Below are 56,102 nucleotides of genomic sequence, written 5' to 3'. Positions count from 1 at the left end.
GCTGGTGAACATCCGGATCCAGTCGGCGGCCGCCGCGGAGTTCTGCGATCCGGCGGTGACCGCGAGGTCGGAGCCGCCGATGAAGGAGGGCAGCGGCTTGCCGTTGGGGCCGGGCATGCCGGTGACCTTGAGGTCGGCGGCGATCTTGGGGTCGCCGGCCGGAGCGGTGGCCGCCGAGGCGGCCTCCCAGCCGTTGCCGTACAGCAGCGCGGTCTGCCGCTTGCCGAGGACGGCCGCCTGGTCGAGCTCGTTGACCGTCAGGTCGCCGTGGTTGTACGTCTTCACCAGGTCGGCGTAGTGCGCGAGGCCCTGCTGCGACTTGGGGTCGTTCAGCGCACCGTGCCAGTGGCCCGCGCTGTCGAAGCGGGCGATGGCGCCGCCGTACGCCGCGACGTACGACATCGCGGCGTACCAGTACGGGCCCGGGAGGTAGAGCGGGGAGAAGCCCCGGTCGCCCTTGTGCTTCGCCTGGATCTTGTCGAGCGCCGCCCGCAGGTCGTCCTCGGTCTGCGGGAAGTCGGCGCTGCCGGTGGCGTCCTGGAACATCGCCGCGTTGTAGATGCCGACCCGGGCACCCGCGTAGTACGGCACGCAGAACAGCTTGTCCTGGTAGCTGCAGGTGTTGACCAGGCCCTGGATCCAGGTGTCGGAGTTCTCGAAGGTGGACTTGTCGACCGGGGCGAGCGAGCCGTTGAGGATGTACTTCATCGTCTCGGTGTTGCCCAGCTCGACCACGTCGGGGGCCTGGCCGTCCCCCAGTGCGGTGTCCAGCTTGCCGATCTTGTCGGCCCAGGTCTGGTAGCTGAGCTTCAGCCGGACCTTGGGGTACTTGGCGGCGAACTCGTCGTTGACCTGCTGGACCAGCTCGGGCCAGTTGGTCTGCGCCTCGTTCATCAGCCAGACGGTGAGGCTGCCGGTGGCCGAGGCGGGGTCGGCGGTGGCCGGCGCGCTCCTGGCCGGTGAGCCGCCGCTCCCGCAGCCCGCGAGCGAGAGCAGCAGGGCGGCCGAGCCGACCGCGGCCATGAGCTGTCCCGGCCGACGCCGGCCGAGCTGGTGCTTCACGCGAACCTCCGGGAACACGGACGAGGTCTGCGCAGTGGTACAGACCAGATCGCTGGAGAGTGGCCCAGACCAATTTCACTGTCAACGGAAGCAGGGGCCGCAGGTGGCAGTCGTTGTAGACCTGTTGCGCCTCGTGCGCGAAGTGTCGTGGCACCGTCACCGCAGGTCGTCTTAAGACTCCCTTCAGGTCGGCTTGAGGATCCGTTAGGCCTCGGGGCGATGGAGTGGCGGTTTGCCGGTTTTCACCCGTTGACGGCCCATTTGGCGGCTGGGTTGGTCCAGTCCAACCCTCGATGGCGGCCAGAAATACACAACCGTGTCAAGCGTTGATAACGGGTTGTGCAGACGGCTGGCGAACCCTTGACGCCCTTCATTGGTCCATGCCAATCTCCACCCGTTGGTCTAAACCAATGGTCTAAGTCGCCAAAACCGGCGGCATCGCTGAACCCACAGTTCGCATTCGTGTTTTCCGGTGCCGGTTGTTCCCTGGTCACCGCACCCCCCACAGGCACAACGACGCTCAGGGCTCTGGCCCAACAGCCCGGTGCCGACCCTTGCTCATCCCTGGAGGATGGTTTGAACCGCAAGCTCGCAGCCGTGGCCGCCATTGCGACCGTGCTCGTCGCCTCGGCCTGCTCCTCGTCCAGCTCGTCCGGTGGCGACTCGAAGCCGGCCACGCTCAGCAAGGACGGCAAGGGCAAGACCGTCACGGTGTGGCTGATGGACGACGCGCAGAAGGGCTGGCCGACGGTCGTCGACGCGGCCAAGAAGCAGTTCGAGAGCGAGACCGGCGCCACGCTGAACATCCAGTGGCAGACCTGGACCAACTACACCACCAAGCTCGACACCGCGCTGCTCTCCGGCAACGCCCCCGACGCCATCGAGGTCGGCAACACCCAGACCGCCAAGTACATCGACGCCGGGTCCTTCGTCGACCTGACCGGTGTGAAGAGCCAGTTCGACAACTCGGACAAGTGGCTGGACTCGCTGGCGGCCTCCGGCCAGAACGCGGACGGCAGCAAGACCTACGCCGTCCCCTACTACGCCGGCGCCCGCGTCCTGATCTACCGCAAGGACCTGTTCGCCGCGGCCGGTGTCACCACCCCGCCGACCACCCTGGACGAGCTGAAGGCCGACCTGACGAAGGTCAAGGCCGCCAACGCCTCGACCCCGGGCTTCTCCGCCCTCTACCTCCCGGGCCAGAACTGGTACACCGCCGCCTCCTTCGGCGCCGGCAGCTTCGGTGTGAAGAACGTCGTCGCGCAGAAGAGCGGCGCGAAGTGGACCGGCACCCTGACGGACCCGAAGTTCATCGACGGCGTCAAGACCTGGGACGACCTGCAGAAGAACTTCTCGGTCGGCGGCACCACCACCGACGAGGCCACCCAGGACGCCCTGATGGCCAAGGGCAACATCGGCGCCATCGTCGGTGCCGGCTGGGAGCTCGGCTCCGTCATCGACCCGAAGACCGGTGACCCCAAGCTCGCCGACAAGCTGGCCACCATCGCGCTGCCGGGCACCGCCGCCGGCTCGCCGACCCCCGCCTTCCTCGGCGGCTCGGACCTGGCCGTCCCGTCCAAGGCCGCCAACCCGGGCCTGGGCGCGACCTTCCTGCAGATCTACACCAACACCCAGCAGCAGACCGAGCTGGCCAAGTTCGCGATCCCGAACAACAAGACGCTGACCGCCGCCTACAAGGCCGCCAAGCCGGAGAACAAGGCGGCCGGCGACGCGGCCGAGGGCTCCACCTGGTTCATCCCGAACTCGCCGATGTGGTCCGGTGCCGACGAGACCGCGCTGAAGACCGCCTTCGGCGCCATCGCGGCCGGCGGCGACCCGGCCACCGAGCTCAAGAAGGTCCAGGACACCGTCATCGGTGACCTGAACGGCTGAACCGGCTGACCGCAGGGAACTCCGCCGTCCGCCCGGGCGCCGGAGCCTGCCAACACTGAGCGCCAGGGGGTGGGCAGTTCGCGTCGTGTCGCGGACTGCCCACCCGTGCGCCAGGTACCGATCAGTTCCGCGGGCCCGGGAAGGACCCTGATGAGTGTGACCAGCAACGACACACCGGTGGCCGCCGAGACGGCGGCCGTCGCGGCCGTCGCCCGGCCGGGCCGCCGCCGCGGCTTCCTCGCCGGCGGCCGATACATTCCGTACGTCATGATCCTCCCGGCCGCGGCTGTCCTGATCGGGGTGATGGCGTACCCGCTCTTCAGCCTGTTCGACCTGTCGTTCCAGAACGTCAACAGGTACGCGCAGCTGGTCAACCCGGGCCTGGCGCAGTACATCGGGTTCGACGGCTACGCCAAGGTGCTCGGCGACAGCCAGTTCTGGGACGTCGTCCTGCGGAGCGTCTACTTCACCGTCGAGCTCGTGGTGCTCTCGATGGTGCTGGGCCTGCTCTTCGCCCTGCTGCTGAACCGGGTCTCCACCTGGGCCAAGGTCACCGTCATCACGGTGCTGATGTTCGTCTGGGCCATCCCCGCCATCGTCACCGGCACCGTCTTCCGCTGGATCTTCGCCAGCAAGGGCGGCATCGTCGACTACGTCATGTACCTGGTCGGCGGCAACGAGGCGGCCAAGAGCTACGACTGGTTCAAGGACCCGACGATCGGCCTGTACGTGGTCTCCGCCGTCGTCATCATCTGGGGCGCACTGCCCTTCCTGGTGATCGGCCTGAACGCGGCGCTCACCCAGGTGCCGCCGGAGCTGATGGAGGCGGCGAAGCTCGACGGGGCGTCCACCCTGCAGAGCTTCCGGCACGTGGTCATCCCGGTGATCAAGCCCTTCCTGGTGATCACCGCAGCGCTGAGCTTCATCTGGGACTTCCAGGTGTTCGCGCAGATCTTCGCCCTCCGCAACAGCGCTCCCGAGCCGGGCTACTGGAACATCGGGATCTACCTGTACGAGAAGGGCATCGTCTCCTCGCACTACAGCTCCAGCTCGGTGATCTCGATCGCGATGATCCTGCTCATGCTGGCGGTGCTCGTCTTCTACATCCGCCAGATGGTCAAGATCGGAGCCCAGGACTGATGGCTGCCACCAACGTGCAAGCAGAGCAGGCGCAGGCCGAGCCGGCCGCGGCCGTGGCGGTCCCCAAGGTCCGGCTGAAGGCCCGGGTCACCGGCGAGAGCCGCGTGATGACCTGGGTCTGGAACACCGTCGCGCTGGCGTTCGCCGCCGTGATGGGCTTCCCGATCTACTGGATGGTCATCACCACCTTCAAGACGAACAAGGACCTGATCGCCAAGGACCCGACGTTCTGGCCGAGCTCGTTCTCGTTCGACAGCTACAAGACGATCTTCGACGACCCCGGATTCCTGTCGGGCCTGCAGACCACCCTGGCGATCACCCTCGGCTCGGTGCTGCTCGGCGTGGCCGTCGGCTTCCTGGCCGCCGTCGCCGTCGCCCGGTTCAACTTCCGCGGCCGGAACTTCTTCATCGTCACCATGCTGGTGATCCAGATGGTGCCGCTGCTGGCGATCATCATCCCGCTCTTCCTGGTGATGAAGACCTCGAACCTGACCGGCACGGTCTTCGGCGTGGCGCTGGCCTACCTGGTCTTCACCATCCCGTACGTGATCTGGACGCTGCGCTCGTTCATCGTCAACATCCCGCCGGAGCTGGACGAGGCCGCGATGGTCGACGGCTGTACCAAGTGGGGCGCGTTCTTCCGGATCATCCTGCCGCTCACCATGCCCGGCCTGATCACCACCGGTGTCTACTCCTGGATCCAGGCCTGGAACGAGTTCATCGTCGCCAACACGCTGCTCAGCGGCGGCGGCAAGCAGACCTCGATGATCTGGCTGACGTTCTACTCCACCACCCCGACCCGGGGCGCCGACTACGGCGCCCAGATGGCTGGCGCGCTGATGGTCTCGCTCCCCGTGATCATCCTGTTCGTGTTCTTCCAGAAGAAGCTGTCGGCGGGTCTCACCGCTGGTGCGGTCAAGGGCTAGTCCCCACCCCCTCCGCGACTCCAGCACAACCCCCCTGGGAAGGAACCATGGCGATCCCCGGTACGGAAAGCGTCGAACTGCTGACGGATGCCGGAGCGGTCCTGCAGCCGGGCTTCGCCGGCCTGACCGCGCCGGACTGGCTGCGCCGCAGACTCGGCTCCGGTGAGCTCGGCGGTGTCGCCCTGTTCGGCCGCAACATCCGTACCCCGCAGCAGGTCGCGGCGCTGACCGCCGAGATGTACGCGCTCAACCCGGCGCTGCTGATCGCCACCGACGAGGAGGGCGGCGACGTCACCCGGCTGGAGGCCGGCAGCGGCTCCTCCTACCCGGGCAACTTCGCGCTCGGCGAGGTCGACGACACCGAGCTCACCGAGCGGGTCGCCCGCTCGATCGGCTTCGACCTGTCGACGGTCGGCATCAACCTCGACTACGCGCCCGACGCGGACGTCAACTCCAACCCGGACAACCCCGTCATCGGGGTCCGCTCGTTCGGCGGCGACGGCGAGCTGGCCGCCCGGCACACCGCCGCCTACGTCCGGGGCCTCCAGTCGGCCGGGGTCGCGGCCTGCGCCAAGCACTTCCCCGGCCACGGCGACACGGCGGGCGACTCGCACCTCGGGCTGCCCCGGATCGACCTGTCGACCGAGCAGTTCCAGGAGCACCTGAAGCCCTTCCGGGCCGCCATCGCGGCCGGAGTGAAGTCGATCATGACGGCGCACATCCTGTTCCCGGCGTACGACGCGCTGCTGCCCGCCACCATGTCCCCGGCGATCCTGACCGGTGTGCTGCGCGAGGAGCTCGGCTTCCAGGGCCTGATCGTCACCGACGGCATCGAGATGGGCGCGATCTCCGGCACCCACGGCGTCGCCGCCGGGGCCGTCAAGGCGGTCGCGGCCGGCGCGGACACCATCTGCGTGGGCGGCGGGCTCCAGGACGAGGCCGCCTTCCTGTACCTGCGGGACGCGCTGGTCTGGGCCGTCCGCGAGGGCCGGCTCCCGGCCGAGCGGCTGCACCGGGCCGCCGAGCGCAACCGCGAGGTGGCGCTCTGGTCGGCGGCGGTACGGAACTCCCAGGTGGGCGTGCACGGCGAGGTCGGGATCGGCCTCGCGGCGGCCCGGCGGGCGCTGCGGATCCACGGCGAGCTGCGCCCGCTCCAGGGCGTGCCGCACGTGGTCGAATTCTCCCCCGGCGCCAACATCGCGGTCGGCGAGGAGACCCCGTGGGGGGTCGGCGAACCGCTCGCCGAGCTCGTCCCGGGCACCACCCGCTCGCGGATCGGCGCCCCCAGCACCCGGATCGAGGGGTCCGGCCTGCTGCGGGCGGCCGTCGCCACCGACGAGGGCGAGGTCGAGACCGGCCCGGTGCTGGGCGCCGCCGTCGGCCGGCCACTGGTGATCGTGGTGCGGGACGTGCACCGGCACGCCTGGATGCGGCGCGCCGCACTGGGCCTGGTCCAGGCCCGGCCGGACGCCGTGGTGGTCGAGATCGGCACCGCCCACGGGCTGGCCGAGACCTTCCGCTCGCACGGCGTGACGGTCCTGGCCACCCACGGCGGCGCCCGGGTCTGCGGCGTCGCTGCCGCGGAGGCCCTGGCGGGGCTCTCCTTGGTGCGCCAGTAGGACCAGGCAACCAGGCAGCCACAACGGGGGCGCGGGGAACTGCGCGCGATCGGAAGGCGACCACCTGTGCCCTCCCGCCTTCGCGCAGTTCCCCGCGCCCCTGTCTGTCGCTGGGCTCACGCGTATGGGCCCGGCCATGCGACCATGTGGAACACACAAAGCGGAGGAGCCGGTGACGGCTGCAGGGCGAGGAGTGAGAGCGGCCATGAGCGGCGACAGAGGCACGGCGGCCCTCCCTGAGGAGAGCACGGCTCAGGCGGGTCAGGGCACGGCTGCCCGTGTGCCGAAGTACTACGGCCTGAAGCGCCATCTGCTGACGCTCACCGAGACCCAGCCGGCCGGCACCCCGGTGCCGCCGGAGCGGGCGCTGGCCGCCCAGTTCGACACCTCGCGGACCACCGTGCGGCAGGCCCTCCAGGAGCTGGTGGTCGAAGGCCGGCTGGAGCGGATCCAGGGCAAGGGCACCTTCGTGGCCAAGCCGAAGGTCGCCCAGGCGCTGCAACTGACCTCGTACACCGAGGACATGCGGGCCCAGGGCCTGGAGCCGACCTCCCAGCTGATCGACGTCGGCTACATCACCGCCGACGACCGGCTGGCCCCGCTGCTGGACATCAAGCCCGGCGGGCGGGTGCTGCGGATCGAGCGGCTGCGGCTCGCCAACGGCGACCCGATGGCGATCGAGGTGGCCCACCTCTCCGCCAAGCGCTTCCCGGCCCTGCGCCGGAACCTGGTCAAGCACAACTCCCTCTACACCGCGCTGCGCGAGGTGTACGGGGTCACCGTCGCGGAGGCGGAGGAGACCATCGAGACCACCCTCGCCAACCCGCGCGAGGCCGGTCTGCTCGGCTCCGATCTGGGGCTGCCGATGCTCCAGCTCGCCCGGCACTCCTTCGACGCCGAGGGCGCACCGGTCGAGTGGGTCCGCTCGATCTACCGCGGCGACCGGTACAAGTTCATCACCCGCCTCCAGCGCCCGGAGTAGCGGCGGCGGCCACCCGGCCGGTGGCCGAAGTTCCTCGATCGATCTGACATACGACGTCCGGAATCCGGGAAGTTCCTTCCGGACTAGTGACACCCGTCACTAGGTGCCCTAAATTTCGCAGCCGTAGTCACTCGTCGATCACCGCAGGTGCTGCACGGCGGGCACGGGGGCGTGCCCCTGTGCTGCGGCGCCGACGTGGTGAGCTCTCACCAGCCGGAGTCGCTCAACATGTCGTCACAAGTCCCACCACCCAGGACCGCTGAGCCGGCGCAGGCCGCACTACCGGTGGTCTCCGCCGAGCGGGTGCTCGCCGTACTGAGCCTGCTCGTCCCGATCGTCGCGCTGCTCTGGGTCTCCTCGTACTCCAAGGTGACGCCCGAGCTCGGCGGGGTGCCGTTCTTCTACTGGTACCAGATCCTCTGGATCCCGGTCTCGGCGCTGTTCACCGGCGCCGCGTACCTGCTGCTGAACCGGGACGCGAAGCAGCGCAAGGCCGCGCCCGGTGCCGTGGACACGGCGGCGGGCGCGAAGGCGGGTGGTCGGCCGTGAAGCACGGAGTGAACGTCACCGCCCTCGTGGTGTTCGTGCTGTTCTTCGTCGCCGTGACCGTGATGGGCTTCCTGGCCTCGCGCTGGCGCCGGGCGGACGACGCCCAGCACCTGGACGAGTGGGGCCTCGGCGGCCGGAGCTTCGGCACCTGGGTCACCTGGTTCCTGCTCGGCGGCGACCTCTACACCGCGTACACCTTCATCGCCGTCCCGGCGGCGGTCTACGGCGCGGGCGCGGCGGGCTTCTTCGCGGTGCCGTACACGATCATCGCGTACCCGCTGGTCTTCCTCTTCCTGCCGCGGCTCTGGTCGGTGGCGCGGGTGCACGGGTACGTCACCCCGGCCGACTTCGTGCGCGGGCGGTACGGGTCCCGGGGGCTGTCGCTGGCGGTGGCGGTGACCGGCATCCTGGCCACCATGCCGTACATCGCGCTCCAACTGGTCGGCATCCAGGCGGTGCTGGACACCCTCGGGGTGGGCGGCGGCGCGAACAGCAACTGGTTCGTCAAGGACCTGCCGCTCTTCCTGGCCTTCGCCGTGCTGGCCGCGTACACCTACTCGTCCGGACTGCGGGCGCCGGCGCTGATCGCCTTCGTCAAGGACACCCTGGTCTACATCGTGATCATCGTCGCGGTGATCTACATCCCGATGCGGCTCGGCGGCTACGGGCACATCTTCGACACGGCGGCGCAGAAGTTCAACACCGTCAACCCGAAGACCGGCAAGCCGGCCGGCTCGATGGTGACCGGCCCGAACGCGCAGTGGGCGTACGCGACGCTGGCGCTCGGCTCCTCGCTGGCGCTGTTCATGTACCCGCACACCGTCACCGGGGTGCTGGCCGCCAAGTCCCGCAACACCGTGCGGCGGAACATGGCGATCCTGCCCGCCTACTCACTGATGCTCGGGCTGCTGGCGCTGCTCGGCTTCATGGCGATCGCGGCGGGCATGGGCAAGGGCGTCAAGGGCTACAACGCCCAGCTCGCGGTGCCGCAGCTGTTCGCCGGCCTGTTCCCCGACTGGTTCACCGGCGTGGCCTTCGCCGCGATCGGGATCGGCGCGCTGGTGCCCGCCGCGATCATGTCGATCGCCGCCGCGAACCTGTTCACCCGCAACATCTACAAGGAGTTCCTGAAGCCGGACGCCACCCCCGCCCAGGAGACCAAGGTCGCCAAGCTCTCCTCGCTGCTGGTGAAGGTCGGCGCGCTGGCCTTCGTGCTGGGCATGGACAAGCAGTTCGCGATCAACCTGCAGCTGCTCGGCGGGCTCTGGATCATGCAGACCTTCGTGTCCATCGTCGGCGGGCTGTTCACCCGCTGGTTCCACCGCTGGGCCCTGCTCGCGGGCTGGGCGGTCGGCATGGTCTACGGCACCTGGAAGACGTACGGGATCGCCTCGCCCGCCACCAAGCACTTCGGCGGCAACACGGCGGTCATCCCCGGGATCGGCCAGATCGGCTTCATCGGTTTCACCGCCTTCGTGCTCAACCTGATCGTCGCCGTCGTCCTGACCGTGGTCCTGCGGGCCGCCAAGGCCCCGGAGGGCGCCGACGAGACCCGCAGGGAGGACTACTCCGCCGAGGCCGGCGAAGCCGCCGTGGACAACGCCCCGGTGCCCGCCGCCGCGCACTGAGCCGTCGCGCGCCGAACCGTCGTCCGTGGACGGGCGCACGGAATCTCGTCGGCGCACGGCGCCACCTCGCGCGCGCCCTGTGATCGCGCCGCCACCTCCGTCACCATGGGAGGCGGCGGCGCGATCACTCGTGTGAGGCCTGGACGGGCCGTCGGCAGCGACAGGGTCGACCACGGGGAGAATCGGTCATGGCAGAACTCAGCTCCACCCTCAACGGCCACCGCGCCGGCCGGACGGGCCTCGGCCTGCCGTCCGTGCTGATCGCCACCCGGCACGGCGAGAGCCTCGCCAACGTCGAGTTCCAGCTGGCGGCCGAGACAGGGGCGATGACCGTCCCGATCACCAGCCGGGACGCGGACATCCCGCTCTCCCTGCACGGCCAGGCCCAGGCCCAGGCGCTCGGCCGCTGGTGGGCCGGGCTGCCCGCCGCCGACCGCCCGCGCAGCGTCTGGTGCTCGCCGTACGTCCGGGCCGCCGAGACCGCCCGGATCGCGCTCGCCCAGAGCTCCGGGCTCGGCGCGGTGCCGGTCGGCCTCCCCGTCCGCTACGACGAACGGCTGCGGGACCGGGAGCTGGGCGTCCTGGAGATGCTCACCCGCGCGGCGATCGACAAGGAGCACCCGGCGGAGGCCGCCCGGCGGCGCAAGATGGGCGAGCTGTACTACCGGCCGCCCGGGGGAGAATCGTTTCTCGACGTCGCCCTGCGGGTGCGGAGCCTCCTGCGGGACCTCTCCGAGGAGGAGGCCGGCCGGCCGGTCCTGCTGGTCGCCCACGACTGCACCGTCCTGATGCTGCGCTACGTCCTCGACCACCTCACCGAACCCCAGCTCCTGGACCTCGGCCCGGTCCGCAACTGCTCCACCAGCCTCTGGCGCGACCGGGGCGACCGCCTCACCCCGGACCTCTGGAACGAAACCTCCCACCTCCCCTAACTGCACACCTCACCCGAACTTGCACTACAGCCGTGCAGCTCGCCCGAACTTGCACTATCCAGGGGCGCGAGGAACTGCGCGAAAGCGGAAGGCACCCCACCGTCACTCCCGTTTCGCGCAGTTCTCCCCCAGCCTTCGGCCGGGAGGTACCCCCACGCGCCCCCAAGGGGTCAGCCCTACCCGTCGGGACAACCCCCGCGGAGCGTGCCCCACCGTCACTCCCGTTTCGCGCAGTTCTCCCCCAGCCTTCGGCCGGGAGGTACCCCCACGCGCCCCCATGGGGTCAGCGCTACCCGTCAGCGCCGAGCGGAGCGCCGAACGTACGCCGGTAAGCCTGTGGGGTGGTGCCCACGCGGCGGCCGAAGTGGTGGCGCAGGGTGGCGCCGTTGCCGAAGCCGCAGCGCGCCGCCACCGCGTCCACGGGCTCGCTGGTGCCCTCCAGCAGCCGCTGGGCCAGCAGCACCCGCTGGGTGGTGAGCCAGCGGTGCGGGGTGGTGCCGGTCTCCTGCTGGAAGCGGCGGGCGAAGGTGCGCGGGGACATGTGGGCCCGGGCGGCGAGCTGGTCGACCGTCAGCTCCTGGTCGAGGTGGTGCCGCATCCACTCCAGCAGCCCGGCCAGCGACACCCCTTCGTCGACCGGCAGCGGCCGGGCGACGAACTGCGCCTGGCCGCCCTCGCGGTGCGGGGCGACCACCATCCGGCGGGCGATCCCCCGGGCCACCTCGGCGCCCTGGAGTTTGCGCACCAGGTGCAGGCAGGCGTCGATCCCGGCCGCCGTGCCGGCCGAGGTGATCACCGGGTCCTCGTCCACGTAGAGCACGTCCGGCTCGACCCGGGAGTGCGGGAAGCGCTCGGCGAGTTGGGCCGTGTGCCGCCAGTGGGTGGTGGCGCGGCGGCCGTCGAGCAGCCCGGCGGCGCCGAGCAGGAAGGCGCCGCTGCAGATCGACAGCACCCGCGCGCCGCGTGCGACGGCGGCCCGCAGGGCGTCGAGCAGTGCGGGCGGGTACTCCGCCCGGATGTCGGTGGCCAGTGCGATCACCAGGTCCGCCGCTGCCAGGCGTTCCACGCCGTGCGGTACCTCGATAGCGAACCCCGCGTGGGTGCGGACCATTCCCGGGTGCTCGCCGGCCAGCGCGAAGTCGTAGACCGGCAGGCCGGCCTCGCTCCGGTCGAGGCCGAAGACCTCGCAGGCGACGCCCAGCTCGAACGGGTGGGCCGTCTCCAGGACGACGGCGACGACGTTGTTCAGCATGCCGACCAGCATGCCGGTGGCAGCATTTCGACACAACCGGTCATTCCTGCCACTCGTGGCGGTCCGGCCCGCTCGGGAGAGTGGACGCATGACCTCCTCCACCCTCGCGAGCGCACTCGCCCTGCTCGGTGCGGTCGGCGGCTTCGGCCTGCTCGGACTGCTGGTCGGCCGTGACCTGGACCGTACCGGACGGGGCGGCCGGGACAACTGGCACCGGCCCGGCGGCTACCCCGCCGACCCCGCCCATGGCGACCGCCTGCACGACGTCCGGATTCCCGTTTCGAACACATCTTCGGGCAGAATGTCCCGATGGACATCGTCATCCGCCGGGCCCGCGCAGAGGATCTCGACGCCGCAGGTGAAGTCACCGTCGAGGCCTTCGTCGGGGACGGGCACACCAAGCCCGGGGCCGACTACGTCACCTTGCTCCGGGACGCCCGCCGGCGGGCCGAGGAGGCCGAGCTGCTCGTCGCCGTCGACGACGGCGGACGTGTGCTCGGCTGCGTGACCTTCGCGGTCGGCGGCACCGAGTGGGCCGACATCGCCACCCAGGACGAGGGTGAGATCCGGATGCTCGCGGTCGGCGCGGCGGCCCGTGGCCGGGGTGTCGGCGAGGCGCTGGTCCGGGCCACGATGGCCCGCAGCCGGGAGCTGGGGCTGGCCGGGATGGCCTTCTCGACGCGCCCGGCGATGACGGCGGCGCACCGGATCTACGAGCGGGCGGGCTTCCTCCGGACTCCCGCACGGGACTGGGCGCCCCGGCCCGGAATCGACCTGATGGTGTACTCGATCACGTTCTGAGCCCGCTCCGGCGGCCTCCCCCCATAGCAGGCCCGGATCGGTCGGTCACGACACGCGGCACTACATCTGGTGTCGCATCTTGGGTCCGCCACAACATGTATGCTCGCTCTCGCTGTCGAAGCAGGGGCTGCGGCATTACCAGCACCCGGTGAAATCCCGGGACCGCCCCCGCAGCGGTGAGCGGGCGGTTCCATGACGCCCGTGCATCCGAGGACCTGCTGACGGTGTGCCACACGGCTTCCCCGCAGTCGCCATGCAGCACAGATGTACGTCCGGACCTCGCGGGCGGGCCGGGGGGTCGATCGCGCGCACCCGAGAGGTGTGCCGCGCCGCGTTCCCCTGCCCCGAGCCGGTCCGGTGCCCCTCGTCGTTCCGCCGCCGCCAGGAGAGAGCGCCTTGACCACCGCTGCCTCAATCGCCCTGCCGTCCCAGGGTTCTGCCGACCACGCCCAGACCGAACCCGGTGCTGCGCTGCTCCGGCTGCTCACCGACCGCAGCGCCGACCTCCCCCAGGTGGACCCCGGCCACGTCGCCGCCGCCGCTCTGCGCGGCCGGAACGCGGGCTCCGACTTCGCGGAGCTGCGCGGGCTGGCCGTCGAGGCCGCCGCGTCGATGATCGCCGAGGACCCGCAGTACTCGAAGCTCGCGGCGCGGCTGCTCGCGCTGGAGATCTCGGACGAGGCGGTCGGCCAGGGCGCGGTTAACTTCTCCGCCTCGATCACGGTCGGCCACGCCGAGGGCCTGATCGGCTCCACCACCGCCGCCTTCGTCGCCAAGCACGCCGACACCCTGGACGCGCTGATCGACCAGCGCGGCGACGACCGGTTCGAGTACTTCGGCCTGCGCACCGTCCAGTCGCGGTACCTGCTGCGCCACCCGATCACCCGCAAGGTGATCGAGACCCCGCAGCACTTCCTGCTCCGCGTCGCCTGCGGCCTGGCGGTCGGCGACAGCGCCGAGTCGGTGCGCGAGGTGGCCGAGCTGTACGCGCTGATGAGCGCGCTCTCGTACCTGCCGTCCTCTCCGACGCTCTTCAACTCGGGCACCAAGCACCCGCAGATGTCCAGCTGCTACCTGCTGGACTCGCCGCTGGACAACCTGGACTCGATCTACTCGCGCTACGCGCAGATCGCCCGGCTCTCCAAGCACGCGGGCGGCATCGGCCTCTCGTACTCGCGGATCCGCTCGCGCGGCTCGCTGATCCGGGGTACCAACGGCCAGTCGAACGGCATCGTCCCGTTCCTGCGCACCCTCGACTCCTCGGTCGCCGCCGTCAACCAGGGCGGCCGGCGCAAGGGCGCGGCCTGCGTCTACCTGGAGACCTGGCACGCCGACATCGAGGAGTTCCTGGAGCTCCGCGACAGCACCGGTGAGGAGGCCCGCCGCACGCACAACCTGAACCTCGCCCACTGGATCCCGGACGAGTTCATGCGCCGGGTGAACGCCGACGCCGACTGGTCGCTGTTCTCCCCCGCCGACACGCCCGAGCTGGTCGACCTGTGGGGCGCCGACTTCGACGCCGCCTACCTGGCCGCCGAGGCGGCGGGCAAGGCCGTCCGCACCATCCCGGCGCAGGCGCTCTACTCCCGGATGATGCGCACCCTGGCGCAGACCGGCAACGGCTGGATGACCTTCAAGGACGCCTCCAACCGCGCCGCCAACCAGACCGCCGTACCCGGCCGCACCGTGCACTCCTCGAACCTCTGCACGGAGATCCTGGAGGTCACGGACGACTCCGAGACCGCCGTCTGCAACCTCGGGTCGGTCAACCTGGGCGCGCACGTCTCCTCGGAGGCCACGGCGGACGACCTGCTGAACGCGATGGACTGGGACCGGCTGGACTCGACCGTCCGCACCGCCGTGACCTTCCTCGACCGCGTGGTGGACATCAACTTCTACCCGACCCCCGAGGCCGGCGCGTCCAACTCGCGCTGGCGCCCGGTGGGCCTGGGCGTGATGGGCCTCCAGGACGTCTTCTTCAAGCTGCGCCTGGACTTCGACTCGGCGGAGGCCAAGCGGCTCTCCACCCTGATCGCCGAGCGCATCATGCTGGTCGCCTACGAGCGCTCCAGCGAGCTGGCCGAGCAGCTGGGCCGCCACGAGGCGTACGCCGAGACCCGCGCCGCCCGCGGCCAGCTGCACATCGACCACTTCGACACGGCCCCGCAGTGGACCGACCGTTGGGACGCGCTGCGCGTCCGGATCGCCGAGACCGGCCTGCGCAACTCGCTGCTGCTCGCCATCGCGCCGACGGCGACCATCGCCTCGATCGCCGGTGTGTACGAGTGCATCGAGCCGCAGGTGTCCAACCTGTTCAAGCGCGAGACCCTCTCGGGTGAGTTCCTCCAGGTCAACCCGTACCTGGTCGCCGAGCTCAAGGAGCTGGGCGTCTGGGACGCGCAGACCCGGGACGCGCTGCGCGAGGCCAACGGTTCGGTGCAGGACCTGAACTGGCTGCCCGCCGAGGTCCGTTCGCTCTACCGCACGGCGTGGGAGCTGCCGCAGCGCGCGCTGATCGACCTGGCCGCCGCCCGGCAGCCGTACATCGACCAGAGCCAGTCGCTGAACCTGTTCATGGCCGCGCCGACCATCGGCAAGCTCAGCTCGATGTACGCGTACGCCTGGAAGGTCGGTCTGAAGACCACCTACTACCTGCGTTCGCGCCCGGCCACCCGGATCGCCCAGGCCGCGTCCAGCAGCGCCCGCCCGGCCGTCTCCCTGCCGTCCCCCACCCTCTCCCCGGAGGAAGAGGCGGCGCTCGCCTGCTCCCTGGAGAACCCCGAGTCCTGCGAGGCCTGCCAGTGAGCACCACCCCCGACGTTCCCGGCCGCGAGAAGATGCTGCTCGACCCGGGCTTCGAGCTGACGCTCCGTCCGATGCGGTACCCGTCCTTCTACGACCGCTACCGCGACGCGATCAAGAACACCTGGACCGTCGAGGAGGTGGACCTGCACTCCGACGTCGCCGACCTCGCCAAGCTCTCCGAGGGCGAGCGGCACATGATCGGCCGGCTGGTCGCCTTCTTCGCGACCGGCGACTCGATCGTCTCGAACAACGTGGTGCTGAGCCTCTACAAGCACATCAACTCCCCCGAGGCCCGGCTCTACCTGTCCCGGCAGCTGTTCGAGGAGGCCGTGCACGTCCAGTTCTACCTGACGCTGCTCGACACCTACCTGCCCGATCCCGAGGACCGCAACGCGGCCTTCGCGGCGGTGGAGAACATCCCCTCCATCCACCAGAAGGCGCAGTTCTGCTTCAAGTACATGAACGCGGTCGACCACATCGACTCGCTGCAGTCGAAGGACGACCGGCGCGCGTTCCTGCTGAACCTGATCTGCTTCGCGGCCTGCGTCGAGGGCCTGTTCTTCTACGGCGCCTTCGCGTACGTGTACTGGTTCCGCAGCCGGGGCCTGCTGCACGGCCTGGCGACCGGCACCAACTGGGTCTTCCGTGACGAGTCCATGCACATGGACTTCGCCATGTCGGTGGTCGACACCGTCCGCGAGGAGGAGCCCGACCTCTTCGACGACACGATGGCCAAGCAGGTCACCGAGATGCTGGAGGAGGCCGTCGAGGCCGAGCTCCAGTTCGCCCAGGACCTGTGCGGCGAGGGCCTGCCCGGCATGAACACCGCGTCCATGCGGGAGTACCTCCAGGCCGTCGCCGACCAGCGGCTCGCCCGCCTCGGCATGCCGATCCGCTACGGCTCCACCAACCCGTTCGGGTTCATGGAGCTGCAGAACGTCCAGGAGCTGACCAACTTCTTCGAGCGCCGCGTCTCGGCCTACCAGGTCGCGGTCGAGGGCTCGGTCTCCTTCGACGACGACTTCTAGACGGACAGCCGAAAGGGGCCGGTGCACACGCACCGGCCCCTTTCGGTATGCCGCCGTCAGGCGTTCGGCACGGTCGCGTACTTGGCGGTGCCCTCGGCCATCTGCTTCAGGGCGTCCTTGCGGTCGCGCTTGGAGAGCCGGTCGATGTACAGGTAGCCGTACAGGTGGTCGGTCTCGTGCTGGAGGCAGCGGGCGAAGAAGCCGGTGCCCTCGACCCGGATCGGGTTGCCGTCCTTGTCCTGGCCGGTCACCGCGGCGTAGTCCGGGCGCGGCAGCTCGGCGTACGCGGTCGGGACGGAGAGGCAGCCCTCGTTGCCGTCGTCCAGCACCCGGCGGGCGGCCGGGAGCTCCTCCAGCACGGGGTTGATGACGTGGCCGATGTGGCGGGTGTTGTCGTCGTCCGGGCAGTCGTAGACGAACACCTTGGTGTCCACCCCGATCTGGTTGGCCGCCAGGCCGACGCCCTCCGCCGCGTACATCGACATGAACATGTCGTCGATGAGTTCGGAGAGCGCGGCGTCGAAGACCGTGACGTCCTTGCACTCGCGGTGCAGGACGGGGTTGCCGACCACGGTGATCGGACGGGCGGTGCCCTTCGAGCGGTCGTGCTCCTCGCCGACCACCTTCATGACGGGTGCCTCGCCGTCGTGCACGTGCTCGTGGTCGTGGTCGTGGTCGTGCTGGTCAGACATCGCTGCTTCCGCCTTCATGGGTCCACCGGGGTGTACCGATCAAGAGTACGGCCCCGGCCGCCTGCCCGGTCCTTACTTTCTCAGCAGACCTCTTCCAGGTCGCGGTAGGCCCGGGTGGCCGGCGAGGCCACCACCCAGCGGTCCAGCAGCGTCCGCACCAGCCCGGCCGGCGCCGCGATCCCGCACTCCCGCTCGACCAGCCAGGACATGCCGCCGCTGCCCTGGCTCAGATGGCTCAGGTGGCCGGGGTGGGCGGCGTCGCCGTCGTCGTGCGGATCGTGGTGCGCGGTGCGGCCGTCGTCGGCGGCCATCCGGCTCTCCGAGCAGGTCCGGCAGAGCAGCCGCACGGAGGACGTCCAGTCCTCGGCGGCGTAGCCCGCGTCGGCCACCAGCCGCTCCAGCGCGTCCCGGTCGCCCGCTGTGGCGGCCTGGAGCAGCACCACGTACGTGGGCACCGGTGAGGGCGCCCAGAGCTCGATCTCGTCGAACACGGGGTACGCCACGCCGTCCGCGACCCGCTCGCCGTGCGGGGCGCCGTCGTGCAGCACCACCTCGCCCCAGCGGCGGCCGGAGGACGGCAGCGGGATGGACAGCACCTCGATCCGGGCCGGGTCCAGCCGTCTGCCCCAGACCACCTCGGACTCGCCCTCCGGGGAGAGCCGTACCGGGGTGGTGCCGAGGTCCAGCTCCACCGGGCCGGCCGGCGCACCGCCCGAGGGCAGCCGCAGGCCGTACGCCTGCCAGGCGCGGCGGGCCAGCGACCAGTCCTGCAGGGCGGTGGCGGTGATGCCGAGGTTCCACCAGTCGGGCGCGCCGTGCTCACGGTCCAGCAGCGCGACGGCGCGCAGGCCGGCGGCGCGGGCCTGGTCCCAGTCCCGGCGGAACTTGTGCAGCAGCGCGAGGTTGAACCAGGAGTCGGAGAGCCAGGGCTCCAGGTCGGCAGCCATCACCAGCAGCGCGCCCGCGTCCTCGTAACGGCCGTCACCGATCAGGGTGAAGGCGCGGTCGGTCGTCTGCCGCCAGGTGGCCGACGGCCGGTGCCTTGTGCGGTGGAAGATCCTCACGTTCCGTCCCTGCCGTTGTCGTCCGCCGATGCCCATCCCGGTAGGCCCGGGAGTGGCCCCGGTTCCGGTGTTCCACGCTACGACCGCATCCAACCACGACGCCCCTCGGACGCGCTCCCCACAAGTCAGCTCGGCGGCTGTGCGGCCCTCCTCTCGTTGCACTGTCCAGGGGCGCGTGGGGGCACCTCCCGGCCGAAGGCTGGGGGAGAACTGCGCGAAAGCGGAAGGCACCGCACCGTTACTCCCGCTTCACGCAGTTCCCCGTGCCCCCTCGGGTCACCCCTGCCCGTCGGGCCACCCCCGCGGAGCGTGCCGCGGGCCGAGGCGGGCGAGGGCCTCGATGACGCGGGGGTCGTAGGTCCGGCCGCGTTCCAGGCGGAGCCGTTCCAGTGCGTCCAGGCGCCCGGCCGGGCCGGAGAGGCCCCGGCCGTGCGCGGCGGTGAGGAGGTCGTCGTGGGCGTTGGCGACCCGGATGATCCGGGCGGCGATCGGCAGCGAGCGGTCGTTCGAGCCGTCGGGGCGGCAGCAGGGGTCGGCCAGCCGGGCGACCTGCTGGGAGACCTGGCGCGGCACGCCGGTCCGGCGGATCACCTCGCTGCCCAGCCGGGCGATCCGCTGCTGCTCCGGCTGCGGGAGCAGCGCCGTGGCCCCGCCGGGGACGGGTTCGACCAGCGAGAGCTGGCCGATGTCGTGCATGAGTGCGGCGTACTCCAACAGGGCGAGCTCACGGGTGCCCAGGCCCAGCTCGCGGCCGAGCGCGCACGCCGTGTCCGCGACCCGGCGCGCGTGGCCCACGGGGGTGTACCCGGCGATCTCGGTGGCCCTGGCCAGCGTCTCGATGGTCTGCCCGGTGGTGGCCCGGACGGCGGCGGCCCGGCGGAAGGAGGCCTGTGCCAGCAGCAGCGGGGTGCAGAACAGCGGCAGCGCCCAGAGCCCGACCTCGCCCGCCAGCAGGCTGATCAGCATGCCGGTGGCGATGATCGCCGAGCCGATGCCGAGCAGCGCGTGCAGTTCGTCCTCCAGCGCGGTGGTGAACCGCTGCCCGGTCCTCCCCCGGTGCAGTACGGCGGCCAGGGTCGCGTCGCAGAGCGCCGTGAGCGCCGCGACACCGGTCAGGAAGCCCCCGTACGCCGGGCCGGAGAGCGGCACCCGGTCCAGGGCGCCGCTGTTGTAGAGCGGCTGGAAGAGGGTGGCGGCGAAGCCGACGGTGAGCAGCCGCCGGGCGGCGGCGTCGAGGGCGGCGGGCCCGGGGCGGCCGGGTGGCAGCCGGACCATCCCGGCGAGGGTGCCCGCCCCGGCGACCGCGACGGCCTGCAGGACGCCGTGCGCGCTCGGCAGCCCGCGCAGCGGTCCGAGCAGCGCGTACGCCAGGGCCACGGCGGCGCCGATCGGGGCCTGTTCGCGGTCGCCCGGCAGGGTCACCCGGACGCGCTCGCCGACCGCGATCACCGCGACGAAGACCAGCGCCACGCCCGGGTCGGAAAGGCCGGTCAGCGCCGATCGGGTGAACGCCGCCAGCAGCAGCGCGGCGGCGGCCAGCTGCACCGCCCGGAGCGGGATCACGACGGCCCGCTGGAGGGCACCGAGCGGCCCTGGGCGGGCAGCCGACGGGCCGGCTCGGGGACGCCGAGCGGGATGTCCGGCACCGCGCTGTCGCCGGACGGCGGCAGTGCGGGCTGCCAGCCGTGCTCGGCGACGGCGGCGACCAGGGCGCAGACCATCGCCGGGTCGAACTGGCTCCCGGCGCAGCGCTCCAGCTCGGCGACGGCCTCCGGTACGGGCCGGCCGCGCCGGTAGGAGCGGGTGGAGGTCATCGAGTCGAAGGCGTCCGCGACGGAGATGATCCGGGCGAACTCCGGGATGCCGTCCCCGGCCAGGCCGCCGGGGTAGCCGCGCCCGTCCAGCCGTTCGTGGTGGTGCAGGATCCCGGCGCGGGCCTCGCCGAGGAAGGCGATGTCGCGGACCAGCTCGTGCCCGAAGACCGGGTGCACCTCGACGGCCCGCCGTTCGGCCTCGGTGAGCGGGCCGTTGCGGCGCAGCAGTTCGGTGGCGACGCCGAGTTTGCCCACGTCGTGCAGGGTGCCGGCGAAGTGCAGGGTGCGCAGCCGCTCCTCGGCCATCCCGAGCTGGCGGGCGATCAGCACCGCCGCCCGGCCGACCCGCTCGCTGTGGCCCCTGGTGTACGCGTCCTTGATCTCGACCGCCTGCACCAGTGCCTGGACGGCGGCCTGATGGGCCGTCCGCTCGCGGCGGCCCTCGGCGAAGACCCAGGCGGAGATCGACAGCGGCAGCAGCGCCAGCACCGCCGCGAACGCGCCGTACGGGCCCTGCCAGAGCACCGCCAGCATCAGCCCGCCGGCACCGTGCACCAGCACCGGGAGCACCCGGCCGAGCCGGAAGACGTACCGGCCCTCGGCCCGGCCGCCGGGCTCGGCGAGGCGTCGCATCCCGGCCACCAGGGCGCCGTTGACCAGGCAGAACACCGCGACGGCCGCGAGCGCGGGCAGCACCGCGCCGGGGAACCGCGAACCGAGCAGCAGCTGTGGTCCGCTGAGCAGGCGGAAGGCGGCGCCCGCGCCGAAGGCGGCCAGGGCGAGCTGGGCGGCGTTCCAGGACCGCCGCAGCAGGCCGTGCGGCGGCCCGCCCCCGGAGAGCGCGGCGGGCAGCGCGACCAGGGCGGCCGCGGCGGGCGGGAGCATCAGGACCCCGGCGAACAGCACCGGGAAGAAGGCGGAGCCGGTGGCCGACGCGGGTTCACCGGCCGCGGCCTCGCGGCGCAGCAGCCGGCGGACGAGCCGGAAGCACGGGGTGGGCAGGCCCTGCGCGAGCGCGTCCCAGCAGGCGTGCAGGAAGGCGAGCAGGGCCACCCGCGGCCAGTCGACCGGCGGGCCGGCCCGACCGGAGAGCAGGGGCAGCGCGGGCGCCAGCAGACAGGCGGCGGCGGCCAGCAGCACGGCGGTGACATACCGCACCGCCGCGCCCGACAGCGCCGCGCCCTCGCTCTCGTCGGCGATCTCCGCCTCCCCGCCACGACCCCACTGCCCCGAGGGCACCCCGGCTTGAGGGCCCGTCAGGAGGATAGGGCTCCGCCCGGGGCGCTGGGCGCCTCATCGCGGATTGGCCTGGCCGACTCCGTGTCAGCTCACCCGAAAGAGTGAGGTTACGGCCCGTCGGAGCGCGCGCCGGTGTCGTGAGCGAGGACCGGCGGGCAGGGAGGGGAGGAGCACCGGCGCGGAAGGCGGCAGCGCCGGCGGACCGCTACTCGGCGGCCGTCACCTCGGTGACCACCAGCGGCTCGCCCGAGCGCTGCCGTGAGCGGATGCTGTCGATCCGCGCGAGGACCTTCCCGCGCAGGTCGGCCGGGGCGTCGTCACAGCAGGAGCGCTTGATGAGCGCCTTGATGGCCTGTTCGAGGCCGTACTTCTCCAGGCACGGGGAGCACTCCTCGAAGTGCACCCGCAGCTTGGCGCAGTCGCCCTCGGCCATCTCGTTGTCGAGGAATTCGTAGAGGTGGTCGAGTACCTCGCCACACTCGGTGTCGTGCGGATCGCCGCAGCTCATGACCCCGTGCCCTTCGATTCCTGCCCTGCCCCGCCGCCCACCGGGACGAGCCCGCGCTCGCGGGCGTAGTCCTCCAGCATGCCGCGCAGTTGGCGGCGGCCACGGTGCAGCCGGGACATCACCGTACCGATGGGTGTACCCATGATGTCCGCGATCTCCTTGTACGCAAAGCCCTCGACGTCCGCGAGATAGACCGCGATCCGGAATTCCTCCGGAATCGCCTGGAGGGCGTCCTTCACGTCACTGTCCGGCAGGTGGTCGAGCGCCTGGGTCTCGGCCGAGCGCAGACCGGTCGACATGTGCGACTCGGCCCGGGCCAGCTGCCAGTCCTCGATCTCCTCGGCGGCGGTGCGCTGGGGCTCCCGCTGCTTCTTGCGGTACGAGTTGATGAAGGTGTTGGTGAGGATGCGGTACAGCCACGCCTTGAGGTTGGTGCCCTCGCGGAACTGGTGGAAGGACGCGTACGCCTTGGCGAACGCCTCCTGGAGCAGGTCCTCCGCATCGGCCGGGTTGCGGGTCATCCGCAGTGCGGCGGAGTACATCGGGTCGAGGAACCCCAGGGCGTCGCGCTCGAAGCGCTCCCGCCGGGCCTCCTCCGTCTCCTGCTCCGACACGCGGAAGGTGTCCTCGCCGATCGCCTCGGCCAGCTCCTCGCCCGTGAGTACTTCACTCACCGGCTGGACCTCGCCCGGCTCGGCCTCGTCCTCGGTCCCGACGACCGGACCCACCTCCTCGGCATTGCGGGCAAAGCCCACGGCGGGCCCACCCGAGAGCGAGGATATCGGGCTCACGGGCTTCTCGCCCGCGACAAGCCAGTCCGACCAGACCGGCAGGGCGGCGGCGGCCGCCTCGCGCTCGTCCGGCCGCTCGCGGCACGCGATCGAACCCATCGGCCCTGCCTTTCCACCGTGACACCTGCTGACGGTGGTGTTAACCCGGGTGTCCCGCGAACCATTCCCGGCTCTTCGCACCGGGATCACCCGTGGCGCGCACGGGCGGTACGCCCGGCCCCGCACGGGCGGGATCAGCCCAGGCCGGCGATCCAGTCGCCCACCGCCCGGGTGATCAGCTCCATCGCCTCGTCCGCGCCGAACGGCGCCCGCTTGGGCACCGCGAAGCCGTGGCCGGCGTACGGGACGGCCACCAGCCGGTGGCCGTCCGGGAGTTCGGGGAACTCCCCGGGGGCGCCGAAGGTGTCCCGGTCGCCCTGGATCACCAGGGTGGGTCGTCCCGACTTCGTCAGCTCGTCGGCCCGGCTGCGCTCGGGCCGGCCCGGCGGGTGCAGCGGGAAGGCCAGTGCCACCACCCCGACGGCGCCGACCGCCTCCGCCGTCCGGCAGGCCACCCGGGCACCGGCGCTGCGGCCGCCGGCCACCAGCGGCAGCCCGTCCCCGGCCAGTTCGGCGAGGACCGGCAGCCATCCCTGGTCCAGGGTCTTCGGCGCCGGGGCGACCTTGCGGCCCGCGACCCGCCAGGGCTGCTCCACCAGCGCGACGGCGATCCCCCGCGCGGGCAGCGCGGCGGCCAGCGCCTGGAGGTCGGGCGCCTCCACGCCACCGCCCGCGCCGTGGCCGAGCGCGAGCAGCGCCCGCGCGGTGCCGGCCGCCGGGTAGCGGGTGATCCGGGCCTCGCCGACGGGGGTGGCCACCAGGGTCTGCACACGTGCTCCAGGGATCGGGAGGTCGGTTCGGCGGAGGGTCCGCGCCGGAAGGGGGGTCGGAAGGGGTCGGAAGAGCCGGACCGGAAAGGCCGGAAGGAAAGAACCGGAAGGAAAGAAAGAGGTCAGAACAGGGTCGCGCCGCTGCCACCGCCGCCGAAGGCGACCGCCGTCTCGTCGAGCGGGCGGAGCAGTTCGGGGCCGTTGTTGCGGATGCTGCCGACCCCCGCCCCCACCGGGACGGCCTGCAGCGCGCCGGGCGCGGGCGGCACCAGCAGCGAGCGCAGTTCGTCCGGTTCGGTGCGGGCCGGGTCGAGCCAGGCGTCGTACACCCCGGCGTCGAGGAAGAGCGGCATCCGCTCGTGGATGGGGGCCAGCGCCGGTTCGGCCTCGGTGGTCACGATGGTGCAGGTGACCAGCCAGGCCAGAGCGTCGTCGGCGGGGCGGGTCCGGTCGCGCCAGAACTCGTACAGCCCGGCCAGTACCAGCGGCCCGCCGTCGGTACGGCTGACGAAGTACGGCTGCTTGTGCGGCTTGGCCCGGCCGGGGACGGCCGTGGTCTTCCACTCGTAGTAGCCGTCGATCGGCAGCAGGCAGCGGCGGGACGCGAAGGCCTGCCGGTAGGACGGCTTCTCGTGCACGGTCTCGGCCCGGGCGTTGATCATCTTCACCGCGCTCTCCGGCGACTTCGACCAGGCCGGCACCAGGCCCCAGCGCAGCACCCGCAGCTGGCGGACCGGATCGGGCCGCCCCTTCGGGACCCGCTCCAGGACGGCGTACGCGGAGTTGGTGGGCGCGACGTTCCAGCTCGGGGCGATGGTCTCGGCCGGGTCCCACTGCTCGACGCCGAAGATCTCGACCAGGTCCTCGGGCTTGGTACTGGAGGCGAATCGACCGCACATACGGCCAGCTTGCCACGGACCGCCGCTCCCCCGCCGGGCGTCTCGGCCGGCGGGCCGGCGGGGCCGGGAGAACCGGGCGGTACCACCGGACCGTCCTGGCATGGGAGGCTGCCGACTCGGCACGACCACGGGAGGCAGGGCATGAACGTCGCGGACGTATGGCAACGGGTGATCGGCACCCAGCCCGACCCGCCGCGCTGGCTCGTGCTGGGCGCCGCCGGTCTGGCACTGCTGGCGATCCTGCCGCACCCGGTCTGGCGGCTCAGCCGGAACGTGGTGACCATCGCGCACGAGGGCGGCCACGGCCTGGTCGCGCTGCTGACGCGCCGCCGCCTCGACGGCATCCGGCTGCACTCGGACACCTCCGGGCTGACCATCTCCTCCGGCAAGCCGACCGGCCTGGGGATGGTGCTCACGGCCGCCGCCGGGTACACCGCCCCGCCGCTGCTCGGCCTCGGCGGGGCCGCACTGCTCTCCGCGCACCGGATCACCGCGCTGCTGTGGATCTCGATCGCCCTGCTGGCCGCAATGCTGATCATGATCCGGAACGCCTTCGGGGTGCTCTCGGTGGTGCTCACCGGTGCCGCCTTCCTGCTGATCTCCTGGTACGGCGGGAGCCAGCTGCAGGCCGCCTTCGCCTACCTGGGGGCGTGGTTCCTGCTGCTGGCCGGCGTCCGGCCGGTGGTCGAGCTCCAGGCCAAGCGCCGCCAGGGCGGCGCCCGCGACTCCGACGCCGACCAGCTGGCCCGGCTGACCGGTGTCGGCGCGGTGCTCTGGGTCACCCTCTTCCTGGTGATCGCGCTGGCCTGCCTGCTGGCGGGCGGCAGCTGGCTGCTCGCCTGATCCGCGCCGCCCGGGCGGACGGCCGCCCGCGCGGGCCCGCCCACCCTGCGGACCGCAGCCGGGCCCCGGTTTCCCGGGCCCCTAGACTGAAGCCATGACCGAAGCCCTGTGGCCCGCCCCCGTCGCGACCGCCGCTGTCGACGCGACCGTCACCATCCCCGGCTCCAAGTCGGCGACCAACCGCGCCCTGGTGCTGGCGGCGCTCGCCGACGGCCCCGGCTGGGTCCGCCACCCGCTGCGCAGCCGCGACTCCCAGCTGATGGCGGACGGCCTGCGCGCCCTCGGCGTCGGCATCGAGGAGACCGTCAACACCGCGACCGGCGGCACCGGCGGCGGCGAGGCCTGGCGGGTCATCCCGGCCGGCCGCCTGCACGGCCCGGCGCAGGTGGACGTGGGCAACGCCGGTACCGTCATGCGCTTCCTCCCGCCGCTCGCCGTGCTGGCCGACGGCCCGGTGCACTTCGACGGCGACCCCCGCTCGTACGAGCGTCCGCAGCACGGCGTGATCAACGCCCTGCGCGCGCTCGGCGCCCGGATCGACGACGGCGGCCGGGGCGGCTTCCCGCTCACCGTGCACGGCGCGGGCTCGCTGGACGGCGGCCCGGTCGAGCTGGACGCCTCGTCCTCCTCCCAGTTCATCAGCGCGCTGCTGCTCTCCGGTGCCCGCTACAACAACGGCGTCGAGATCCGGAACACCGGCGGCACCGTCCCCTCCCTTCCGCACATCCGGATGACCGTCGACATGGTCCGCAAGGCCGGTGCCCAGGTGGACGCGCCCGAGGACGGCGGCGAGAAGGACGTCTGGCGGGTCACCCCGGGCGCGCTGATCGGCCGGGACGTCGTGGTCGAGCCGGACCTCTCCAACGCCGCGCCGTTCTTCGCCGCCGCGCTGGTGACCGGCGGCAAGGTCACCGTCCGCGACTGGCCCAAGCACACGTACCAGCCGGGCGACCAGCTGCGCGAGATCTACACCGCGATGGGCGGCTCCTGCCGCTTCACCGACGAGGGCCTGGAGTTCACCGGCACGGGCAGGATCAAGGGCATCGAGGCCGACCTGCACGACGTGGGCGAGCTGACCCCGGTGATCGCCGCCGTCGCCGCGCTGGCCGACACCGAGTCGCACCTGTACGGCATCTCCCACCTGCGCCTGCACGAGACCGACCGCCTCGCCGCCCTCGCCAAGGAGATCAACGACCTCGGCGGCGACGTCACCGAGACCGAGGACGGCCTGCGGATCCGCCCGCGCCGGCTGCACGGCGGCGTCTTCCACACCTACGAGGACCACCGCCTGGCCACCGCCGCCGCCGTGATCGGCCTGGCGGTCGAGGGCGTCCAGGTGGAGAACGTGGCCACCACCGCCAAGACCCTGCCCGACTTCCCGCAGATGTGGGCCGATCTCCTGTCCCCGGCCAGTAGCTGACGGGGAGTTAGAAGCACATGCGCCGTTACGGCAAGGACGCCGACGAGGACGACATCCGCAACCGCCCGGGACGCAAGGGTTCCCGGCCCCGGACGCGGATCCGGCCCAAGCACGAGGACGCCGCCGACGCGATGATCCTCACCGTGGACCGGGGCCGGCTGACCTGCCTGGTCGACGCGGGGACGAAGAGCGAACGCGAAGTCATGGCGATGAAGTCCCGCGAGCTGGGCCGCAAGGGCGTGGTGGTCGGCGACATCGTCAACGTGGTCGGCGACCTCTCCGGCGAGCCGGACACCCTGGCCCGGATCGTCCGGGTCGAGGAGCGCACCTCCGTCCTGCGCCGCACGGCGGACGACGACGATCCGTTCGAGCGGATCGTCGTCGCCAACGCCCAGCAGCTGGCCATCGTCACGGCGCTGGCCGACCCGGAGCCCCGGCCCCGGCTGATCGACCGCTGCCTGGTCGCGGCGTACGACGCGGGCATGGAGCCGCTGCTGGTGCTCACCAAGTCCGACCTCGCCTCGGCGGAGCCGCTGCTGGAGGCGTACGCGCCGCTGGGCATCAAGTACGTGGTGACCCGGCGGGACGACCTGGAGACCGAGGGCGCGGAGGCTGTCCGGGAGCACCTGCGCGGGCAGGCCACCGTCTTCATCGGGCACTCCGGTGTCGGGAAGACCACCCTGGTCAACGCGCTGGTGCCGCTGCACCAGCGCTCGACCGGCATCGTCAACGCGGTGACCGGACGCGGGCGGCACACCACCGTCTCGGCGCTGGCCCTGCGGCTGCCGCCTCCTCCGGGCGTGAAGCCCGGCTCGAAGAAGGCGCTCGACCCGGGCTGGGTGATCGACACGCCGGGCTTCCGCTCCTTCGGCCTCTCGCACATCGAGCCGTCCCGGGTCATCCACGCCTTCCCCGACCTGGAGCCGGGCACGGTCGACTGCCCGCGCGCGTGCAGCCACGACGAGCAGGACTGCGCGCTCGACGCCTGGGTCGCCGACGGCCATGCCGAGCAGGCGCGGCTGTACTCACTGCGCCGGCTGCTCTCCTCGAAGGAAGCCCGCGAGGGGGACTGACCCAGCCTTTCGGCCCGCATTCGACCGGCTTTCGGCCTGTCAGACGTGTTGGATCGCCTCGATCTGGTGATCATAGGAAGGTCGGACCACTTGGTCCGGCCTTCCGAGCGGACAGGGAGTCAGCCCGATGGCATGGGCCATGGTGATCCTCGCCGGTCTGCTGGAGACGGGTTTCGCGATCAACCTCAAGCTGAGCCACGGCTTCACCAGGCTCTGGCCGACGGTCGGCTTCGCCTGCTTCGCCCTGGGCAGCTTCGGCCTGCTCACCCTCTCGCTGCGGACCCTCCCGGTCGGCAGCGCGTACGCGGTCTGGACGGGCATCGGTGCCGCCGGCACCGCGATCTACGGGATGGTCTGGATGAACGAGTCGACCTCCGTCCTCAAGCTGGTCTCGATCAGCCTGGTCATCGCCGGCGTGGTCGGCCTCCAGATCAGCGGCTCCGGCCACTGAGCCGTCCGCCCTGCGAGCCCCGCTGTCGGGAACGGGGGCGGCTCGCTAGGGTTTCGGACATGGCCGACTACCACGACGATCTCCGACTCGCCCATGTCCTCGCCGACTCGGCCGACTCGATCACCATGGAGCGCTTCAAGGCGCTGGACCTCAAGATCGAGACCAAGCCCGACCTGACCCCGGTGAGCGACGCCGACAAGGCCGCCGAGGAGTTGGTCCGCAGCGTGCTGCAGCGGGCCCGGCCGCGCGACGCCGTGATGGGCGAGGAGTTCGGGCTCCAGGGCACCGGGCCGCGCCGCTGGGTGATCGACCCGATCGACGGCACCAAGAACTACGTGCGCGGCGTGCCGGTCTGGGCCACCCTGATCGCCCTGCTGGAGGTCCGTCCGGACGGCACCGAGGAGCCGGTGGTCGGTATCGTCTCGGCCCCCGCGCTGCAACGCCGCTGGTGGGCGGCGAAGGACCTGGGCGCGTACGCGGGCCGCAGCCTGGCCAAGGCGAGCCGGATCTCGGTCTCCCAGGTCTCCGGGCTGGCGGACGCCTCGCTCTCGTACTCCTCGCTCACCGGCTGGGAGGACCGCGGGCGCCTCGACGCCTTCCTGGACCTCTCCCGCTCCTGCTGGCGGACCCGCGCGTTCGGGGACTTCTGGTCGTACATGATGGTCGCCGAGGGCGCGGTGGACATCGCCGCCGAGCCGGAGCTGAGCCTGTGGGACATGGCGGCGCCCTGCGTCATCGTCCAGGAGGCCGGCGGACGCTTCACCGGCCTCGACGGGATCGCCGGGCCGGGCGGCGCCGACGCGCTGGCCTCCAACGGCCTGCTGCACGACGAGGCCCTCCGCCGGCTCACCGTTTAGCACGTCAGCCAGCTGCACTGTCCAGGGGCGCGGGGAACTGCGCGAGATCGGGAGGCAACAACCTGTACCCTCCCGCTTTCGCACAGTTCCCCGCGCCCCTGTCCATGGCTGAGCATGGGCGCAAGAGCGCATGGGTGCGGGCCCCGGGGCCAGTCATCTGGTCTCGGGGCCCGCGGCTTGTGGGGGTGCGGCTACTGCTGCTTGCGCAGCTCCCGGACCGCCGCCTCCAGGCGCTGACCGTAGTCGGCGTCGGCCTGGCGGAAGTTGTCGATCGCGCGCTCGACGATGTCGTCGCGGTCGGCGGAGACCTTGGCGATGAAGCCGGCCAGGTTGGCGATCAGGCGGGCCTTCTCGTCCTCCGAGTAGAGCCGGTACAGGTTGCCGGCCTGCACGAAGTCGCTGTCCTCGCTGTGCGAGGGCGCCTCGTGGGTGCCGGTCGCGCCGGTCACCGGGACGGACGACCAGAGCGGGCGGCTGGTCTGCACCGGGCCGCCGAAGCTGTTCGGCTCGTAGTTCTTCGCCTTGCCGTGGCGGCCGTCGTAGAGGTAGCCGTCGCGGCTGTTGGTGCGCGCCTCGGTGGCGTGCGGGCGGTTCACCGGCAGGTGGTCGGCGTTGATGCCGACGCGGTAGCGGTGGGCGTCCGCGTAGGCGAAGAGCCGGCCCTGGAGCATCTTGTCGGGGGACGGGCCGATGCCGGGCACGAAGTGCGACGGCGAGAAGATCGACTGCTCGACCTCGGCGAAGACGTTCTCCGGGTTGCGGTTGAGCTCCAGCTTGCCGATCTCGATCGGCGGGTAGTCCGCGTGCGGCCAGACCTTGGTCAGGTCGAACGGGTTGAAGCGGTACGTCGCGGCGTCGGCGGCGGGCATGATCTGCACCTGCACCGTCCAGCTCGGGAAGTCGCCGCGCTCGATCGACTCGCGCAGGTCGCGCTGGTGCGAGTCGGGGTCGGTGCCGGCCAGCACGGCCGCCTCTTCCGAGGTCAGGTTCTTGATGCCCTGGTCGGTCTTGAAGTGGTACTTCACCCAGAAGTACTCGCCGGCCTCGTTCTGCCACTGGTACGTGTGCGAGCCGTAGCCGTTGGTGTGGCGCAGGGTGGCCGGGATGCCGCGGTCGCCGAACAGCCAGGTCACCTGGTGGGTCGACTCGGGCGAGAGGCCCCAGAAGTCCCAGACGTTGTCCGCCTCCTGCGAGCCGGTGTACGGGTCGCGCTTCTGGGTGTGGATGAAGTCCGGGAACTTGATGGCGTCCTTGATGAAGAACACCGGGGTGTTGTTCCCGACGAGGTCGTAGTTGCCGTCCTCGGTGTAGAACTTCAGCGCGAAGCCGCGCGGGTCGCGGACGGCGTCGGCCGAGCCGAGGTTGCCCGCCACGGTGGAGAAGCGGAGGAAGGTCTCGGTCTGCTTGCCGATCTCGCCGAGGAACGTGGCCCGGGTGTACGGGGTCACGTCGGCGGTCACCGTGAAGGTGCCGTACGCACCGGCGCCGCGGGCGTGCACGACACGCTCCGGGATGCGCTCGCGGTTGAAGTGGGCCAGCTTCTCGAAGAGCAGCTGGTCCTGGATCAGCGCCGGGCCTCCGATGCCCGCGGTCTCGGTGTTCTGGTTGTCGGCGACAGGGGCGCCGGCCTCCGTGGTGAGCGTGGGCCGCAGCTCGTCCTGGGCAGTCATCTGGGGAGCACCTTCCGCGATATCCGGTCGTTCCGTGCCATCTCGTTGGTCTCGATCCTAGCTTGGACTTTGTCTAAGTCAACACTGGCAACAAGTTAAGAACTTGCTACTCTGTTGCTATGAGTGACCTGCTGGATCGACTGCGCGGACGCGGCTGGCGACTGACCTCTCAGCGACGAGTCGTTGCCGAGGTCCTCGACGGCGAACATGTCCACCTCACGGCGGACGAGGTACATGCCCGGGCGGTGGACCGGCTGCCCGAGATCAGCCGCGCCACGGTGTACAACACCCTGGGCGAGATGGTCACGCTCGGTGAGGTGCTGGAAGTCAGCACCGACGGCCGCGCGAAGCGGTACGACCCCAACGCCCACCACGCGCACCAGCACCTGATCTGCTCGGGCTGCGGCGCGATCCGCGACGTCCACCCCCAGGGTGACCCGGTCGCCGCCCTCCCGGCCAACGAGCGATTCGGCTTTGTCATCTCCGGCGCCGAGATCACCTACCGAGGCCTCTGCCCCAACTGCCGCTGAGCGCCTACGGCGTTCTCTCAGGGGCGCGGGGAACTGCGCGACCAGGGCACGACGAAGGTGCCCGGTTGCGCGCGCAGTTCCCCACGCCCCTGCTGTGGTTCTTCAGCGTGCAAACGGTCAGGCGCTGAGCTCCGCGTGCAACGCACCGAGCAGGCGCGAAGCCCGCTCCGCGACCTCGGCCGGCCCGTAGTCGGCCGCCCGGCGGCACCAGTTCTCGGCCTGCACCGGTTCGCCCCGCCGCAGCGCCAGGAGCGCCAGCCGCAGGGCCGCCCGCCCGTGCCCCGCGTCGGCCGCCCTGGTGTACCAGAGCATCGCCTCCGCCTCGCTGTCCTGCCGCGCCAGCAGCAGCCCGAGGTTGAACGCCGCACTGCGGCTCCCGGCCTCCGCCGCCCGGCGGTACCAGCTCTCCGCGATCTCCAGTGCGCCGCGCTCGGCCGCCCGGACGCCCATCCGCACCTGCGCCCGGCGGTGCCCCGCGTCGGCGGCGACCGCGTACCAGTGCTCGGCCTCCGGGTCGGCGTCACCGCGCCGGTCCAGCAGTGAGGCCAGCCGGAACGAGCCCTCCGCCGACCCGCCCGCCGCCGCCTGGCGGTAGCGGTCGAGGGCGGCGTTCAGGTGCCCCCGCTGTTCCTGGGCGACCGCCAGCTGGAGCGCGGCCTCGCCGTGCCCCTCGGCGGCGGCGCGCGCGTACCACTCGTGCGCTTGCTGCTGCTCCCCGCGCCCGGCGTGCAGGACACCCAGGTTGAAGGCGCCGTCCACGCTGCCTGCCTCGGCGGCCTTGGAGAACCAGGGCTCGGCCCCGGACTCGTCGCCGCGCTGCAGCAGCACCACGGCCAGCGCGTTGCAGGCCTCCCGGTGCCCGGCGTACGCGGCGCGGCGGTACCACTGCTCGGCCTGTGCCTCGCGGCCCGCGCCCGCGCAGAGCAGCCCGAGGTTGAAGGCGCCGTTGTGGTCGCCCGCGTCCAGCGCGGCGCGGTACCAGTGCTCGGCCTCGGCGGCCTCGCCCCGGCCCGCGTGCAGCGCGCCGAGCGCGTTGGCGGCGTTGCCGTCGCCCGCCTCGGCGGCCTCCTGCCACCACTCGGCGGCGGCCACCGGGTCCCCGGCGTCGCGGAGCAGGAAGCCCAGCGCGCAGGCCGCCCGGGCCTCGCCGTTCTGGGCGGACTGCCGGTACCAGCGGGCCGCCTCGTCCAGGTCGCCGCGCTCCTCCAGCAGCACACCGAGCCGCAGCGCCGCGCGCGGGTGGCTGCGCGCGGCGGCGGTGCGGTACCAGGTCTCGGCGGTGTCCTTGTCCCCCGCCGCCTCCCGCATCCGGGCCAGCCGGTACCCGGCCTCGCGGTGGCCCGCGTCGGCGGCGACCTTGAACCAGCGCTCGGCGCGGACGTCGCGCCGGTGCTCCATCAGGTCGCCCAGCGCGTACGCCCCCAGCGGGTGCCCGTGGTCGGCCGCGAAGTGCAGCCAGTACTCGGCCGCCTCCTCCTCGCCCTGGTCCCGCAGTTGCAGCCCGAGGGCGTGCGCGGCGGGCGCGCTCCCCGCGACGGCCGCCTGCCGCCACCACTGCGCCGCCTCGGCCCGGTGGCCGCGCTGGTGCAGCAGGACGCCGAGGTTGTTGGCGGCGGCGCGCAGCCCGGCGGCCGCGGCCAGGCGCAGATACGGTTCGGCATCCTCCAGGTCGCCGCGGCGCAGTAGCAGCGCGCCCAACTGGCTCGCCGCCCCCGGGTCCCCGTCGTCCGCGGCGTCGCGGTGGCGGGACTCCAGGGCGGCCTGCTCGCGGGCGGCGAGCGCGGTCTCGAAGCTGTCGAGGCCGTCGTCGTCGGGGTGCTCGGGCTCGGCGGCCGGCGGGCGGGCGGAGGTGTACGGGCCGACGGCGGCGGCGAAGTGCTGCGCGGAGACCCGGACCAGGCTGTCCGGACCGTACCCGGGTGCCATGGTGCCCCGGGGGACGGTCAGGCCGCTGGTGCGCTGGGCCGGCAGGGCCCCCTGGGTGTCCTCGGGGCTCTGTGCCCACGTCTCGGTGTCGGCCTCGGTGAGCGGGCGCGACGGAGCCTGGGCCGGTGACTGCGGCTGAGCGGGCCCGCCCTCGGTCGGCGTGGGCCTGACTCCCGGTTCGTTCCTACCGATCAGCTTCATGCCGACTCCCGCTCCCCCCAGAGTGCCGCGGCATCCTCCCCCAGCCTTCGGCCGGAGGGACCCTCAGGGGCGCGTTGGAGTGGACGGCCCGTCAACGGCCGTACGTCGTCCCCCATGTGGTCCATCGTCGCATCACCCGCAACCCGCGTACACCTGCCCGACCGATTTCGGCGGGGCGGGCCGAAGCCCGGCGAGATTGCTTCAGCGCTTTGTCGACTTCCCGACACTCGGGCCTCACAAACCCCAACGCGCGGACCGCTTGCGAGGGTGATGGTGTCGACATCGTTGGCGACGGTCGATAGTACCGGAGCCGTCCCCTCCCGGTCCGGCCGCCACCGGCCCCCGACAACACCGAAGGCCCGGAGAGTGATCTCCAGGCCTTCGGTATCAGAGTAGCGGGGACAGGATTTGAACCTGCGACCTCTGGGTTATGAGCCCAGCGAGCTACCGAGCTGCTCCACCCCGCGTCGTTGTGACTGAACCATAGCACGGTCGCGGGGTGGAGCAGGAATCGTTACTGCAGCTCAGGGACGGGCCCGGAACCCTTTCAGGGACTGCTGGAGGGCGCGGGGGTCGCCAGGGCGCCGCTCGCACCGGTGGGCGACTGGGCGGCGGCGGCCGCGTTCAGTGCGTCCTGGAGCGCCTTCTGGGCGGTGCCGTACGCCGTCCAGTCGCCGTTCTTCAGAGCGGTCTGACCGTCGGTGAACGCCTTCTGCGCGTCCTGCAGCGCCTTCTGCACCGTGGGGCTGACCGGGCTGGGCGTGGTCGGCGTGGTGGGGGTGGTGGGAGTGGTGGGCGTGGTTGGTGCCGTCGGCGTGCTGGGTGCCGCACCGGTCGCGGCGCCGAACACCTTGGCCAGCGCGTCCTGCAAGGTGTTCTCGAAGGCCACGTTGTCCTTGCCGTACACCGCCAGCACCTTCTGCAGCACCGGGTACTTGGCGGTCCGTCCGCGCACGTACACCGGCTCGACGTTGAGCAGGCCGCCGCCGACCGGGAGGGTCAGCAGGTTGCCGTACTCGACGTCGGAGTCGCCGCCGTTCTTCAGGATGTTGAGCTGGCGGGCGACGTCCGGGTCCGAGTTGAACTTGGCCTGGGCCAGGTTCGGCCCCAGCGTGCCGGTGTCCCCCGGCACCTTGAGGATCCGGATCCTGCCGTAGTCGGGCCCCGGGTCGGCGCTGACGGCCATGAAGGCGGCCAGGTTGTCCCGCTTGCTGGGCACGAACGAGGTGGTCAGCGAGAAGCTCGCGGCGGCCGCGTCGGGCATCCGGACCGTCAGGTAGTACGGCGGCTGGACCTCGCCGCCACTGGTGGTCGGGTCGTTCGGGACCTGCCAGATGTCGGTGCCGTTGAAGAAGGAGTTGGCATCCGTCATGTGGTACTGGCCGAGCAGGTCGCGCTGCACCTTGAACAGGTCCTGCGGGTACCGCAGGTGCGGCATCAGCGTGGCCGGGATCGCGCTCTTCGGCTCGACGGTGCCGGGGAAGGCCTTCATCCAGGTCTTCAGCACCGGGTCCGCGTCGTCCCACTGGTAGAGCGTCACCTCGCCGGTGTAGGCGTCGACCGTCGCCTTCACCGAGTTCCGGATGTAGTTGACGGTGTTGGCGGCGGTGAGGGTCTGGCCGCGCTGGCCGGTCAGCGAATCCTTGGTGGCGTCACCCAGGGTGGTCTTGGAGGAGAAGGGGTAGCCGTCCGAGGTGGTGTAGCCGTCCAGCACCCAGACCAGCTTGCCGTCCTGCACCACCGGGTACGGGTCGGCGTCGATGGAGAGCCAGGGCGCGACCTTCTCGACCCGCTCCTTGGGCGTGCGGTCGTAGAGCACCTTGGCGCCCTTGGCGATCGCCCCCGAGTAGAGGATCTGCGGCTCGGCGAACTTCACCGCGTACGCGGCCCGGGTGAACGGGTTGTCCAGCGAGACGCCGCTGCCGCCGGTGTACTGGTACGTCTGGTCGCCACCGGCGTCGGTGGTGTAGTCGATCTCCTGGTTGGTGCCGCCGACGATCGAGTAGTCGGGGCTCTGCTCGCCGTAGTAGACGCGCTGCTGGTAGTCCCCGAGCGTGCCGGAGGCCGGCAGCCCGGACTCGGTGAAGACCGGCTGGCCCTGGCCGTTGACCTGGTTGCCCTTGGCCGCGACGACGCCGTAGCCGTGGGTGTACTTGAAGTGGTCGTTGATCCAGTTCCGCTGCTGGACGCCGTTCAGGTCCAGCTCACGGACGCCGATCACGGTGTCCTGGGCGGTGGCCGTGGGGCCGTACCGGTCGACGTTCAGCGTCTTGGGAAAGGCGTAGTACGAGCGCTGCTGCTCGATCTGCTGGAAGGCGGGCGAGACCACGTTGGGGTCCAGCAGCCGGATGTCCGCGATGGTCTGGGCGTCCGGCTTCAGCAGGTCCTGGGTGGTCGCGTCCTTCGGCGTGTACGGCAGGCTCTGGCTGTCGGCGATGCCGTAGGCCTGCCTGGTCGCGTCGATGTTCTTCTGGATGTACGGCGTCTCCTTGGCCTGCTCGTTCGGCTTGACCTGGAACTGCTGCACGATCGCCGGGTACACCCCGCCGATCAGCACCGCCGACAGCGCCATCAGGCCGAAGCCGATCAGCGCCGGCGCCCAGGTACGGCGGACGGGGGTCAGGAAGAAGAGCAGCGCGCAGATGATCGCGACGAAGAACAGGATGGTCTTGGCCGGCAGGAAGGCGTTCGCGTCCACGTACCGCAGGCCCGTCCAGCCGTCCACGCCCTTGTAGGAGCCGGACTTCACCGCCAGCCCGTACCGGTCCAGCCAGTACGCCACGGCCTTGAGCAGCACGAACACCCCGAGCAGGACGGCCAGGTGTCCCTGCGCCCCCGCGCTCGCCCGGCGGCCGGGCCCCTGGAGGCGCAGCCCGCCGTACAGGTAGTGCACCAGCACCGAGGCCAGCACCGAGACGATCACCGCGCTGAACGCGAAGCCCAGCAGGAACTCGTACCAGGGCAGCGAGAACGCGTAGAAGGAGACGTCCAGATGGAACTGACTGTCCTTCACGTCGAACGGGGTCTGGTTGGTCCAGAGCATCCACGTCCGCCACTGGCCGGTCGCCGCCGCACCGGCGATCAGGCCGACCACCAGCGAGACGCCGATCAGCAGCCACCGCTTGTAGGGGGCGACGCCCATCCGGTAGCGGTCCAGGCTCTGCTGCTCGACCGACATCGCGGAGAGCGGCGGGCGGAGCCGGTGCGCCAGCCAGATGTTGAAGCCGACGACGACCGCCATCAGCACACCGAACACCGCGAACAGGCTGAGCTTCGTCCACAGCTGGGAGGTGAAGACGGAGGAGTAGTGGACGGACTTGAACCAGAGCCAGTCCGTCCACAGCCCGGCGAACAGTACGAACAGCAGGAACAGTACGGCGAGCACACCCACCGTCAGCAGGAGCGCTCGCGTCCGTCGCGAGGGTGGGCCGACTCTGGCCCGGAACCCCGGTCCTGGTCGGTCCGGCATCTGGAATACCAAGGCGGCACCTCTGCTGTGTCGTTAGTGGTTGTCGGGACGGTCCCCAGTGCAACTTAATCGGTGTTTACCTGAGTTCCCACGGTTTGGAGCGACTTCCGCGCGGCCATGGGCCTGTCCATCGGGCCCGGACGCCTTGCGTTACCGGCGCCGGGCGGTACATGTGAGGATTGGGACATGTCCGATGCACCGAACACCGCCACCGACGACGGCCTCCCCCCGGCCGCGACCCCGCTCACCCGGGCCGCCCTGGAGATCGACGAATACGCCTCCACCCTCGGCTGGGACCTCCCGGCCCGCCTGTTCGCCCTGGTCGACAGCGCCCAGCTGCGCCGCAGCGACCCCAAGCTCGCCAAGCAGCTCGGCCTGGCCGACGCCGAGGCCGGCCTGACCCCGGTCGAGCAGGACGAGCTGCCCGCGGGCATGGAGCTGGACAAGTTCCTCGGCACCATCGCCTGGCCGGCCGGGGTGGCCGGCTGCGCCCTGGTGGTCGAGCGTCTGATGCTGCCGCCGGGCGCCGAGCAGACCCGCCCGAAGAACGCGACCGAGGCCCAGCTCGCCGACTGGGTGGCCAACCACCCGGCCCGCGAGGAGGTCCGGATCACCGCCGCCGTCCTGCGCGACGGCAAGAAGGAGACCGCCCTGCGGCTCCGCTCCAAGGACATCGCCCGCGAGGTGCTGACCGGCCCCGACCTGGTCCCCGGCCTGACCGAGGCACTGCTCGCGACCTTCGCGTAGTCGCAGCGAGCCAGTTGCTCCCCCAGGGGCGCGGGGAACTGCGCGACCGAGGCACAACGTCCGTGCACGGTTGATCGCGCAGTTCCCCGCGCCCCTGCTGTGGTTACCCGGTTGCCTGCGTGAACCCAGTGCCCTGCTACTTGCTGTTGCAGGACGGCAGCGCAGCCGTCTGCCCCGCGCGGACCTCGGCGAGAGCCTTGAGCGCGCCGTCCAGCGTGTCCACCTTGATCAGGTGCAGGCCGCCCGGGGTGTTCTTCGAGGCTTCGGCGCAGTTGTCGGACGGGGTGAAGAAGTACTCGGCGCCCTTGTCCCTGGCGGCGATCAGCTTCATCGCGATGCCGCCGATCGGGCCGACCTTGCCGTCGTCGTCGATCGTGCCGGTGCCGGCGACGAACTTCCCGCCGGTGAGGTCGGTGGGCGTGAGCTTGTCGACGATGCCGAGCGAGAACATCAGGCCCGCGCTCGGGCCGCCGACGTCCTGCAGCCCGATGTCGATCTTGAACGGGTAGGTGTGGGTCACCTCGGGACCGATCCCGACGATCGTCCGGCCGGTGCCGTCGGCCGCCTTGGCGGTGGTGACCGGCACCTTGACCTCGTCCGCCGCCGCCGGGGTCGGGCTGTCCTTGCCGTGCGGGACGACGGTGAAGACCACGGTCTCGCCGGGCTTGTGCTTGGTCACCTGCTGGGCGACCTGGGCCTGGTTGCCGATCGGGGTGCCGTCCACCGCCACGATCTGGTCGCCGGCGTGCAGCTTGCCCTCGGACGGTCCGCCCGCCACCACCGAGCCGACCACCACCTCGGTGCCGATCGGGATGCCCAGCTCGGTGAGCGCGGCGGTCTTGGCGCTGTCCTCGGAGGAGGCGAACTCCTCGGCGTTCTGCTGCTGGGCCTGCTGGTCGGTCTGCCCCGGCGGGTACACGTTGTCGTGCGGGACGACCAGGACGTCGTCGCGCAGGTAGCCGACCACCTCCGAGACCAGACTCGGCTCGTACTTCGCCCCCGTCACCCGCACCGTGGTCATGTTCAGGTTCCCGGTGGTCGGGTAGGTCTGGTGGCCGGAGATGCTGATGACCGGGGTACCGCTGCTGTCCTGCGCCCCGAGCGTGTTGTACGTCGGGCCGGGGCTCATCTCGGTGTAGGGCACCTTCATCAGCACCGACACACAGAGCAGTGCTATCAGCGTCAGGGTGGCGGCGAGCATCGTCGCAGAGCGGCGTGGCATGGCTCGACAGTACGGGACGACGGTGCGGACGCGCCGCCCGGGCTACTGGCCGCCCCGCTCGCCGGTCGCCCCGGACGGTGCGGCGGAGGCCGTGCTCCGCTCCATCGCGGCCAGGAAGCGCTGGTGCTCGGCCAGCGAGGCCGGGTCGCCGGTGGCCCGCGGCGTGCGGGCCGCCCAGCCCGCCCAGAGGGTGGCCACCAGGGCGGCGGCGACAGGAATGATCAACCAGGCGAGCGCAGCCATGTCGGTACTCCCAGCTCGTCGTGTCTATGAGCAGATTAACCGCCCGGACAGAGAACGGTGGCGGCGCCATACGGGTTACGGCACGAGGATCTCACTCACCACTTGGGAGTATTCGTCGGACCGGCGTACCACCGGACGGGTGGGCCGGGTCAGCAGGAGCCGGCGCCGACCCACTCCTCCTCGCCGTCGGTGAAGATCTGGTGCTTCCAGATCGGCACCTCGTGCTTGAGGTCGTCGATGAGCCGGCGGGCGGCGGCGAACGCCTCGCCCCGGTGGGCGCAGGAGACCGCGACGATCACGGCCTTGTCGGTGATCTCCAGCCGGCCGATCCGGTGGACGGCCGCGAGCGCGCGGACCGGGAAGTCGGCACAGACCTTCTCGGCGACCCGGCGCATCTCCCGCTCGACCGTCGGATGGGCGCTGTACTCCAGCGCGGCTACCGTCTTGCCGCCGTCGTGGTCGCGCACCGTCCCGACGAAGACGGTGGTACCGCCGGCCGCGTCGTCACCGACCGCCTCGTACACCTCGTCCAGGGAGAGCGGGGTCTCGCGGACGGCGAGCAGGCGGATGGGGTCGTGGTTCTCGGACATGCTCCCCATGATTCCTCATCCTGGGCGGTTCGCAGCAAGAGGGTTCCGCATCACGATTTCGAGATTTCGCGATGCGGGATTCCCTGCGAGCCGGCTTCCCGGGATCGGGCCCGTGCCCCTGCCGGTGCCGGGCCGGGCGCCCGGGGGCCGAGCCGCTCAGATCCGCCGTCGTCTGCGGGCCCGGCGGACCAGGGCCGCCGTACCGACCAGCGCGACCGTCGCACCCGCCGCGCCGAGGCTAGTCGCCGCCTCCTTGCCGCCGAGCCGGCGCCCCGCCACCGCGTGCTTGCCCGAGACCTGCTCCAGCAGCTCGCCCAGCACCTGCTCGTTGCTGTAGGCCGGCCGCCAGCCCGCCTCGTGCAGCCGGCTGCCGGAGACCACCCACGGGTACATCGTGTAGGCGAGGTCCCCGGCCGGCGCCGGGGTCAGCCCGAGCCGGTGCAGCCGGGCCGCCGTGCCCAGGGCCAGCGCGGCCGGGAGCTCCATCCGGCGGATGCCGGACAGCGCCTCGACGTCCTCCTGCTCCAGCCAGCCGTCACAGCCGACCGTCAGCTCGCCCTCGACCAGGCCGAGCGCCGCGTACTCCAGCGCGGCGGCCAGGTCGTCCACGTGGCAGAACTGCCAGCACGGCCGGGACCCGGCCACCACCAGCAGCCGGGGCGCCTCGAAGTGCCTGGTCAGCACGGTGTCGACACCGGGTCCGACGACCACGGCCGGGCGCAGCACGGTGACCTGCAGACCCGGGTGGGCGCGCGGGGCCCGGTGGGCCAGCCGCTCGATCTCCAGCAGGTCGCCGACCAGCGACGCCTCCTCGGTGGCCCGGAGCTCGGCGTCCTCGGCGAGCGGCACCTCGTTGTCGGGGAGCGCGCCGTAGACCATCGCCGAGGTGCAGAGCACCACCCGGCCCACCCCGGCCGCCGCCGCGGCGGTCAGCACGGTCTGCGCGCCCCTGACGTTGTAGGCGCTCCTGGCGCGCGGGTCGGTCTCCATGCCGAGGTCCATCGCGAGGTGCACCACGACGTCGACCCCGGCCAGCCGTTCGGCCACCGCCGGGTCGCGGACGTCCAGGACGCGCCACTGGGCGCCGGGCACGTCACCGCGCCGGTCGTCCAGCGCCAGCACCCTCCGTACGGAGGGCGAGGCCACCAGGCGCGCGGCGACCCGCTCGCCGAGCACCCCGGCGGCGCCGGTCACGGCCACGGTCAGCGGCTTGCCGCCGTAGGCTGGAGACGGCGAACCCGCGGTAGCAGGGACGTCCTCTTCTCCGGTCTGCCCAGAGCGAACGTCCGAAGGCGGGGAACTCACCGGCCATCCTCCACGGTTAGCTTAAGTGCGTACGTACGAGTGTCACGTAAGCACCATCCTGCCCGAGGCGCGGGCCCTGCGGTGCACCCGGCGCGGGTCGGGTCACCGGACGACCGTCCGCCCACCGCCCCGGGCACGCACACCTCCCGCCACTCCACCCGCGTGACGGCCGACCAGATCGAGGACCCCGTGAGCGACGACCTCCCCTTCGGATTCGGCGTTCCGCCAGAGGAGCCCGAGGACAGCAAGGCCAAGCGCGACAAGGAGGGCAAGGGCTCGGAGCCCGAGCCCGGCGCCCCTACGCCGTTCGGCTTCGGCGGTGCCAACCCGTTCGGCGCGCTGTTCGGGATGGGCGGTCCCGGCGCACCCGGCGCCGGCGGCGCGGACAACCCGTTCGGCGCGATGCTGGGCGGGCTGAACCCGAACGACCTCGGCGCGGCGTTCCAGCAGCTCGGGCAGATGCTCTCCTTCGACGGCGGCCCGGTGAACTGGGAGCTGGCCAAGGACATCGCCCGGCAGACCGTGGTCGCCGAGCCCGCCGAGGGCAAGAGCAAGGACCGCTCGGTGAGCGCCACCGAGCGCTCCGCCGTGGCCGAGGCGATCCGGCTGGCCGACCTCTGGCTCGACTCGGTCACCGAGTTCCCCTCGGGGGCCAACACGGCCGTGGCGTGGAGCCGGGCCGAGTGGATCGAGGCCACCCTGCCGGTCTGGAAGGACCTGGTGGACCCGGTCGCCGAGCGGGTCGGCAACGCCATGGGCGGCGTGCTGCCCGAGGAGATGCAGGCCATGGCGGGCCCGCTGATGGGCGTCATGCGCTCGATGGGCGGCATGATGTTCGGCAACCAGATCGGCCAGGCGCTGGGCGCGCTCGCCGCCGAGGTGGTCGGTTCGACCGATGTCGGCCTGCCGCTCGCCCCGGCCGGCAAGGCCGCGCTGCTGCCGCAGAACGTCGCCGAGTTCGGCGAGGGCCTGAGCGTGCCCACGGACGAGGTCCGGCTCTACCTGGCCCTGCGCGAGGCCGCGCACCAGCGCCTCTTCGCCCATGTGCCGTGGCTGCGGACGCACCTGTTCGGCGCGGTCGAGGCGTACGCGCGCGGCATCAAGGTGGACACCACGCGGATGGAGGAGCTGGCCGGCCAGCTCGACCCGACCAACCCCGAGGCGCTCCAGGAGGCGCTCGCGGGCGGCCTGCTCCAGCCCGAGGACACCCCCGAGCAGAAGGCCGCGCTGGCCCGCCTGGAGACGGCGCTCGCGCTGGTCGAGGGCTGGGTGGACGCGGTGGTGCACGCGGCCGCCGAGCCGCACCTGCCACAGGCCGGCGCGCTCCGCGAGACCGTCCGCCGCCGCCGGGCCGCGGGCGGCCCCGCCGAGCAGACCTTCGCCACCCTGGTGGGCCTGGAGCTGCGCCCGCGCAGGCTCCGGGACGCCTCGCGGCTGTGGGCCCTGCTGGCCGACGCGCGCGGCGTCGACGGCCGGGACGCGCTCTGGGAGCACCCCGACATGCTGCCGACGGCGGCCGACCTGGACGACCCGGACGGCTTCGTGCACCGCGGCTCCGGCGAGGGGCTGGAGGGCGGCTTCGACTTCGACGCCCTCGACAAGCTGCTCGGCGAGGCGGCGGCCGGCGGCGCGGCAGCGGGCGGCGGGACCGCCGAGAACGACCGGACCACCGAGGACGGCAAGGGCGACAAGGGCGAGGACGACACCAAGGAATGACGATCGACATCACCACGGCCGGCCTGCACGCCGACGCCGTCCGCTCGCTGCGTGACTGGTCGGTGGCCGACGCCGACCAGGAGCAGCTGCGGCTCGACTACCTCGCCCACCTGGACGCCCACCCGGACGGCCTCTGGCGTTCCTGCCTGCCCGCCCACATCACCGCCAGCGCGGTCGTGGTCGACCCCTCGGCCGGGCGGGTGCTGCTGACGCTGCACCCCAAGGTCGGGATCTGGCTGCAGATGGGCGGCCACTGCGAGCCCGGCGACGGCACCCTCGCGGCGGCCGCGCTCCGGGAGGCGACCGAGGAGTCCGGCATCGCCGGCCTCGAACTGCTCACCGCCGACGGCCTGCCCACCCCGGTCAAGCTCGACCGGCACCGGGTCCGCTGCACCGGCAAGGACCAGCCGGAGAACACCCACCTCGACGTCCAGTACGTCGCGCTGGCCCCGGCCGGCGCCGAGGCGCTGATCAGCGAGGAGTCCCTGGACCTGCGCTGGTTCGCCTACGACCGCCTGCCCGAGCTGACGGACTCCTCCGTCCGCGAGCTGGTCACCCTGGCCCGGGGCCTCACCGGCTGACTCCGCAGGAGCACGAGGGCCCCGGGCGGAGCGGTCGACCGTGCGGGGCCCGGTGGCCGCTCCCGGCGGCCACGCTCCGCTCCGGCCGCCCCGCGGCTCACCCGCAGGGCTCGGCCGCGTCCTCCGCCGGCACGCCCCGGGCCCCCGGGATGTGCGGCAGCCGCGCCGCCGAGGCCACGCCCTCCAGGTACCCGCGCGCCCGCTCGGTGCGCGGGTACGCGTCCAGCAGCGCCCAGAACCGCGGCCCGTGGTCCGGGACGAGCAGGTGCGCCAGCTCGTGCAGCAGGACGTAGTCGATCACGTACTGGGGCATGCCCTGCAACCGGTGCGAGAGCCTGATGGTGCGCTCGCCCGGGGTGCAGGAGCCCCAACGCGAGTTCTGGTTGGTCACCCAGCGGACCTGGCGGGGCCTGGCCCGGCCGGACAGGTGGGCCTCGGACAGCTCGCGGGCCCTGGCGGCGAGGGCGTCGTCCCCCAGCACGCGGCGGCTCTCCTGGGCTGCCAGCCGGTCGAGCATCTGCGCCACCCAGCGCTGCTCCTCGGCGTGCGACATCCGGGCCGGGATCAGCACGACGGTGCGGTCGCCCTCCCGGTAGGCGGAGACCGTACGGCTGCGCCGGGCACTTCGCCGCACCTCCACCGCGGAACGGTCCAAGGGGGCCGGCCCGGCCGGCTCAGGCCCGGCCGGCTCAGGGGCCTGGCGCTCGGCCGCCGCGAACCGGGGTGCTGCGAAGTCGGGTGCTGCCGAGTCGGCTGCTGTGAACTCGGCTGCTGTGGACTCGGCTGCCGGGCTCTCCGGCTCCGGGGGCTCAGGGCGCGCTCGCGTGCGCGGCGTCGCGGCTCCCGGCCCGGAGGCTGCACGGGCACGCCGACGCGACACCGAAGGATGGGAGTCCCGTTCGGCTGCCATGCCACAGGACGTTACCCGGTACCCCTGACAGAAGTCCGCTGCCGTGGCCGAATTCTTTCCGCAGTGATCGTGAACGAAAGCACTGTCCACAGACCACCCGGGCCGATCGTCCGATCATGCCCCCGGCCCTGTGGACAGCCGCGCCCGCCGACCTGCGGGAATCGGGCATCCTTCGTTCACCTCGCACCGCGACCCCCGCACCGCGACCGAAGGACCCCGTCCGGAGGACCGCCCATGCGCCCGATGCTCAAACCCGCCCTCTCCCGCCTCTGGCGGGACCGCGACACCCTCCAGTTCGGCACCGTCCGCCACCACGCCCGGGTGGTCGAGGACGTCGGCCAGCCCGTCGCCTCCTTCCTGGACCTGGTGGACGGCACCCGGGAGCGGTCCGCCCTGCTGGAGGCCGGGGAGCGGCTGGGTCTCGGCGGCGGCCTGGCCGAGCAGCTGCTCGGCTCGCTGGAGGAGGGCGGGCTGCTGGACGACGCCGAGGCCGCCGCCGAGGCGCTGGCCCGCTACCCCCGGCCGCAGCAGGGGCTGCTCGCCCCCGACGCGGCCTCCCTGTCGCTGGTCCACCCCGCGCCGGGCGAGGCGCCCGCGGTGCTCCGGGCCCGCTCGCTGGCCCGGGTGGAGATCCGCGGGGCCGGGCGGGTGGGCACCGCGATCGGCGCGGTGCTCGCGGCCGGCGGCGTCGGCTCGGTCGGCCTGGTCGACCGGGGTCGGGTGTCCGCCCGGGACTGCTCGCCGGCGGGCTACCCGCCGACCGACATCGGCCGCCTGCGGAGCACCGCCGCCCGTGAGGCGGTGCACCGGGCCGCCGGGGCGGCGGCCGGCGAACGGCACCGCCGTACCCCGGGCGGTGAGCCGCCGCCGGCCCTGGTGGTCCTCGCCCCACGGGACGGCAGCGGCGCCTTCACCGGCACGGCGGCCGAGTCCCAGCAGCTGATGCGGGCCGGCGTGCCGCACCTGTACGTCGGTGTCCTGGAGCACCTGGGGATCGTCGGACCGCTGGTCCTGCCCGGCGCCTCGGCCTGCGGCAGCTGCGCCACCCTGGCCCGGCGGGACGAGGACGAGGCCTGGCCGAGGCTGCTGGCCCAGCTCACCGGCGACGGGCCCGGCCGCCCGCGCTCCGCCGCCTGCGACAGCGCGCTGGCCACCGCGGTGGCCGGTCTGGCCGCACTGCACGTCCAGCTCCACCTGGACGGCGGGCGGCCGCCCAGCGTGGACGGCTGGTGCGAGCTGTCCGCCGCCGACGGCATGGCCCGGCGGCTCCGGCTGCGCAGCCACCCCGACTGCGGCTGTCTGTGGCAGTCGGTGCCGCCGCAGGGCGCGGCCCGGACGGAGTCGACGCACCCCCGCTGACCCGCGCCCCCGGCCGGGCCCGCACGCCCCCGCGCACGCGGCCCGTCGGACTACCCGACGTATTCGGCGGAAGCGGCCGGATCAACGGGCACAATGGCGTAGTGACCACCGTCCCACGGCCTCCCGCGGCCGTCCGGACATCTGACTGGAGGCCCGGGTGAGCGATCTTCCGCGCAAGGCAGTGACCCGTACCGCACGGCTCGCCGCCCTGCCGCTCGGGATAGCCGGACGTGCGACGCTCGGCCTCGGCCGGCGGATCGGCGGGCGTTCTGCGGAGGTGGTCACCGCCGAGCTCCAGCAGGCCACCGCCGACCAGCTCTTCAAGGTGCTCGGCGAGCTCAAGGGCGGGGCGATGAAGTTCGGGCAGGTGCTGTCCGTCTTCGAGGCCGCGCTGCCGGAGGAGGTCGCCGGGCCCTACCGGGCCGCTCTGACGAAGCTCCAGGACGCCGCGCCCCCGATGCCCGCCGCCAAGGTGCACGCCGCGCTGGCCGAGCGGCTGGGCGAGGACTGGCGCGGGAAGTTCCGCAGCTTCGACGACCGCCCGGCCGCGGCCGCCTCGATCGGACAGGTGCACCGCGCCGTCTGGCACGACGGTCGCGCCGTCGCGGTCAAGGTGCAGTACCCGGGCGCGGGCGAGGCGCTGCTCTCCGACCTCAACCAGCTCAGCCGGGTCGCCTGGCTGCTCGGGCCGCTGATCCCCGGGCTGGACATCAAGCCGCTCATCTCGGAACTGCGGGACCGGGTCGCCGAGGAGCTGGACTACGAGCTGGAGGCGCAGGCCCAGCAGCGCCACGCCGAGGAGTTCGCCGACGATCCGGACATCACGGTGCCCGGCGTCGTCGCGCAGGCGGACCAGGTGCTGGTCACCGAGTGGCTGGACGGGACCCCGCTCGCCGAGGTGATCTCGGGCGGCACCCAGGAGGAACGCGACCGGGCGGGGCACCTGCTGGCCCGCTTCCTGTTCGCCGGCCCGTCCCGGACGGGCCTGCTGCACGCGGACCCGCACCCCGGGAACTTCCGGCTGATCAAGGACGACGGCCCCTCCTCGGGCTGGCGGCTCGGCGTGCTCGACTTCGGCACCGTCGACCGGCTGCCGGACGGCCTGCCGGCCCCGATCGGGAACGCGCTGCGGATGGCGCTGGCCGGGGACGCGGCCGGTGTGCTGGACATGCTGCGGGAGGAGGGCTTCGTCAAGCCCTCGATCTCGCTGGACCCGGCCGGCGTGCTCGACTACCTGCTGCCGATCATCGAGCCGGCCACCGTGGAGACCTTCCACTTCACCCGGTCGTGGATGCGTTCGCAGGCCGCCCGGATCGCCGACCCGCGCTCCCCCGCCTACAACCTCGGCAAGCAGCTGAACCTGCCGCCCGCGTACCTGCTGATCCACCGGGTCACCCTCAGCACCATCGGCGTGCTCTGTCAGCTGGGCGCGAACGCGCCCTTCCGGGCCGAAATGCTGGAGTGGCTGCCGGGCTTCGCCGAGCAGCCCGAGGCCGCCGGGAGCTGACGGCCGGGCACCCCGAGGCTCCGCCAGGAGATCTGGCAGCCGGGTGACCAAGAGGGGCGCGGGGAACCGCGCGAGATCGGAGGCAACGGCCTGTTGCCTCCCGACTCGCGCGGTTCCCCGCGCCCCTGTCTGTGGCTGGTGTCCGACGTAAGGGCGGAGCCTCTTACATCATGGCGAGGACGAGCGCCTTGCGGGCCCGCATCGAGGCGCGCTCGGCGCGCCTGCGCAGCCGGTCGGCCCGGGCGAGCCGGACGCCCATGCGTTCGTGCTCGGCCTCCTGGAGGCGTTCTTGCATATGGGCACGGGCCAGGTTTTCTTGCATGAGATGCATCTCGAGGGTCCTGTTCTGGATCTGGAGTTCGGCGGTCTGCTCGGCGCGGACGGTGGCATCGAAGGCGGCGGGGTTCATGTGGTGGTCCTGCTCGTGGTGCGTGGTCGGGAAGGGGTGGGCGAGTGCTGCGTCCGCCTTGGCGGCGGCGATACGGACGGAGTGGCGCAGGGTGCTGTCCAGTCCGGGCTGCTCTCCCCGGCGGACGGACGTGGCGTGGATCGCGGGGTTCACGCCATGACCTCGGTCTTGCGCGGACGGCCCCGGGGCCGCTTGCGGGCAACGACGACACCCTGGACGAAGAGCTCGCCGCCCCAGACGCCCCACGGCTCGCGCCGCTCCAGCGCACCGGCGAGACAGGCCTCCTTGACCGGGCAGGTGCCGCAGAGCGACTTCGCGTACTCGACGTCGGCCGGCGTCTCGGCGAAGAAGACCTCCGGGTCGAAGGCGCGGCACGGGATGGGAAGACCGAGGGCCTCGGCGTCGTTCACGGTGAGCTGCATAAGGGATACCTCCGGAGGGTCGGCCTGGTCGGCCTGGGTCGGCATGTCTGTCGGTACGGACGGGAGTGGCGGTGTGATGACCGTTGACACTTGGCGTTCCTCGTCTTCATCTCTGTGGTTCCGGTCCAGCGGACTGGTGGGGCTGGACCGGAGGCCCCGAAGGGCCAGGGTGGTCTGACGTACCGGACAAACAGAAGGGCCGCGGATCCCGGTGTACGGGTTCCGCGGCCCTGGAGGGTGCCGACCTGAGGCTGACTCAGGTTCGTTCTCTCCAGGGTTGAGGCCCGCGGTAGGCCCGAATCCGGACGGCCATGGCTCCCATAAAGGCGGCCTCGGCCTTGGCGATCTGCTGCTCGTCCTGCTTCTTGGCTTCTCCGGCACCGATGGCCTGCGCATAGTCGCCATGCTCGGCGGCTGCTGCTACTGCCTTCGGTGCCTGGATCGGTCGCTCGTTGCGCAGCTCGCGCCCGCCGCCGAACGTCGGCCAGTTGCCGGACAGACCTGCCTCGACGGATCCGGCACCAGTGTTGCCAAGGCCACTGACACCGAGGACGGCGGCAATGACGGAGACACCGGTGGTGTCGAGATCCTGACCATCGAGACCCAGACCGTTGTCGGCGAGGACGGCCGCGCCACGCAGGAGCGAGGCGGCGGACGTGATGCCGGCGGTGCCGAACGACGCGGAGGCGCACGAGGGCAGGGCGATAACGGTCTGGCCAGTCAGTTTGGTGATCATCGTCGTGGTTTCCACTGTCTTCGCCTCCTCTCGGCGTCTCGCGGTGCCCAGTTGCCCAGGCTCCGGTGTTCGGATATTCGGATGGTCAAGCAGATCGAGCAGGTCGTGCGGGTGGTACGGATGGTGCGCATGGGGAAGCTGCTTCAGGAGTGACCCCGTGCAGCTCGCGGCCTCGTCTCCTTGACCGCTCCGGCAGGCTATTGCGCTCCATGCACGGCGCGCAAACTATTTTTCCGGCGAGTTTCGAGGAGATCCTCAGGAACCGCTCAAGCCGGCTCGTCGGTGTCCCACTGAGCCTCCCCCGGCCCGTCCCCCGGGAGGTCGGCCACGGACTCGTCCGCCGGAGTCCTCCCACCGCACAACGAGAGCACGTCGGCACCGTACTTGTCCAGCTTCATCGCACCGACGCCCGAGATCACGGCCAGTTCGCGCTCGTTCTTGGGCACGTCCTCGGCGATCGCCATCAGGGTCGCGTCGGTGAAGACCACGTAGGCCGGGAGGCCCTGCTTCTTCGCCTGCTCGGCCCGCCACTCGCGCAGCCGCTCGAACAGCGCCTCGTCCATCGAGGACGGGCAGCTCTCGCAGCGGCGCAGCTTGCGCTCGACCGCCTCGGTGAGCGTCTTGTCGCAGACCCGGCACTTGACCGGGCCGCGCACCTTGCGCGCCGCCGAGCGCTCCGCGCCGGACTCCACGCCCCCGCGGCCGCCCCGCGAGCGCGGGCCGGCGGAGCCGGAGCCGGGGCGCAGCCCGTCCAGGAAGCGGGTGGGCTTCCTGGTGCCCCGGCCGCCCGGGGAGCGGGAGAGCGACCAGGAGAGCGAGAGGTGCACCCGGGCCCGGGTGACGCCGACGTAGAGCAGCCGGCGCTCCTCCTCGACCTGCTCGTCGGTCTTGGCGTAGATGATCGGCAGCGTGCCCTCGGTCAGCCCGACCAGGAACACCGCGTCCCACTCCAGGCCCTTGGCCGCGTGCAGCGAGGCCAGCGTGACGCCCTCGACGGCGGGGGCGTGCTGGGCGGCGGCGCGCGCGTCCAGCTCGCCGACGTACGCCGGGAGGTCGGCGGGCTCGCCGGCCGCCGTCCGGGCCGCCTCGAACTGCTCGGAGAGCCGGACCAGCGCCTCCAGCGACTGCCAGCGCTCGCGGACCGTGCCGGAGCCGGCCGGCGGCTCCGGCGTGAAGCCCCGGCTGGCCAGCACCGCGCGGACCTGACCGGCCAGGTCGGGTGCGTCGGCGGCGAGCGGGTCGGAGCCGGCCCGGGCGGCGCCCCGGAGCAGCATCACCGCGTCCCGCACCTCGGAGCGCTCGAAGAACCGCTCGGCGCCCTTGAGCTGGTACGAGATGCCGAGGTCGGCGAGCGCCTGCTCGTAGACCTCGGACTGGCCGTTGGTGCGGAACAGCACCGCGATCTCGCTGGCCCGGACGCCCTGGGCGAGCAGGTCCCGGATCCGGTGCGCGGTGGTCTCGGCCTCGGTCGGCTCGTCGGCGTACTCGGCGTAGACCGGCTCGGGACCGGACTCGCGCTGCGAGACCAGCTCCAGCCGGTGCTGGGCGGCCTGGCCGTGCGCCTTGGCGAGCAGGCCGTTGGCCAGGTGCACCACCTGCGGGGTGGAGCGGTAGTCGCGGACCAGCTTCACCACCGTCGCCTCGGGGTGGCGGGTGCGGAAGTTCAGCAGGTAGTCGGGGGTGGCGCCGGTGAAGGAGTAGATGGTCTGGCTGGCGTCGCCGACCACGCAGAGGCTGGCGCCGCCGCCCGTCCACTGGTCCAGCAGGCGCTGCTGGAGCGGGGAGACGTCCTGGTACTCGTCCACGGTGAAGTGCCGGTACTGGGCGCGGACCCGGTCGGCGATCTCCGGGCGGTCCTCCAGGATGGCCGCGGTGAGCAGCAGCACGTCCTCGAAGTCGATCACCCCACGGTCGCGCTTGGTCTGCTCGTACGTCGCGTACACCCGGGCGATCTCGGCCGGGTCGCGCGGGGCGTCGCGGCCGGTCTTGACCACGGCGGCCGGGTAGTCGTCCGGCACGATCTGGGTGACCTTGGCCCACTCGATCTCGGCGGTGAGGTCGCGCAGCTCGGTGCGCTGGACGCGCAGCCCGCTGCGGCCGGCCGCCTCGGCGACCAGCTGCACCTTGCGCTCCAGCAGCCGGGGCACCTCGCCGCCGATGGCGCGCGGCCAGAAGTACTGGAGCTGGCGCAGCGCGGCCGCGTGGAAGGTCCGGGCCTGGACGCCCTCGGCGCCGAGCTCGCGCAGCCGGCCGCGCATCTCGCCGGCGGCGCGGGCCGTGAACGTCACGGCGAGCACCTGCTGCGGCTGGTAGACGCCACTGCGCACGCCGTACGCGATCCGGTGGGTGATGGCGCGGGTCTTGCCCGTCCCGGCGCCCGCGAGGACGCACACCGGCCCGTGCAGGGCGGTGGCGACGGCCCGCTGCTCGGGGTCGAGGCCGGCCAGCACGGCGTCGGCGCCGATCGGCGCGGGACCGGCGGAGATGTCGTACGGGCCGCGGTCGAAACCGGCCGGAAGCTCTTCCTGCATGCGGACCATCCTCTCAGTCCGCCGGGTCGGGTCACCCGGTACCGGGATCCTGCCAGGGGCGGCAGCGGTTCTGCCGGGAGTTCTCCACAGGTCCGGCATGATCAGCGGACAATCTCCACGCGGACCGGCGCGCGTCATCCGCCGCACGCCCGGCGCACGCGGAATGTCCGACGCACGCGGGACGTTCTCGACTCCGACCGTACGCCCCTCCCGAAGGAGACCACCGCGATGTCCGGCAGCGTGACGATGTACAGCACGACCTGGTGCGGGTACTGCAACCGGCTCAAGAGCCAGATGGACCGCGCAGAGATCGGCTACACGGTGATCAACATCGAGGAGGACCCGGCGTCGGCGTCCTTCGTCGAGTCGGTGAACAACGGCAACCAGGTGGTGCCGACCGTGATCGTCGAGCCCGTCGGCGGCGGCGAGCGGGTCGTGATGACCAACCCGAGCCTGAAGCAGGTGCAGACCGCGCTGGCGGGCTGACCCGGCCGCGCCCCCGCCCGGAGCGCGCACGGTGGCCCCGGACCTCACCGGTCCGGGGCCACCCGGCCGTCCGGCCCCGCGCCGTCCGGCCCCGGCCCGGCCGGCGCCTGCCCAGCCGGCTCCTGCCCGGCCGCCGCCGGATTGCGGGCGCCCAGCTCGCCGAGGCCGTACACCAGCCGGCAGCGGTCCGCCGAGTAGCGGGTCTCGATCACCCGCACCGGCCCGCGCCGGTCGTAGGTGACCCGGGTCTGGACCAGCAGCGGCACCCCCGGGCCGCCCTGGAACCAGGCCGACTCCTCCGGCCCCGGCATCCGGGAGACCAGGTGGTCGACCCCGCCGATCTCCGTCCGGCCGAGCGCCGACAGCACCGTCTCGTCGCCGCCGGGCACCTGGTCGGGCTCCATCAGCGGAGTGCCCGCCGCCAGGCCGGCCCGGTAGTGGCTCTCCTCGATCGAGTAGGGCTCGCGGTCGATCAGCCGCAGCTGGCGGCGGACCACCACCGCCTCGCCCGGACGCAGCCCGAGCCGTTCGGCGATGTCCGTCCGGGCCCGCACGATGAGCATCTCGAAGTCGACCGTCAACTCGCGGCCCGCCGCGCAGGCCTCTTTCGTGTACACCTCGGCCGGCTCGGCCAGGCAGTCCCGCTGGCCGGGGACGAAGGCGGGCCCGTAGGCGCGGTGATCCAGCACGGGGTGGTCCTTGAGGTAGGTGCCCTTGCCCTGGAGACGGACCAGCCGACCCTCGTTGACCAGCACGTCCACCGCCAGCCGGACGGTGTTCCGGGCCACGCCGTAGTGCTGTTCGAGCTCGGTCTCGACCGGCAGCGGGACGTCGCCGCGCCACTCGCCGGCTGCGATGCGGCGGCGCAGGTCGGCGGCCAGCCGCTGGTACTTGGGGGATTGGGCACTGCCCCGGGGGATTGTCACCCGAGTGAATGTAGCGACGGGGCTTGCGTGATTTCAGCGAAACCGGCCAATATCGGCCGGGACAGGGGATTTCACGATTGGTCCCACCCGGCTCGATCAAGCTCGCTACGATCACTCCCGGGCGCACTTCGAGCCGACCGCACGCCAGGTCGGCCGATGTCGGTCCGACGCAGGACAGCACGATTGCCCGACAGCTCGATTGCGGCCGTCCGGCGACACCGTCGCCGAATCGGGCGGCGCATTCCATCCAGCACTCCCGGGGGCGGATCCATGCCCGTAACCAGAGCGGCGCGCCAGTTCAACGCGCGGCAGACCGAGAAGCAGCGCACCGCCCCCGCCGGGGCCGAGCGCCGACCCGGCCGGACTCTCGAAGCGGCCGAACACGGCGCGTGGTCAGCCACCGCCACCTTCCCACCGCAACCGTGCAATGTCGCCCGGGCGCGTCGGCTGACCCGGACGGCACTGGCCGCCTGGGGTGCCGAGCGGCTCGCCGACAGCGCCGAACTCCTGGTGTCCGAGCTGGTCACCAACTCCCTCCGGTACGGGCACGGGGCGATCTCGATCACCCTGGCGCTCACCGACACCGCCCTGCAGATCTCGGTGGCGGACTTCGGCCGCGGCCTGCCGCAGGCCCGCGACGCCGCCGAGGACGACTCGCACGGGCGGGGCCTGGCGATCGTCACGGCCCTGTGCGAGGACTGGACGGTGACCACCCGGCTGACCGGGAAGACCGTCAGCTGCTGGCTCGAACTGAATCCGTGACGACGGCGGAGGACGGAGGCGGTCGGCGGAGAAGCGAAGAGCGGCGAATCGCGGAACGGATCCGGAGAAGATCCGGGGAAGGTCAGCACGAAGGCCCGGAGAAGGCCCGTCGATAAAAAGGGGGCGTGCGGTGAAATCCGCACGCCCCCTTTTATGCGCCTGCGCTCCTATGTGCGTTCGCGCATTCGGAAATCCGCTACCAGCGGGCCGCCGGCGGCAGCGGTTCGCCGTACCAGAGTTCGACCAGATGACGTGCGATCGAAATTCCGGACGGCGGCAGGATCTCCCCCGCCGCCATTCCGGCCCGCAGCTCCTCGCGGGAGATCCAGCGCGCCTCGGCCAGCTCCTCGCCGTCCACCGTGATCGCGGTCCCGGCCGGGTCGGCCGTCCCCATGAAGCCCAGCATCAGGCTGGACGGGAAGGGCCAGGGCTGGCTGGCCACGTACCCGACGTCCGCGACCCGGACCCCGGCCTCCTCGAAGACCTCCCGGGCCACCGCCTGCTCCAGCGACTCCCCCGGCTCGACGAAGCCGGCGAGGGTGGACCAGCGGCCCTCCGGCCAGATCGCCTGCCGGCCCAGCAGGCAGCGGTCCTGCTCGTCGGTGATCAGCATGATCACCGCCGGATCGGTCCTCGGGTAGTGCTCGGCCGCGCAGGAGGTGCAGCGGCGGACGTGCCCGGCCCCGGCCTTCTCGGTCGGGTGCCCGCAGCGGGAGCAGAAGCTGTGCAGCCGGTGCCAGTGCTCCAGTGCCACGGCGTGCACCAGCAGCCCGGCGTCGCGGTCGGAGAGCATCGCCCCCACCTCGCGCAGCCCGGCCGGTCGCGCGTCCCCGTCCAAGCGGCCCGGCAGGCTCTCGCCGGCCAGCGCGAAGTACGAGGTGCCGTCCTCGTCGGTGCCGAGGAAGTAGCGGTCCCCCGTCTCGGGCGCCTCGAAGGAGGGCAGCAGCACCAGTTCGGTGCCCCGCTCGGTGTCGACCACGAAGGCCTCACCGCCGGAGATCGGCAGCACCCGGGTGTTCGGGTGGCTCCAGGCCGCGGCCAGCCACGGTTCGTCGAACCGGTGCTGCGCGGCGCGCTCCACCCCGGCCCGGGCCAGTGCGAGGTGCCTCGCGCCCCTGCTCCGCACGCTGTCCTCGATGTCGGGCACAGTACTCAACTCGGTTCCCCGTTCCGGTAGTCGTCAGCCCAGTGGTACTCGTCGGCGCGGCTCACGCCTGGCGCCAGTTCTCGGCCAGGTCGGCCCACAGATAGGCGGCGGTCTCCACACCCTTGGCGAGCAGGTCCAGCTCGACCTTCTCGTTGACGGAGTGCCAGCCGTCGGAGGGCACCGAGATGCCCAGGAAGAGGACCGGCGCGCCCAGCACGTCCTGGAGGTCGGCGGCGGGCCCCGAACCACCCTCACGAGTGAAGAGGATCTTCTGCTCGAAGGCCCGTCCCATCGCCCGCACGGTGGACTGCAGCGCCGGGTGGTCCAGCGGCGTCAGGCAGGGCCGGGTGGCGCCGGGGAAGACCAGCTCGTACCGGATGCCCGCCGGCACCCGGGTCGCGACCCACTCCCGGACGGCCTCCCGGACCTTCTCGAACTCCTGGCCCGCGACCAACCGGAAGGAGAGCTTGAGGTGCGCCTCGGCCGGGACGATGGTCTTGCCGCCGGGGCCGGTGTAGCCGCCCCAGATGCCGTTGACCTCGGCCGTCGGGCGGGCCCAGACGCGCTCCAGGGTGCTGTACCCGGCCTCGCCCTGGGTCCCGTACGACTTCGCGACCCGCAGCCACTGCGCCTCGTCGAAGGGCAGCTCGGCGAAGAGCTCGCGCTCCCGGTCGGTCAGCTCGACGATGCCGTCGTAGAAGCCCGGGATCGCCACCCGGCGGTCCTCGTCGTGCAGCGCGGCCGCCAGCCCGGCCGCCACGGCGGCGGGGTTGGGGACGGCGCCGCCGAAGGAGCCCGAGTGGATGTCGGTGTCCGGGCCGGTGAAGTCGATCTGGGCGTCCATCAGGCCGCGCATGCCGGTGCAGACGGTCGGCGTGGTCTCGGACCACATGCCGGTGTCGGAGATGATCACGACGTCGGCGGCCAGCCGCTCGGCCTCCCGGCGGACGAGGGCGCCGAAGTTCGGCGAGCCGGACTCCTCCTCGCCCTCGACCAGCAGCTTGAGGTTGACGGCGGGAGCGGTACGGCCGGTGGCGGCCAAGTGGGCCCGCAGGCCCAGGGTGTGGAAGAAGACCTGGCCCTTGTCGTCGGCCGCGCCGCGGGCGAACAGCTGCCTGCCGATCACCGTCGGCTCGAACGGGTCGGTCGCCCAGCCGTCCTCCCGGGCGGCCGGCTGCACGTCGTGGTGCCCGTACACCAGCACGGTCGGCGCGGACGCGTCCCCGGACGGCCACTCGGCGAAGACCGCGGGCAGGCCGTCCGTCTCCCACACCTCGGCCACCGGGAAGCCGGTCTCGGCCAGCTTCGCGGCCAGCCACTCGGCGGAGCGGCGGACCTCGCCGGCCTGCGCGGGGTCGGCCGAGACCGACGGGATGCGCAGCCAGTCGGCGAGGTCCTGGAGGAAGCCGGGCTGGTGCTGGTCGATGTAGGAGCGGACGGCGCTGTCCGGGGTTTTCGTCATACGGGCGACTTTAGTTCGCCCGTGTGGGTCCGCGCCCGTGCCCTCCGGGATGTGATCGGTAACCTCTGTCACCTGCCGGGCCGGCCCGGGGGCGCGGGGGCCGCGCGA

General features: G+C 72.2%; 49 protein-coding genes and 1 tRNA gene (1 of these 50 cut by a window edge). 24 read left to right on the top strand and 26 right to left on the bottom strand.

Going from position 1 to position 56,102, the window contains the following annotated elements; all coding sequences use genetic code 11:
* Positions 1-1,023: the 5' portion of an extracellular solute-binding protein gene (locus tag ABD330_RS02875; protein WP_344460621.1), read on the bottom strand. It extends 270 nt beyond the left edge of the window; the window shows 1,023 of its 1,293 coding nt (coding positions 1-1,023); it begins with the start codon at positions 1,021-1,023; its stop codon lies beyond the left edge, outside the window.
* A gap of 636 nt (positions 1,024-1,659) precedes the next feature.
* Here ABD330_RS02875 and ABD330_RS02870 point away from each other — a divergent pair.
* The 8 genes from ABD330_RS02870 (at position 1,660) to ABD330_RS02835 (ending at position 10,731) form a co-directional block, all read left to right on the top strand.
* On the top strand, positions 1,660-2,955 hold the full coding sequence (locus tag ABD330_RS02870; protein WP_344460260.1) for an extracellular solute-binding protein: 1,296 nt from the start codon (positions 1,660-1,662) through the stop codon (positions 2,953-2,955).
* Between the two features lie 150 nt (positions 2,956-3,105).
* Positions 3,106-4,095 carry a carbohydrate ABC transporter permease gene (locus ABD330_RS02865; RefSeq protein ID WP_344460258.1) on the top strand — a complete coding sequence of 330 codons (990 nt, stop codon included), beginning with the start codon at positions 3,106-3,108 and terminating at the stop codon, positions 4,093-4,095.
* Positions 4,095-5,021, top strand: coding sequence for a carbohydrate ABC transporter permease (locus ABD330_RS02860; RefSeq protein WP_344460256.1), 927 nt, complete (start codon positions 4,095-4,097; stop codon positions 5,019-5,021). The genes ABD330_RS02865 and ABD330_RS02860 overlap by 1 nt, the downstream gene beginning before the upstream one ends.
* Before the next feature lie 47 nt (positions 5,022-5,068).
* The gene (locus ABD330_RS02855; RefSeq protein ID WP_344460254.1) at positions 5,069-6,640 is read left to right on the top strand and encodes a glycoside hydrolase family 3 protein; all 1,572 of its coding nucleotides are present in this window, start codon (positions 5,069-5,071) and stop codon (positions 6,638-6,640) included.
* 205 nt (positions 6,641-6,845) lie between these two features.
* Positions 6,846-7,622 (top strand): GntR family transcriptional regulator, encoded by a 777-nt coding sequence (locus ABD330_RS02850; RefSeq protein ID WP_344460252.1) that lies wholly within the window; start codon positions 6,846-6,848, stop codon positions 7,620-7,622.
* A 228-nt stretch (positions 7,623-7,850) separates the two neighbouring features.
* Positions 7,851-8,171 (top strand): DUF3311 domain-containing protein, encoded by a 321-nt coding sequence (locus ABD330_RS02845; RefSeq protein ID WP_344460250.1) that lies wholly within the window; start codon positions 7,851-7,853, stop codon positions 8,169-8,171.
* Positions 8,168-9,799, top strand: a complete 1,632-nt coding sequence (gene mctP / locus ABD330_RS02840; protein WP_344460248.1) for a monocarboxylate uptake permease MctP — start codon at positions 8,168-8,170, stop codon at positions 9,797-9,799. The genes ABD330_RS02845 and mctP overlap by 4 nt, the downstream gene beginning before the upstream one ends.
* Positions 9,800-9,987: 188 nt before the next feature.
* Positions 9,988-10,731 carry a histidine phosphatase family protein gene (locus ABD330_RS02835; RefSeq protein WP_344460246.1) on the top strand — a complete coding sequence of 248 codons (744 nt, stop codon included), beginning with the start codon at positions 9,988-9,990 and terminating at the stop codon, positions 10,729-10,731.
* Positions 10,732-11,020: 289 nt separating this feature from the next.
* On the opposite strand, the gene ABD330_RS02830 is transcribed toward ABD330_RS02835, so the two are convergent.
* A complete protein-coding gene (locus ABD330_RS02830; RefSeq protein ID WP_344460244.1) occupies positions 11,021-11,983 on the bottom strand; it encodes a helix-turn-helix domain-containing protein in 963 nt (320 codons plus the stop codon).
* 309 nt (positions 11,984-12,292) lie between these two features.
* Between ABD330_RS02830 and ABD330_RS02825 the strand changes: the two genes are divergently transcribed.
* The 3 genes from ABD330_RS02825 (at position 12,293) to ABD330_RS02815 (ending at position 16,617) form a co-directional block, all read left to right on the top strand.
* A complete protein-coding gene (locus ABD330_RS02825; RefSeq protein ID WP_344460242.1) occupies positions 12,293-12,784 on the top strand; it encodes a GNAT family N-acetyltransferase in 492 nt (163 codons plus the stop codon).
* Between the two features lie 396 nt (positions 12,785-13,180).
* The gene (locus ABD330_RS02820; protein WP_425555418.1) at positions 13,181-15,589 is read left to right on the top strand and encodes a ribonucleoside-diphosphate reductase subunit alpha; all 2,409 of its coding nucleotides are present in this window, start codon (positions 13,181-13,183) and stop codon (positions 15,587-15,589) included.
* 32 nt (positions 15,590-15,621) lie between these two features.
* On the top strand, positions 15,622-16,617 hold the full coding sequence (locus ABD330_RS02815) for a ribonucleotide-diphosphate reductase subunit beta (protein ID WP_344460617.1): 996 nt from the start codon (positions 15,622-15,624) through the stop codon (positions 16,615-16,617).
* Positions 16,618-16,673: 56 nt separating this feature from the next.
* Here ABD330_RS02815 and def read toward each other — a convergent pair whose 3' ends face one another.
* The 8 genes from def to ABD330_RS02775 all read right to left on the bottom strand — a co-directional run bounded on the left by def (position 16,674) and on the right by ABD330_RS02775 (position 24,493).
* Complete coding sequence (gene def, locus ABD330_RS02810; RefSeq protein ID WP_425555434.1) at positions 16,674-17,246, bottom strand: peptide deformylase; 573 nt, start codon at positions 17,244-17,246, stop codon at positions 16,674-16,676.
* A 143-nt stretch (positions 17,247-17,389) separates the two neighbouring features.
* Positions 17,390-18,373 carry a tetratricopeptide repeat protein gene (locus ABD330_RS02805; RefSeq protein WP_344460240.1) on the bottom strand — a complete coding sequence of 328 codons (984 nt, stop codon included), beginning with the start codon at positions 18,371-18,373 and terminating at the stop codon, positions 17,390-17,392.
* Between the two features lie 276 nt (positions 18,374-18,649).
* A complete protein-coding gene (locus ABD330_RS02800) occupies positions 18,650-19,936 on the bottom strand; it encodes an HD domain-containing protein (protein WP_344460238.1) in 1,287 nt (428 codons plus the stop codon).
* The gene (locus tag ABD330_RS02795) at positions 19,933-21,426 is read right to left on the bottom strand and encodes an HD-GYP domain-containing protein (protein WP_344460237.1); all 1,494 of its coding nucleotides are present in this window, start codon (positions 21,424-21,426) and stop codon (positions 19,933-19,935) included. Before ABD330_RS02795 ends, ABD330_RS02800 begins: the two co-directional genes overlap by 4 nt.
* 205 nt (positions 21,427-21,631) lie before the next feature.
* A complete protein-coding gene (rsrA, locus tag ABD330_RS02790; protein WP_344460236.1) occupies positions 21,632-21,934 on the bottom strand; it encodes a mycothiol system anti-sigma-R factor in 303 nt (100 codons plus the stop codon).
* On the bottom strand, positions 21,931-22,824 hold the full coding sequence (locus tag ABD330_RS02785) for a sigma-70 family RNA polymerase sigma factor (RefSeq protein ID WP_425555417.1): 894 nt from the start codon (positions 22,822-22,824) through the stop codon (positions 21,931-21,933). Before ABD330_RS02785 ends, rsrA begins: the two co-directional genes overlap by 4 nt.
* Before the next feature lie 134 nt (positions 22,825-22,958).
* Entirely contained in the window at positions 22,959-23,594 is a 636-nt protein-coding gene (locus ABD330_RS02780; protein WP_344460234.1) for an alpha/beta hydrolase family protein, read from the bottom strand.
* A 122-nt stretch (positions 23,595-23,716) separates the two neighbouring features.
* Entirely contained in the window at positions 23,717-24,493 is a 777-nt protein-coding gene (locus ABD330_RS02775; protein WP_344460232.1) for an SOS response-associated peptidase, read from the bottom strand.
* 141 nt (positions 24,494-24,634) lie between these two features.
* On the opposite strand from ABD330_RS02775, the gene ABD330_RS02770 reads away from it, so the two are divergent.
* The 5 genes from ABD330_RS02770 (at position 24,635) to hisN (ending at position 29,137) form a co-directional block, all read left to right on the top strand.
* Complete coding sequence (locus ABD330_RS02770) at positions 24,635-25,336, top strand: M50 family metallopeptidase (RefSeq protein ID WP_344460230.1); 702 nt, start codon at positions 24,635-24,637, stop codon at positions 25,334-25,336.
* A 94-nt stretch (positions 25,337-25,430) separates the two neighbouring features.
* The gene (gene aroA / locus ABD330_RS02765) at positions 25,431-26,756 is read left to right on the top strand and encodes a 3-phosphoshikimate 1-carboxyvinyltransferase (RefSeq protein ID WP_344460228.1); all 1,326 of its coding nucleotides are present in this window, start codon (positions 25,431-25,433) and stop codon (positions 26,754-26,756) included.
* Between the two features lie 17 nt (positions 26,757-26,773).
* The gene (gene rsgA, locus ABD330_RS02760; protein ID WP_344460226.1) at positions 26,774-27,829 is read left to right on the top strand and encodes a ribosome small subunit-dependent GTPase A; all 1,056 of its coding nucleotides are present in this window, start codon (positions 26,774-26,776) and stop codon (positions 27,827-27,829) included.
* 127 nt (positions 27,830-27,956) lie between these two features.
* Positions 27,957-28,280, top strand: coding sequence for a DMT family transporter (locus ABD330_RS02755; protein WP_344460224.1), 324 nt, complete (start codon positions 27,957-27,959; stop codon positions 28,278-28,280).
* A 59-nt stretch (positions 28,281-28,339) separates the two neighbouring features.
* Entirely contained in the window at positions 28,340-29,137 is a 798-nt protein-coding gene (gene hisN, locus ABD330_RS02750) for a histidinol-phosphatase (protein WP_344460222.1), read from the top strand.
* Positions 29,138-29,328: 191 nt separating this feature from the next.
* Here hisN and ABD330_RS02745 read toward each other — a convergent pair whose 3' ends face one another.
* A complete protein-coding gene (locus ABD330_RS02745) occupies positions 29,329-30,807 on the bottom strand; it encodes a catalase (protein WP_344460220.1) in 1,479 nt (492 codons plus the stop codon).
* Positions 30,808-30,926: 119 nt separating this feature from the next.
* On the opposite strand from ABD330_RS02745, the gene ABD330_RS02740 reads away from it, so the two are divergent.
* Positions 30,927-31,337 (top strand): Fur family transcriptional regulator, encoded by a 411-nt coding sequence (locus ABD330_RS02740; protein ID WP_344460218.1) that lies wholly within the window; start codon positions 30,927-30,929, stop codon positions 31,335-31,337.
* A 117-nt stretch (positions 31,338-31,454) separates the two neighbouring features.
* Here ABD330_RS02740 and ABD330_RS02735 read toward each other — a convergent pair whose 3' ends face one another.
* The 3 genes from ABD330_RS02735 to ABD330_RS02725 all read right to left on the bottom strand — a co-directional run bounded on the left by ABD330_RS02735 (position 31,455) and on the right by ABD330_RS02725 (position 36,933).
* Positions 31,455-33,464, bottom strand: coding sequence for a tetratricopeptide repeat protein (locus tag ABD330_RS02735; RefSeq protein WP_344460216.1), 2,010 nt, complete (start codon positions 33,462-33,464; stop codon positions 31,455-31,457).
* 393 nt (positions 33,465-33,857) lie between these two features.
* A tRNA-Met gene (locus ABD330_RS02730) sits at positions 33,858-33,931 on the bottom strand.
* Between the two features lie 80 nt (positions 33,932-34,011).
* A complete protein-coding gene (locus ABD330_RS02725; protein ID WP_344460214.1) occupies positions 34,012-36,933 on the bottom strand; it encodes a UPF0182 family membrane protein in 2,922 nt (973 codons plus the stop codon).
* Positions 36,934-37,119: 186 nt separating this feature from the next.
* Here ABD330_RS02725 and ABD330_RS02720 point away from each other — a divergent pair, with 186 nt between their 5' ends.
* The gene (locus ABD330_RS02720; RefSeq protein ID WP_344460212.1) at positions 37,120-37,680 is read left to right on the top strand and encodes a PPA1309 family protein; all 561 of its coding nucleotides are present in this window, start codon (positions 37,120-37,122) and stop codon (positions 37,678-37,680) included.
* A gap of 136 nt (positions 37,681-37,816) precedes the next feature.
* Here the strand turns inward: ABD330_RS02720 and ABD330_RS02715 are convergent, their stop codons facing one another.
* The 4 genes from ABD330_RS02715 to ABD330_RS02700 form a co-directional block, all read right to left on the bottom strand.
* Positions 37,817-38,902: a YlbL family protein gene (locus ABD330_RS02715; RefSeq protein WP_344460210.1), complete on the bottom strand. Its 1,086-nt coding sequence runs from the start codon at positions 38,900-38,902 to the stop codon at positions 37,817-37,819.
* Positions 38,903-38,944: 42 nt separating this feature from the next.
* Entirely contained in the window at positions 38,945-39,145 is a 201-nt protein-coding gene (locus tag ABD330_RS02710; RefSeq protein WP_344460208.1) for a hypothetical protein, read from the bottom strand.
* Between the two features lie 149 nt (positions 39,146-39,294).
* Positions 39,295-39,744 (bottom strand): molybdenum cofactor biosynthesis protein MoaE, encoded by a 450-nt coding sequence (locus ABD330_RS02705; protein ID WP_344460206.1) that lies wholly within the window; start codon positions 39,742-39,744, stop codon positions 39,295-39,297.
* Between the two features lie 147 nt (positions 39,745-39,891).
* Positions 39,892-41,040 carry an NAD-dependent epimerase/dehydratase family protein gene (locus tag ABD330_RS02700; protein WP_425555416.1) on the bottom strand — a complete coding sequence of 383 codons (1,149 nt, stop codon included), beginning with the start codon at positions 41,038-41,040 and terminating at the stop codon, positions 39,892-39,894.
* A 162-nt stretch (positions 41,041-41,202) separates the two neighbouring features.
* On the opposite strand from ABD330_RS02700, the gene ABD330_RS02695 reads away from it, so the two are divergent.
* A complete protein-coding gene (locus tag ABD330_RS02695; RefSeq protein WP_344460204.1) occupies positions 41,203-42,756 on the top strand; it encodes a zinc-dependent metalloprotease in 1,554 nt (517 codons plus the stop codon).
* Positions 42,753-43,337 carry an NUDIX hydrolase gene (locus ABD330_RS02690; RefSeq protein ID WP_344460202.1) on the top strand — a complete coding sequence of 195 codons (585 nt, stop codon included), beginning with the start codon at positions 42,753-42,755 and terminating at the stop codon, positions 43,335-43,337. Before ABD330_RS02695 ends, ABD330_RS02690 begins: the two co-directional genes overlap by 4 nt.
* A gap of 97 nt (positions 43,338-43,434) precedes the next feature.
* On the opposite strand, the gene ABD330_RS02685 is transcribed toward ABD330_RS02690, so the two are convergent.
* Positions 43,435-43,992: a M48 metallopeptidase family protein gene (locus tag ABD330_RS02685; RefSeq protein ID WP_344460200.1), complete on the bottom strand. Its 558-nt coding sequence runs from the start codon at positions 43,990-43,992 to the stop codon at positions 43,435-43,437.
* Between the two features lie 489 nt (positions 43,993-44,481).
* On the opposite strand from ABD330_RS02685, the gene ABD330_RS02680 reads away from it, so the two are divergent.
* Together ABD330_RS02680 and ABD330_RS02675 are read left to right on the top strand one after the other, a co-directional pair.
* The gene (locus ABD330_RS02680) at positions 44,482-45,606 is read left to right on the top strand and encodes a ThiF family adenylyltransferase (RefSeq protein ID WP_344460198.1); all 1,125 of its coding nucleotides are present in this window, start codon (positions 44,482-44,484) and stop codon (positions 45,604-45,606) included.
* Between the two features lie 157 nt (positions 45,607-45,763).
* Positions 45,764-47,113 carry an ABC1 kinase family protein gene (locus ABD330_RS02675; protein WP_344460196.1) on the top strand — a complete coding sequence of 450 codons (1,350 nt, stop codon included), beginning with the start codon at positions 45,764-45,766 and terminating at the stop codon, positions 47,111-47,113.
* 163 nt (positions 47,114-47,276) lie between these two features.
* Here the strand turns inward: ABD330_RS02675 and ABD330_RS32435 are convergent, their stop codons facing one another.
* The 4 genes from ABD330_RS32435 to ABD330_RS02655 form a co-directional block, all read right to left on the bottom strand.
* Positions 47,277-47,522 (bottom strand): hypothetical protein, encoded by a 246-nt coding sequence (locus ABD330_RS32435; RefSeq protein WP_425555432.1) that lies wholly within the window; start codon positions 47,520-47,522, stop codon positions 47,277-47,279.
* 149 nt (positions 47,523-47,671) lie between these two features.
* Positions 47,672-47,989: a WhiB family transcriptional regulator gene (locus ABD330_RS02665; RefSeq protein WP_344460192.1), complete on the bottom strand. Its 318-nt coding sequence runs from the start codon at positions 47,987-47,989 to the stop codon at positions 47,672-47,674.
* Positions 47,990-48,200: 211 nt separating this feature from the next.
* Positions 48,201-48,695, bottom strand: a complete 495-nt coding sequence (locus tag ABD330_RS02660) for a hypothetical protein (RefSeq protein WP_344460190.1) — start codon at positions 48,693-48,695, stop codon at positions 48,201-48,203.
* A gap of 251 nt (positions 48,696-48,946) precedes the next feature.
* A complete protein-coding gene (locus tag ABD330_RS02655) occupies positions 48,947-51,211 on the bottom strand; it encodes an ATP-dependent DNA helicase UvrD2 (protein WP_425555415.1) in 2,265 nt (754 codons plus the stop codon).
* A gap of 228 nt (positions 51,212-51,439) precedes the next feature.
* On the opposite strand from ABD330_RS02655, the gene ABD330_RS02650 reads away from it, so the two are divergent.
* Positions 51,440-51,697, top strand: coding sequence for a glutaredoxin domain-containing protein (locus tag ABD330_RS02650; RefSeq protein WP_344460189.1), 258 nt, complete (start codon positions 51,440-51,442; stop codon positions 51,695-51,697).
* Between the two features lie 44 nt (positions 51,698-51,741).
* On the opposite strand, the gene ABD330_RS02645 is transcribed toward ABD330_RS02650, so the two are convergent.
* Positions 51,742-52,623, bottom strand: a complete 882-nt coding sequence (locus ABD330_RS02645; RefSeq protein WP_344460187.1) for a GntR family transcriptional regulator — start codon at positions 52,621-52,623, stop codon at positions 51,742-51,744.
* A 270-nt stretch (positions 52,624-52,893) separates the two neighbouring features.
* On the opposite strand from ABD330_RS02645, the gene ABD330_RS02640 reads away from it, so the two are divergent.
* Positions 52,894-53,385 carry an ATP-binding protein gene (locus ABD330_RS02640; protein ID WP_344460185.1) on the top strand — a complete coding sequence of 164 codons (492 nt, stop codon included), beginning with the start codon at positions 52,894-52,896 and terminating at the stop codon, positions 53,383-53,385.
* A gap of 196 nt (positions 53,386-53,581) precedes the next feature.
* Here ABD330_RS02640 and nudC read toward each other — a convergent pair whose 3' ends face one another.
* Positions 53,582-54,532, bottom strand: a complete 951-nt coding sequence (gene nudC, locus ABD330_RS02635) for an NAD(+) diphosphatase (RefSeq protein WP_344460608.1) — start codon at positions 54,530-54,532, stop codon at positions 53,582-53,584.
* Between the two features lie 61 nt (positions 54,533-54,593).
* A complete protein-coding gene (locus ABD330_RS02630) occupies positions 54,594-55,994 on the bottom strand; it encodes a dipeptidase (protein ID WP_344460184.1) in 1,401 nt (466 codons plus the stop codon).
* Between the last annotated feature and the right edge of the window lie 108 nt (positions 55,995-56,102).

It is taken from the genome of Kitasatospora kazusensis, assembly GCF_039529945.1.
Lineage (GTDB): Bacteria > Actinomycetota > Actinomycetes > Streptomycetales > Streptomycetaceae > Kitasatospora > Kitasatospora kazusensis.
The sequence above is the reverse complement of the archived record's forward strand: the minus strand, read 5'-3'. Positions and strand labels throughout refer to the sequence as shown.

Excerpts from the sequence above, each read along its gene's own strand:
- ABD330_RS02865 (WP_344460258.1), top strand. The coding sequence starts at position 3,106 with ATGAGTGTGACCAGCAACGACACACCGGTGGCCGCCGAGACGGCGGCC.
- ABD330_RS02860 (WP_344460256.1), top strand. The coding sequence starts at position 4,095 with ATGGCTGCCACCAACGTGCAAGCAGAGCAGGCGCAGGCCGAGCCGGCC.
- ABD330_RS02855 (WP_344460254.1), top strand. The coding sequence starts at position 5,069 with ATGGCGATCCCCGGTACGGAAAGCGTCGAACTGCTGACGGATGCCGGA.
- ABD330_RS02850 (WP_344460252.1), top strand. The coding sequence starts at position 6,846 with ATGAGCGGCGACAGAGGCACGGCGGCCCTCCCTGAGGAGAGCACGGCT.
- ABD330_RS02845 (WP_344460250.1), top strand. The coding sequence starts at position 7,851 with ATGTCGTCACAAGTCCCACCACCCAGGACCGCTGAGCCGGCGCAGGCC.
- ABD330_RS02835 (WP_344460246.1), top strand. The coding sequence starts at position 9,988 with ATGGCAGAACTCAGCTCCACCCTCAACGGCCACCGCGCCGGCCGGACG.
- ABD330_RS02830 (WP_344460244.1), bottom strand. The coding sequence starts at position 11,983 with ATGCTGAACAACGTCGTCGCCGTCGTCCTGGAGACGGCCCACCCGTTC.
- ABD330_RS02825 (WP_344460242.1), top strand. The coding sequence starts at position 12,293 with ATGGACATCGTCATCCGCCGGGCCCGCGCAGAGGATCTCGACGCCGCA.
- ABD330_RS02815 (WP_344460617.1), top strand. The coding sequence starts at position 15,622 with ATGCTGCTCGACCCGGGCTTCGAGCTGACGCTCCGTCCGATGCGGTAC.
- def (WP_425555434.1), bottom strand. The coding sequence starts at position 17,246 with ATGAAGGTGGTCGGCGAGGAGCACGACCGCTCGAAGGGCACCGCCCGT.
- rsrA (WP_344460236.1), bottom strand. The coding sequence starts at position 21,934 with ATGAGCTGCGGCGATCCGCACGACACCGAGTGTGGCGAGGTACTCGAC.
- ABD330_RS02785 (WP_425555417.1), bottom strand. The coding sequence starts at position 22,824 with ATGGGTTCGATCGCGTGCCGCGAGCGGCCGGACGAGCGCGAGGCGGCC.
- ABD330_RS02775 (WP_344460232.1), bottom strand. The coding sequence starts at position 24,493 with ATGTGCGGTCGATTCGCCTCCAGTACCAAGCCCGAGGACCTGGTCGAG.
- ABD330_RS02770 (WP_344460230.1), top strand. The coding sequence starts at position 24,635 with ATGAACGTCGCGGACGTATGGCAACGGGTGATCGGCACCCAGCCCGAC.
- aroA (WP_344460228.1), top strand. The coding sequence starts at position 25,431 with ATGACCGAAGCCCTGTGGCCCGCCCCCGTCGCGACCGCCGCTGTCGAC.
- rsgA (WP_344460226.1), top strand. The coding sequence starts at position 26,774 with ATGCGCCGTTACGGCAAGGACGCCGACGAGGACGACATCCGCAACCGC.
- ABD330_RS02755 (WP_344460224.1), top strand. The coding sequence starts at position 27,957 with ATGGCATGGGCCATGGTGATCCTCGCCGGTCTGCTGGAGACGGGTTTC.
- hisN (WP_344460222.1), top strand. The coding sequence starts at position 28,340 with ATGGCCGACTACCACGACGATCTCCGACTCGCCCATGTCCTCGCCGAC.
- ABD330_RS02745 (WP_344460220.1), bottom strand. The coding sequence starts at position 30,807 with ATGACTGCCCAGGACGAGCTGCGGCCCACGCTCACCACGGAGGCCGGC.
- ABD330_RS02740 (WP_344460218.1), top strand. The coding sequence starts at position 30,927 with ATGAGTGACCTGCTGGATCGACTGCGCGGACGCGGCTGGCGACTGACC.
- ABD330_RS02735 (WP_344460216.1), bottom strand. The coding sequence starts at position 33,464 with ATGAAGCTGATCGGTAGGAACGAACCGGGAGTCAGGCCCACGCCGACC.
- ABD330_RS02725 (WP_344460214.1), bottom strand. The coding sequence starts at position 36,933 with ATGCCGGACCGACCAGGACCGGGGTTCCGGGCCAGAGTCGGCCCACCC.
- ABD330_RS02720 (WP_344460212.1), top strand. The coding sequence starts at position 37,120 with ATGTCCGATGCACCGAACACCGCCACCGACGACGGCCTCCCCCCGGCC.
- ABD330_RS02715 (WP_344460210.1), bottom strand. The coding sequence starts at position 38,902 with ATGCCACGCCGCTCTGCGACGATGCTCGCCGCCACCCTGACGCTGATA.
- ABD330_RS02710 (WP_344460208.1), bottom strand. The coding sequence starts at position 39,145 with ATGGCTGCGCTCGCCTGGTTGATCATTCCTGTCGCCGCCGCCCTGGTG.
- ABD330_RS02705 (WP_344460206.1), bottom strand. The coding sequence starts at position 39,744 with ATGGGGAGCATGTCCGAGAACCACGACCCCATCCGCCTGCTCGCCGTC.
- ABD330_RS02690 (WP_344460202.1), top strand. The coding sequence starts at position 42,753 with ATGACGATCGACATCACCACGGCCGGCCTGCACGCCGACGCCGTCCGC.
- ABD330_RS02680 (WP_344460198.1), top strand. The coding sequence starts at position 44,482 with ATGCGCCCGATGCTCAAACCCGCCCTCTCCCGCCTCTGGCGGGACCGC.
- ABD330_RS32435 (WP_425555432.1), bottom strand. The coding sequence starts at position 47,522 with ATGAACCCCGCCGCCTTCGATGCCACCGTCCGCGCCGAGCAGACCGCC.
- ABD330_RS02665 (WP_344460192.1), bottom strand. The coding sequence starts at position 47,989 with ATGCCGACCCAGGCCGACCAGGCCGACCCTCCGGAGGTATCCCTTATG.
- ABD330_RS02655 (WP_425555415.1), bottom strand. The coding sequence starts at position 51,211 with ATGCAGGAAGAGCTTCCGGCCGGTTTCGACCGCGGCCCGTACGACATC.
- ABD330_RS02650 (WP_344460189.1), top strand. The coding sequence starts at position 51,440 with ATGTCCGGCAGCGTGACGATGTACAGCACGACCTGGTGCGGGTACTGC.
- ABD330_RS02640 (WP_344460185.1), top strand. The coding sequence starts at position 52,894 with ATGCCCGTAACCAGAGCGGCGCGCCAGTTCAACGCGCGGCAGACCGAG.
- ABD330_RS02630 (WP_344460184.1), bottom strand. The coding sequence starts at position 55,994 with ATGACGAAAACCCCGGACAGCGCCGTCCGCTCCTACATCGACCAGCAC.